The sequence below is a fragment of the Aminobacterium sp. genome (assembly GCF_034926885.1).
In the GTDB taxonomy this organism is placed as follows: domain Bacteria; phylum Synergistota; class Synergistia; order Synergistales; family Aminobacteriaceae; genus Aminobacterium.
On record NZ_JAYFQR010000015.1, the window covers coordinates 1 to 57,671 of the forward strand.

General features: G+C 41.7%; 60 protein-coding genes (1 of these 60 running past the window's edge). 24 read left to right on the forward strand and 36 right to left on the reverse strand.

Features of this window, described 5'->3' with window-relative positions; genetic code table 11:
- Positions 1-134 precede the first annotated feature (134 nt).
- Both VB083_RS06425 and tsaA read right to left on the reverse strand, forming a co-directional pair.
- On the reverse strand, positions 135-470 hold the full coding sequence (locus VB083_RS06425; RefSeq protein ID WP_323401880.1) for a PAS domain-containing protein: 336 nt from the start codon (positions 468-470) through the stop codon (positions 135-137).
- Between the two features lie 205 nt (positions 471-675).
- Positions 676-1,170 carry a tRNA (N6-threonylcarbamoyladenosine(37)-N6)-methyltransferase TrmO gene (gene tsaA / locus VB083_RS06430; RefSeq protein WP_213691586.1) on the reverse strand — a complete coding sequence of 165 codons (495 nt, stop codon included), beginning with the start codon at positions 1,168-1,170 and terminating at the stop codon, positions 676-678.
- Positions 1,171-1,262: 92 nt separating this feature from the next.
- On the opposite strand from tsaA, the gene VB083_RS06435 reads away from it, so the two are divergent.
- Entirely contained in the window at positions 1,263-4,091 is a 2,829-nt protein-coding gene (locus VB083_RS06435) for a UPF0182 family protein (RefSeq protein WP_213691587.1), read from the forward strand.
- Between the two features lie 70 nt (positions 4,092-4,161).
- Here VB083_RS06435 and VB083_RS06440 read toward each other — a convergent pair whose 3' ends face one another.
- Positions 4,162-5,520 carry an alanine/glycine:cation symporter family protein gene (locus VB083_RS06440; protein ID WP_213691588.1) on the reverse strand — a complete coding sequence of 453 codons (1,359 nt, stop codon included), beginning with the start codon at positions 5,518-5,520 and terminating at the stop codon, positions 4,162-4,164.
- Positions 5,521-5,881: 361 nt separating this feature from the next.
- On the opposite strand from VB083_RS06440, the gene VB083_RS06445 reads away from it, so the two are divergent.
- The 3 genes from VB083_RS06445 to VB083_RS06455 are packed head-to-tail and all read left to right on the forward strand — an operon-like array spanning position 5,882 to position 7,814.
- A complete protein-coding gene (locus VB083_RS06445) occupies positions 5,882-6,928 on the forward strand; it encodes an FAD:protein FMN transferase (protein ID WP_323401881.1) in 1,047 nt (348 codons plus the stop codon).
- Complete coding sequence (locus tag VB083_RS06450) at positions 6,912-7,289, forward strand: NusG domain II-containing protein (RefSeq protein WP_213691590.1); 378 nt, start codon at positions 6,912-6,914, stop codon at positions 7,287-7,289. The genes VB083_RS06445 and VB083_RS06450 overlap by 17 nt, the downstream gene beginning before the upstream one ends.
- 15 nt (positions 7,290-7,304) lie before the next feature.
- Positions 7,305-7,814 (forward strand): Gx transporter family protein, encoded by a 510-nt coding sequence (locus VB083_RS06455; protein WP_213701655.1) that lies wholly within the window; start codon positions 7,305-7,307, stop codon positions 7,812-7,814.
- A gap of 37 nt (positions 7,815-7,851) precedes the next feature.
- On the opposite strand, the gene VB083_RS06460 is transcribed toward VB083_RS06455, so the two are convergent.
- Genes VB083_RS06460 through rsxC form a run of 6 tightly spaced genes read right to left on the reverse strand, consistent with a single transcriptional unit; the run spans position 7,852 to position 12,760 of the window.
- Positions 7,852-8,676: an RnfABCDGE type electron transport complex subunit B gene (locus tag VB083_RS06460; protein ID WP_213691592.1), complete on the reverse strand. Its 825-nt coding sequence runs from the start codon at positions 8,674-8,676 to the stop codon at positions 7,852-7,854.
- A 12-nt stretch (positions 8,677-8,688) separates the two neighbouring features.
- Positions 8,689-9,267 carry an electron transport complex subunit RsxA gene (gene rsxA / locus VB083_RS06465; protein ID WP_213691593.1) on the reverse strand — a complete coding sequence of 193 codons (579 nt, stop codon included), beginning with the start codon at positions 9,265-9,267 and terminating at the stop codon, positions 8,689-8,691.
- 24 nt (positions 9,268-9,291) lie between these two features.
- Positions 9,292-9,918: an electron transport complex subunit RsxE gene (gene rsxE, locus VB083_RS06470; RefSeq protein ID WP_374047588.1), complete on the reverse strand. Its 627-nt coding sequence runs from the start codon at positions 9,916-9,918 to the stop codon at positions 9,292-9,294.
- 5 nt (positions 9,919-9,923) lie between these two features.
- Positions 9,924-10,493 (reverse strand): RnfABCDGE type electron transport complex subunit G, encoded by a 570-nt coding sequence (locus VB083_RS06475; protein WP_323401882.1) that lies wholly within the window; start codon positions 10,491-10,493, stop codon positions 9,924-9,926.
- Positions 10,494-11,429: an RnfABCDGE type electron transport complex subunit D gene (locus VB083_RS06480; protein WP_213691596.1), complete on the reverse strand. Its 936-nt coding sequence runs from the start codon at positions 11,427-11,429 to the stop codon at positions 10,494-10,496. It lies immediately after the preceding gene.
- 8 nt (positions 11,430-11,437) lie between these two features.
- A complete protein-coding gene (gene rsxC / locus VB083_RS06485; protein WP_323401883.1) occupies positions 11,438-12,760 on the reverse strand; it encodes an electron transport complex subunit RsxC in 1,323 nt (440 codons plus the stop codon).
- Between the two features lie 370 nt (positions 12,761-13,130).
- Between rsxC and VB083_RS06490 the strand changes: the two genes are divergently transcribed.
- The 8 genes from VB083_RS06490 (at position 13,131) to cysK (ending at position 21,516) form a co-directional block, all read left to right on the forward strand.
- Positions 13,131-13,856: a transglycosylase SLT domain-containing protein gene (locus tag VB083_RS06490; protein WP_213695375.1), complete on the forward strand. Its 726-nt coding sequence runs from the start codon at positions 13,131-13,133 to the stop codon at positions 13,854-13,856.
- A gap of 73 nt (positions 13,857-13,929) precedes the next feature.
- A complete protein-coding gene (locus tag VB083_RS06495) occupies positions 13,930-15,123 on the forward strand; it encodes a class I SAM-dependent rRNA methyltransferase (protein ID WP_213691599.1) in 1,194 nt (397 codons plus the stop codon).
- A gap of 309 nt (positions 15,124-15,432) precedes the next feature.
- A complete protein-coding gene (locus tag VB083_RS06500; RefSeq protein WP_307879613.1) occupies positions 15,433-16,602 on the forward strand; it encodes a 2-isopropylmalate synthase in 1,170 nt (389 codons plus the stop codon).
- A 45-nt stretch (positions 16,603-16,647) separates the two neighbouring features.
- On the forward strand, positions 16,648-17,937 hold the full coding sequence (locus tag VB083_RS06505) for a 3-isopropylmalate dehydratase large subunit (RefSeq protein WP_213691600.1): 1,290 nt from the start codon (positions 16,648-16,650) through the stop codon (positions 17,935-17,937).
- A 1-nt stretch (position 17,938) separates the two neighbouring features.
- On the forward strand, positions 17,939-18,448 hold the full coding sequence (locus tag VB083_RS06510) for a 3-isopropylmalate dehydratase small subunit (protein WP_213691601.1): 510 nt from the start codon (positions 17,939-17,941) through the stop codon (positions 18,446-18,448).
- A 1-nt stretch (position 18,449) separates the two neighbouring features.
- Positions 18,450-19,583 (forward strand): isocitrate/isopropylmalate dehydrogenase family protein, encoded by a 1,134-nt coding sequence (locus VB083_RS06515; protein WP_323401884.1) that lies wholly within the window; start codon positions 18,450-18,452, stop codon positions 19,581-19,583.
- Between the two features lie 330 nt (positions 19,584-19,913).
- A complete protein-coding gene (gene cysE, locus VB083_RS06520; RefSeq protein WP_213691603.1) occupies positions 19,914-20,588 on the forward strand; it encodes a serine O-acetyltransferase in 675 nt (224 codons plus the stop codon).
- Between the two features lies 1 nt (position 20,589).
- A complete protein-coding gene (gene cysK / locus VB083_RS06525) occupies positions 20,590-21,516 on the forward strand; it encodes a cysteine synthase A (RefSeq protein ID WP_213699461.1) in 927 nt (308 codons plus the stop codon).
- A gap of 51 nt (positions 21,517-21,567) precedes the next feature.
- Here the strand turns inward: cysK and VB083_RS06530 are convergent, their stop codons facing one another.
- The gene (locus VB083_RS06530; protein WP_213695605.1) at positions 21,568-22,584 is read right to left on the reverse strand and encodes a dihydroorotate dehydrogenase-like protein; all 1,017 of its coding nucleotides are present in this window, start codon (positions 22,582-22,584) and stop codon (positions 21,568-21,570) included.
- 116 nt (positions 22,585-22,700) lie between these two features.
- On the opposite strand from VB083_RS06530, the gene VB083_RS06535 reads away from it, so the two are divergent.
- Complete coding sequence (locus VB083_RS06535) at positions 22,701-23,270, forward strand: nitroreductase family protein (RefSeq protein ID WP_213691435.1); 570 nt, start codon at positions 22,701-22,703, stop codon at positions 23,268-23,270.
- Positions 23,271-23,336: 66 nt separating this feature from the next.
- Here VB083_RS06535 and VB083_RS06540 read toward each other — a convergent pair whose 3' ends face one another.
- The 17 genes from VB083_RS06540 to VB083_RS06620 all read right to left on the reverse strand — a co-directional run bounded on the left by VB083_RS06540 (position 23,337) and on the right by VB083_RS06620 (position 38,233).
- Positions 23,337-24,719: an NAD(P)/FAD-dependent oxidoreductase gene (locus VB083_RS06540; protein ID WP_213691436.1), complete on the reverse strand. Its 1,383-nt coding sequence runs from the start codon at positions 24,717-24,719 to the stop codon at positions 23,337-23,339.
- A 162-nt stretch (positions 24,720-24,881) separates the two neighbouring features.
- Positions 24,882-25,022: a hypothetical protein gene (locus tag VB083_RS06545; RefSeq protein ID WP_213691437.1), complete on the reverse strand. Its 141-nt coding sequence runs from the start codon at positions 25,020-25,022 to the stop codon at positions 24,882-24,884.
- A gap of 314 nt (positions 25,023-25,336) precedes the next feature.
- Entirely contained in the window at positions 25,337-26,617 is a 1,281-nt protein-coding gene (locus VB083_RS06550; RefSeq protein WP_213691438.1) for a TRAP transporter large permease, read from the reverse strand.
- Positions 26,614-27,102, reverse strand: coding sequence for a TRAP transporter small permease (locus VB083_RS06555; RefSeq protein ID WP_307879614.1), 489 nt, complete (start codon positions 27,100-27,102; stop codon positions 26,614-26,616). The genes VB083_RS06550 and VB083_RS06555 overlap by 4 nt, the downstream gene beginning before the upstream one ends.
- Positions 27,103-27,188: 86 nt before the next feature.
- Positions 27,189-28,193, reverse strand: coding sequence for a TRAP transporter substrate-binding protein (locus tag VB083_RS06560; RefSeq protein WP_213691439.1), 1,005 nt, complete (start codon positions 28,191-28,193; stop codon positions 27,189-27,191).
- A 13-nt stretch (positions 28,194-28,206) separates the two neighbouring features.
- Positions 28,207-29,133 (reverse strand): ketopantoate reductase family protein, encoded by a 927-nt coding sequence (locus tag VB083_RS06565; RefSeq protein ID WP_213691440.1) that lies wholly within the window; start codon positions 29,131-29,133, stop codon positions 28,207-28,209.
- Positions 29,134-29,149: 16 nt separating this feature from the next.
- Positions 29,150-29,980 (reverse strand): 3-methyl-2-oxobutanoate hydroxymethyltransferase, encoded by an 831-nt coding sequence (gene panB, locus VB083_RS06570; RefSeq protein WP_213691441.1) that lies wholly within the window; start codon positions 29,978-29,980, stop codon positions 29,150-29,152.
- 55 nt (positions 29,981-30,035) lie between these two features.
- Positions 30,036-30,815 carry an IclR family transcriptional regulator gene (locus VB083_RS06575; RefSeq protein ID WP_213691442.1) on the reverse strand — a complete coding sequence of 260 codons (780 nt, stop codon included), beginning with the start codon at positions 30,813-30,815 and terminating at the stop codon, positions 30,036-30,038.
- Positions 30,816-31,080: 265 nt separating this feature from the next.
- A complete protein-coding gene (gene panF, locus VB083_RS06580) occupies positions 31,081-32,556 on the reverse strand; it encodes a sodium/pantothenate symporter (protein ID WP_213691443.1) in 1,476 nt (491 codons plus the stop codon).
- Positions 32,553-32,834 carry a YhdT family protein gene (locus VB083_RS06585; protein ID WP_213691444.1) on the reverse strand — a complete coding sequence of 94 codons (282 nt, stop codon included), beginning with the start codon at positions 32,832-32,834 and terminating at the stop codon, positions 32,553-32,555. Before VB083_RS06585 ends, panF begins: the two co-directional genes overlap by 4 nt.
- Positions 32,835-32,848: 14 nt before the next feature.
- Positions 32,849-33,367: a DUF2179 domain-containing protein gene (locus VB083_RS06590; protein ID WP_213691445.1), complete on the reverse strand. Its 519-nt coding sequence runs from the start codon at positions 33,365-33,367 to the stop codon at positions 32,849-32,851.
- A gap of 91 nt (positions 33,368-33,458) precedes the next feature.
- Positions 33,459-34,304 (reverse strand): peptidylprolyl isomerase, encoded by an 846-nt coding sequence (locus tag VB083_RS06595; protein ID WP_213695603.1) that lies wholly within the window; start codon positions 34,302-34,304, stop codon positions 33,459-33,461.
- Between the two features lie 46 nt (positions 34,305-34,350).
- Entirely contained in the window at positions 34,351-35,880 is a 1,530-nt protein-coding gene (locus VB083_RS06600; RefSeq protein ID WP_323401885.1) for a YbaK/EbsC family protein, read from the reverse strand.
- Between the two features lie 38 nt (positions 35,881-35,918).
- Complete coding sequence (locus tag VB083_RS06605) at positions 35,919-36,092, reverse strand: hypothetical protein (RefSeq protein WP_213691685.1); 174 nt, start codon at positions 36,090-36,092, stop codon at positions 35,919-35,921.
- A gap of 5 nt (positions 36,093-36,097) precedes the next feature.
- Positions 36,098-36,967: an L-serine ammonia-lyase, iron-sulfur-dependent, subunit alpha gene (gene sdaAA, locus VB083_RS06610; protein ID WP_213691684.1), complete on the reverse strand. Its 870-nt coding sequence runs from the start codon at positions 36,965-36,967 to the stop codon at positions 36,098-36,100.
- Positions 36,964-37,650 carry an L-serine ammonia-lyase, iron-sulfur-dependent subunit beta gene (gene sdaAB / locus VB083_RS06615; RefSeq protein WP_213691683.1) on the reverse strand — a complete coding sequence of 229 codons (687 nt, stop codon included), beginning with the start codon at positions 37,648-37,650 and terminating at the stop codon, positions 36,964-36,966. Before sdaAB ends, sdaAA begins: the two co-directional genes overlap by 4 nt.
- A 13-nt stretch (positions 37,651-37,663) precedes the next feature.
- On the reverse strand, positions 37,664-38,233 hold the full coding sequence (locus VB083_RS06620) for a nucleoside deaminase (protein ID WP_213691682.1): 570 nt from the start codon (positions 38,231-38,233) through the stop codon (positions 37,664-37,666).
- Positions 38,234-38,750: 517 nt separating this feature from the next.
- Here VB083_RS06620 and VB083_RS06625 point away from each other — a divergent pair.
- Positions 38,751-40,100 carry a 4Fe-4S binding protein gene (locus VB083_RS06625; protein WP_213691681.1) on the forward strand — a complete coding sequence of 450 codons (1,350 nt, stop codon included), beginning with the start codon at positions 38,751-38,753 and terminating at the stop codon, positions 40,098-40,100.
- A gap of 44 nt (positions 40,101-40,144) precedes the next feature.
- On the opposite strand, the gene VB083_RS06630 is transcribed toward VB083_RS06625, so the two are convergent.
- From VB083_RS06630 to thrC, 4 genes are all read right to left on the reverse strand, one after another.
- The gene (locus tag VB083_RS06630; protein WP_213691680.1) at positions 40,145-41,116 is read right to left on the reverse strand and encodes a mechanosensitive ion channel family protein; all 972 of its coding nucleotides are present in this window, start codon (positions 41,114-41,116) and stop codon (positions 40,145-40,147) included.
- A gap of 59 nt (positions 41,117-41,175) precedes the next feature.
- A complete protein-coding gene (locus tag VB083_RS06635; protein ID WP_213691679.1) occupies positions 41,176-42,366 on the reverse strand; it encodes a PLP-dependent aminotransferase family protein in 1,191 nt (396 codons plus the stop codon).
- Positions 42,367-42,473: 107 nt separating this feature from the next.
- Positions 42,474-43,601: a threonine synthase gene (locus tag VB083_RS06640; RefSeq protein WP_323401886.1), complete on the reverse strand. Its 1,128-nt coding sequence runs from the start codon at positions 43,599-43,601 to the stop codon at positions 42,474-42,476.
- Between the two features lie 13 nt (positions 43,602-43,614).
- Entirely contained in the window at positions 43,615-44,811 is a 1,197-nt protein-coding gene (thrC, locus tag VB083_RS06645) for a threonine synthase (RefSeq protein ID WP_213691677.1), read from the reverse strand.
- A 203-nt stretch (positions 44,812-45,014) separates the two neighbouring features.
- Between thrC and VB083_RS06650 the strand changes: the two genes are divergently transcribed.
- The gene (locus tag VB083_RS06650; protein WP_307879616.1) at positions 45,015-45,800 is read left to right on the forward strand and encodes an amino acid ABC transporter ATP-binding protein; all 786 of its coding nucleotides are present in this window, start codon (positions 45,015-45,017) and stop codon (positions 45,798-45,800) included.
- A complete protein-coding gene (locus VB083_RS06655; RefSeq protein WP_213691676.1) occupies positions 45,801-47,363 on the forward strand; it encodes an ABC transporter substrate-binding protein/permease in 1,563 nt (520 codons plus the stop codon). It abuts the gene before it with no gap.
- A 48-nt stretch (positions 47,364-47,411) separates the two neighbouring features.
- Here VB083_RS06655 and VB083_RS06660 read toward each other — a convergent pair whose 3' ends face one another.
- From VB083_RS06660 to VB083_RS06680, 5 genes are all read right to left on the reverse strand, one after another.
- Positions 47,412-48,830 carry a sodium:solute symporter family protein gene (locus VB083_RS06660; protein ID WP_323401887.1) on the reverse strand — a complete coding sequence of 473 codons (1,419 nt, stop codon included), beginning with the start codon at positions 48,828-48,830 and terminating at the stop codon, positions 47,412-47,414.
- 104 nt (positions 48,831-48,934) lie between these two features.
- On the reverse strand, positions 48,935-49,927 hold the full coding sequence (locus tag VB083_RS06665; RefSeq protein WP_213691776.1) for an ornithine cyclodeaminase family protein: 993 nt from the start codon (positions 49,925-49,927) through the stop codon (positions 48,935-48,937).
- 27 nt (positions 49,928-49,954) lie between these two features.
- The gene (locus VB083_RS06670) at positions 49,955-51,400 is read right to left on the reverse strand and encodes a Na+/H+ antiporter NhaC family protein (RefSeq protein ID WP_213691777.1); all 1,446 of its coding nucleotides are present in this window, start codon (positions 51,398-51,400) and stop codon (positions 49,955-49,957) included.
- Between the two features lie 169 nt (positions 51,401-51,569).
- A complete protein-coding gene (locus VB083_RS06675) occupies positions 51,570-52,061 on the reverse strand; it encodes an Lrp/AsnC family transcriptional regulator (protein WP_213691778.1) in 492 nt (163 codons plus the stop codon).
- A 174-nt stretch (positions 52,062-52,235) separates the two neighbouring features.
- On the reverse strand, positions 52,236-53,114 hold the full coding sequence (locus VB083_RS06680) for a PhzF family phenazine biosynthesis protein (protein WP_213692186.1): 879 nt from the start codon (positions 53,112-53,114) through the stop codon (positions 52,236-52,238).
- A gap of 232 nt (positions 53,115-53,346) precedes the next feature.
- Here VB083_RS06680 and VB083_RS06685 point away from each other — a divergent pair, with 232 nt between their 5' ends.
- The 8 genes from VB083_RS06685 to VB083_RS06720 form a co-directional block, all read left to right on the forward strand.
- Positions 53,347-54,138 (forward strand): DUF4198 domain-containing protein, encoded by a 792-nt coding sequence (locus tag VB083_RS06685; RefSeq protein WP_307879617.1) that lies wholly within the window; start codon positions 53,347-53,349, stop codon positions 54,136-54,138.
- Positions 54,138-54,740 (forward strand): cobalt transporter CbiM, encoded by a 603-nt coding sequence (cbiM, locus tag VB083_RS06690; RefSeq protein ID WP_213692187.1) that lies wholly within the window; start codon positions 54,138-54,140, stop codon positions 54,738-54,740. Before VB083_RS06685 ends, cbiM begins: the two co-directional genes overlap by 1 nt.
- The gene (locus tag VB083_RS06695) at positions 54,737-55,348 is read left to right on the forward strand and encodes a carboxypeptidase-like regulatory domain-containing protein (protein WP_213692188.1); all 612 of its coding nucleotides are present in this window, start codon (positions 54,737-54,739) and stop codon (positions 55,346-55,348) included. The genes cbiM and VB083_RS06695 overlap by 4 nt, the downstream gene beginning before the upstream one ends.
- Positions 55,335-56,057 carry a cobalt ECF transporter T component CbiQ gene (gene cbiQ / locus VB083_RS06700; protein WP_307879618.1) on the forward strand — a complete coding sequence of 241 codons (723 nt, stop codon included), beginning with the start codon at positions 55,335-55,337 and terminating at the stop codon, positions 56,055-56,057. The genes VB083_RS06695 and cbiQ overlap by 14 nt, the downstream gene beginning before the upstream one ends.
- A complete protein-coding gene (locus VB083_RS06705) occupies positions 56,054-56,710 on the forward strand; it encodes an energy-coupling factor ABC transporter ATP-binding protein (RefSeq protein ID WP_213692190.1) in 657 nt (218 codons plus the stop codon). Before cbiQ ends, VB083_RS06705 begins: the two co-directional genes overlap by 4 nt.
- A 57-nt stretch (positions 56,711-56,767) precedes the next feature.
- Entirely contained in the window at positions 56,768-57,142 is a 375-nt protein-coding gene (locus VB083_RS06710) for an ArsR/SmtB family transcription factor (protein ID WP_213692191.1), read from the forward strand.
- Positions 57,108-57,350, forward strand: a complete 243-nt coding sequence (locus tag VB083_RS06715; protein ID WP_213692192.1) for a thioredoxin family protein — start codon at positions 57,108-57,110, stop codon at positions 57,348-57,350. The genes VB083_RS06710 and VB083_RS06715 overlap by 35 nt, the downstream gene beginning before the upstream one ends.
- Positions 57,351-57,436: 86 nt before the next feature.
- Positions 57,437-57,671, forward strand: partial view of a permease gene (locus VB083_RS06720; RefSeq protein WP_213692193.1) — the start only. It continues 929 nt past the right edge of the window; the window shows 235 of its 1,164 coding nt (coding positions 1-235); the start codon lies at positions 57,437-57,439; the stop codon falls past the right edge of the window.

Here is a 57,671-nt window from a genome sequence, read left to right on the forward strand (position 1 = left end):
GATGTCATGGCGGGTTTACCTCCTATATCCTTTATTTTGGTTGTTTGAGCAACACCAGTATAAAGGAGAGGTGCCCGCCTTTTTCATTATCTCTTTCACTTTACCTAAGTAAACGGAACGAAACTCTGGCCCATCTACAAAAGGAATCCAATAATGTCTTGATTTTCATCTCGGATAAAAATTGTTGTTGAGCGGAGTTTTTCACCACTTTGTGTTTTCGTTAAATAATTCGCAACGTAGTTGAAATCTCTTGAAATGGCTTTTTTTAAAATATATAGAGCAAAATCCGTTAAGGGAGCACCCTCTTTTCGTCCAGTTACATATCCATTCTCGATAGCTACAACCGAGTTTTCTGGATCTTTAGTACTTTGCAACACTACCTCATAATCAGGACCTAGCGTTTCTGCAAGAGCCTTTACTAAAGGGATATAAGAACGAAGGATTGGATGAATATCTTTTTCTTCAGGCATAAGATTTCATTCCTTCCGCAATATTTTCAATAGCTTTTTTCTTCCTGGATGTTTATAAGTATATGGATGTTTTTTCAATTCGTCAATATTTTGATGTTAATTAAACTTTTTGATATATAGTTAGTATGTAAAAAGCAAGGGGGGTAGCGTTGAACGCTACCCCCCTTGCTTTTAGTAACTCTTTTTTATAAAAAACTACATTATTCTATCCGCTAAAACGTTCGTCCGCCTTCACATTTTCTGGACTTACTGCCTGTTTTTCTAGCCAACCAGCACGGAATTGCCGGCCGAAAATATCAAACTCAGGCACAAAGGGTTTAATATCTAAAAGAGGCGTTCCATCAAGGATATCAATGTCTTCAACAGTCAACTTATTCCCTTTTATTGCCACTAACCGAACAACTGACAGGCCAATTTGGTTAGGCCTTCGCGGCGCGCGGGTTGCAAAAACGCCATGATATTCCGAATCCATAAAAGGCTTTACGGTTAAATCGAAACCTTCTGAAAGATGAAACCAATATAAAAGATAGATATGGGAGAAACCTTCAAGATCTTGAAGACCTTTTTCAAATTCAGGCAAGACTTCGACAGTGCCACGAATGCCCCTCGCCCCTACAGGCTGAATGGGCATTCCCTTTCTTTCTCGAAATGGCGACCGGATAGTACCGATACTCTGGAGTTTCAACTCCCCCACCATCATGCGCTCCCTCCAGTACCTTTTTAATATATTATAACGTACTCTTTACATAAAAACTTTTTTGACGGCGTGAAAAAGTCCGTTAAAATAGATTCATGACTAAATTCTATAAATTTCCAGAAGAAAAATGGTTTGGTAACAATGGAGAAAATGAAGAACCAACATCTCGCCGCGAGATAAAATTTCCAGTCTTTCCCAAAGGAAAGAAATTCCTCTGGATACTTGTAGCGTGTGTTGTTCTCGTTTTTTTGGCGTTTCCTTCTCTTGCTAACTTTTATATTGATTACCTTTGGTTTGATGCCCAAAACCAAACAGCTGTTTTTTGGACTATGCTCATTCCAAAGTGGATTTTATTTGGAGTTGCAACGCTTTTATCTTTCGTGTTGCTTTTCTTCAACTTCCGCATCGCCCGGCATAATACGCTGAAACTTCTTCCACCAGATTCACCATTTGGAAATATTCCACAAAAACTGACTTCAACGGCTGTCTTAATTGGCGCCGGAGCTTTTGCTCTGATAAATGGCGCGTCAACACAAAAACATTGGGATATGATTTTACGATTTCTCAATAGCGCCCCCTTTGGAAACATCGACCCTATCTTCGGCAAAGATATCTCTTTTTATATATATCGTTTGCCCTTCTGGTCTTTTGCACAAGAGTGGGGATTGGGGATTCTTATTTTAAGTCTCATAGGTTCAGCAGCGCTCTATGCTTTTGTCATTGCACCTCTAGTGGCCGAACATCGCGGAGCTGTTCCAAAGGCTGTCTTTAAACATCTCTCTTTGCTTGTAGCAGCCATTGCGCTTCTATGGGCTGTTGGATTTTGGCTCGACCGTTTTAACCTTCTTTACTCTCCCCGGGGAGTTGCATTTGGAGCCAGTTACACTGATATTCATGCCGATTTGCTTGCTCTTAATTTAATGACGGGACTCACTCTTCTCGTCTCTGTGCTTCTTATTGTGGGAATATATAAAAGCACATGGAAATTTTCAGCTATAACCCTTGGTTTTTTAGTTTTAGCTTCAGTTATCTTACGAGGAATTTACCCCGGGATTATTCAAAAATATGTTGTAGAGCCCAATGAATTCGATAAAGAGCGTCCGTATATCGAACATAACATTGAAGCTACCTTGCAAGCCTATGATTTGAAGAAAGTTAAGACTGTCTCTATGCTTCCGGAATCTGAGGTTACGTGGGAAAAGTTAGAAATGAACAAGGGAACGATGCAGAATGTTCGTTTATGGGATTCCAGACCCCTTCTCAGAAGTTTTAAGCAGTTGCAAGAAATCCGCTCATACTACGATTTCATCGACGTAGACATAGACCGCTATCGCTTTAATGGGCAGTATCGCCAAGTAATGATAGCTGCTCGTGAACTCGACCTCAAACGGCTACAAAATCCAACGTGGGTCAACCAACACGTAGAATTTACTCATGGATACGGGCTCGTTATGAATCCCGTTAATGAAGTAAGCTCCAGCGGACTTCCTATTCTGTGGATTGAGAACCTTCCTCCTCGAATTCATATTCCTGTAGAACTTGAGAGACCGCAAATTTACTATGGGGAAAAACCAGATTCCTACGTTTTCGTTAACACAACGGAGAAGGAATTCGATTATCCCATGGGTAATTCCAACGCACGAACAACATATGAAGGAACTGGTGGCGTTTCAATCGGTTCTTTCTTCAGAAGAATGCTTTTTGCAATGAAGTACGGCGACTCGAAAATTTTATTTACAACATTTTTCACCCCTGAAAGTCGCATTCTTCTGTACCGAAATGTTCAGCAACGATTACACAGGCTCGCTCCGTTCTTACTCTACGATTCAGATCCATATCTCGTTATTCATAATGGACGCCTTGTGTGGATTCAAGATGCCTATACAATTTCTGATCGGTATCCTTATTCCGAGCCTATTTCAGTCTCTGCCGGTAGCAGAAAGGGATACTTCAGAATTAATTACATTAGAAACAGCGTAAAAGCAACGGTAGATGCCTATGATGGAACTGTGCAGTTCTTCATTGCAGATAAAGCAGATCCGCTTATTCAGACATGGGATAAGATATTTCCGTCTCTTTTCAAGCCTATGGAAGAAATGTCTCCGAATTTAAGAGAGCATATCCGCTATCCGAAGGATATTTTTTCAGTACAAAGCGAGATTCTTAAAACCTACCATATGCTTGATCCTAATACTTTCTACAATAAGGAAGACGTATGGCAAACCTATAGGGGAAGCGAAGGCACAGAGCAATTAGCTGCCCACTACATGATAATGAAACTTGAGGATACTCATCCTGCAGAATTTGCACTCATTACGCCCTTTATGCCTATTGGGCGAGATAATATGATCGCCTGGATGGCAGGACGGTGTGATGGCGATTCTTATGGAGAAGTTCTTGTCTACACCTTCCCCAAACAAAAGTTAATCTACGGTCCAGCTCAGGTGGAAGCTCTGACAAACCAGCATCCTGAAATTTCCGCGCAGCTTTCACTCTGGAGTCAAAGGGGTTCTGACGTAATCAAAGGTAATATTATGGTTATCCCCATAGAAGATGCTGTTTTATACGTGCAGCCTCTTTACTTAAAGGCTGAAAATAGTGATCTTCCAGAGTTAAAGAGAGTTATCGTATCCACAGGAGGTCGGGTTGTTTGGGATGAACGACTCGACAATGCTCTGGAAAAGCTGCTGGGGAAACCAACAACACTGCCTTCGCTGCGAGTACCAACAACGCCTGAAGGGGAAAAAGAAGAAAAAAGCGTTATTCCATCTTATGATGGGAACATAAAAGAATTGGTACAACAAGCACAAGACGCGTGGAGCAAAGCACAAGATGCTCTTCGTGAAGGGAATTGGAACCAGTACGGAGAGATGATGCAACGCGTAGAATCAATACTTCAGCATTTAGGAAATGTAACTCAATAACGCAATTAATGAGGAACGGGGCGGTTTAAAAACCGCCCCGTTTTTTGTGGGAAAGGGGAACTGATTGGCTCTACTTACTACTCTTCAGCATTCCGTCGTTATCATAGTCATCGAGAGCTTTAGATACGACTTTAGCTAGACCAAGAACAGCAATAAGGTTGGGGATAACCATTAAGCCGTTAAAGGTATCAGCAAGCTCCCAGACAAGATCTACTTTCATAGTTGATCCGATAACAATGAAAATCATGACGAGAATTCGGTAAGGAGTTAATCCCTTGATTCCAAACAAGTAACGGATATTCGCTTCTCCGAAGAAGTACCAACCGATGATAGTTGAGAAGGCAAAGAAAAGTAAGCAAATAGCTACAAAAGCATTTCCAAATCCTCCGAAAGCTTGAGTAAAACCAGCCTGAGTTAAAGCTATACCTGTCGTCTTCCCGTCAAGAACACCTGTAGTAAGAATGACAAAAGCAGTAATGTTAAGAACGATAAATGTATCGATAAACACGCCCATAATGGCAACTAATCCCTGTTGTGCAGGGTGATTTACCTTAGCAACAGCGTGAGCATGAGGCGTAGATCCCATACCAGCTTCATTGGAGAAGAGCCCACGTGCAACACCGTAACGAACTGCCTCTTTTACACCGACACCAATAATGCCCCCTGTTGCAGCTTTCGGGTTAAAAGCTCCATAAAAAATCATCTTTATGGCTGGAAGGATAGCATCGGCATTCATTACAAGAACAATAACACCGCCAATAAGATACATAAGAGCCATAATAGGAACAGCCTTCTCTGTAAAAGAAGCAATACGGCTGATTCCGCCAAAAAATATGAGTCCCGCTAAAATTGCAATTGCAATTCCTACATAGAGAGCAGGAAGGTTAAAAGCCGTCTGGAAAGCATCGCTTATAGAGTTTGACTGAACCATATTTCCGATAAAACCAAGAGCAATAATAATTGCAATAGCGAAGAAAACAGCTAATCCCTTACTTCCAAAACCTCGGCTAATGTAATAGGCAGGACCTCCAACAATCTGACCGTCAACATCTTTCTCTTTATATGTTTGAGCAAGAACAGCCTCTGAGAAGATAGTGCTCATGCCAAAGAAGGCACTAATCCACATCCAGAATATAGCCCCTGGTCCTCCAGAAGCAATGGCGGTGGCAGCTCCAGCAAGATTTCCCGTTCCAACTTGTGCAGCAATAGCTGTCGCCAAAGATTGAAAAGAGGACATTCCCTCTTTTCCAGCTCTTTCTCCGAAAAGAGTTAAACCACCAAAAGCATTTCTGCAAACAGCTCCAAATTTGCGTATCTGAACAAAATTAAGGCGAAAAGTAAAATAAATACCAGTTCCGCAAAGAAGGAAAATAAGAACGTAACTCCACAGAATATTATTGATACCTCTTACAACATCAATTACTTCCACGGCAACTACCTCCCTATGCGTATATTGTATAAAGAATGTAAACCTTTTCTAGACTTAGTGTATGCTATCACAATAACAAAGTCAACGAGAAAGGGAAAAGTTTAAATATAAAAATATGTTTATTTACATACAATTATATATAAATCAGTATGATTATTATTTGTAATATAAATAATTACTAAAAGTAAGCTCTATAATGCCTTTTAATTAATTATTTTTCGAAAGAGATAACATTTATTTTAAAAAGTTATGTTTTGCTAGGAAGGTGATAGAGGGGCTTTTAGAAGTTTTTTGTTATGTGGTAGCCATATTCTTCTGATCCACGTACAATAAAGAGCACAAGAAATCAGAGACAATAGAGGTGCAGATTTTGAAAAAAGTTTTTTGGACAATCACTCTTGGCATAATGTTTTTACTTGCCATCTTTTTTACGAGGTCAGCCAATACTCCACGTTCTTTAGAACAAACAAGCTACGCTCTAGGTACCATTCTTCACTTTCAAATATGGGGAAAAGAAGCAAATCAAGCTCTCGAAAAGAGCTTGTCACGCATTCACGATATTGAAGGTCATATGTCGACACACGACACTAATTCAGATATTTATAATGTTAATATCTCCTCTGACTCACCATTTATATCTGTTCACGAAGATACGTTCTATGTTGTCGAAAAGGCCATTGATTATGCTTATAGAAGTTCTGGCACCTTCGATCCAACTATTGGTGGGTTAGTTGATCTTTGGGGTATTGGAACGCCGGAAGAGCGTCTTCCTTCAGAAGAGGAGATTGCTCACGCTGTTTCCCTTATAAACTATAAAGAGGTTCAGCTAGATAAAAAAAATATGAGCATTCGTCTTCCACGTTCCGGGCAACACCTTGATTTAGGAGGAATCGCCAAGGGGTATGCAGCAGACGAGGTTGTTGCTATTCTTAAAAAAGAAGGCATAAAAAGCGCTTTGATCGATTTAGGAGGAAATATTTTTGTTTTGGGAAGAAAACCTGATGGTTCTCTATGGAATGTAGGGGTACAAAATCCTTTGGAACCTCGGGGATCATATTTGGGAATTTTACATGTTTCTGACCTCTCAGTGGTAACATCTGGAAATTACGAGCGTTTTTTTGAAAAGGATGGGAAGCGATATCACCACATTTTCGATCCGCGAAAGGGGTACCCGGCAGAAACAGATTTGCTTAGCGTTACAGTTATTTCTAAAAAATCTATAGATGGAGATGCTCTCTCTACTGCCCTCTTTGTATTAGGCAGGGAAAAGGGTTTGAAGTTAGTTCAATCTTTTGAAGACATTGAAGCCATTATGGTGACCAAAGAGAAAAAAGTATACGGGACACCTGGCATAGAGAAAATTTTTACACTTACGAATAAGGATTTTACTTATGAAAAAGGGCAATAAAATTATCTTAGGAACTGTCTTTCTTCTTACAATTCTAAGTTTTCTAGGGTCCCTACTCTATAAAAACCACATGGAGAAAAGGGATGTACATGCTGTTATAGAGCGTAACGGGCATATTCTTCGCGAAATAGATCTTAAGAACGCTTCTTCAGAAGAATGGGATGTCGAAAACGGAACGCAACGAAGCGTTATACAAATCGAGCCCGGAAAGATTCGATTTAAGGAAGCCAACTGTCCTCATCAACAATGTGTCAAAACGGGATGGATATCGACACCTGGGGAGACAGCGGTCTGCTTGCCTTTTAAATTAAGCATCACTATAACAGGCCAAAGCAATGGGCCTGATGCAGTGTCTCAATAAATCGAGGAGGTTTTTATGCAAAAAGCGAAATTAAAAACCATGATTGTTATAGGGCTTCTTGTTGGCCTCGCTCTTTCCATTCATGTTGCAGAGGCACAGATTCCCATGATTTTTCCGGGAGTCAAGCTGGGGCTTGCCAATATAATTACTCTTATTGCCTTGCAGCTGTATGGATGGAAAGAAGCATTAATGGTTACGCTGCTCCGCATAGGGTTGGGAGCCTTTTTCAGCGGGAATGCCATCTCTTTTCTTTGTAGCTTTACTGGAGGTCTTCTGAGTTGCTTGCTCATGATTGAGCTAGATCGTCATTTTAGAGAATCTCTTACATTACCATATATCAGCATTGCAGGTGCTGTTACCCATAACATCGGGCAAATTATTGTCATAATGTTTATTATTCAAAATGTGCATATTCTTCTTTACTTGCCCGTTCTTCTTGTTTCAGGAACAATTACGGGTTACTGCACGGGATTTATTGCTTTGCTCCTTACAAACCGAATAAAAAAAATCCCGGGAATTTTTTAACACCCCCGGGATTTATTTTTTTATATAGATAAAATGCTTAGCCTGCCATCTGTTTCGCTTTCTCATTAACAGGAACACTAATTGCTCCTACCGGGCACTTCATGGCACAAACCTGACATCCTGTGCATAGATCCGGATTTATTACCGGCAAATTGTCTTTCATTGTAATGGCCTGAGAAGGGCACATCTTGGCACAAAGTCCACAACCGATACACCCTGCCTCGCAGACGTTTTTAACGCCAACACCTTTCTGTGTCGAATTACACATAACGCGAATGTCCTGGGTAGCCGGAATCAAAGTAATGACATTTCTGGGACAAACCGATGCGCACGCGCCACATCCTGTGCAAAGTCTTTCATCGACTTTAGCGACTCCATTTTCCATGTATATGGCATCAAAAGCACAAGCAGCAACACAACTTCCAAAACCTAAACAACCATTCTTACACGCCTTTGTTCCTCCACCGGGAACAATTGTTGCTTTTCTACAATCCAATACTCCTTCGTAAAGAGAGATTTCTTTCGCCTTTTCCTTAGATCCTGCACACTTTACAAAGGCAACCTTCCGTACAAAATGCCCTACTTCAACACCAAGAATAGCAGCTATTTTCTGAGCAACTTCAGCCCCTCCAGCAGTACACTTTGCAGGACTCGCTTCTCCGGAAACAACGGCTGATGCATATGCGTCACATCCGGCGTAACCGCAACCACCACAGTTAGCCCCTGGCAGAGCCTCTCGAATCTTCGCTACTCGCGGGTCAATTTTCACGGCAAATTTTTTAGCTGCAAACCCCAAAAGCAAGCCGAAGAACAAACCTAAACCACCGAGGCTTAACGCAGGATAGACAAGTGATTCAACCATTTCCATTCCCTCCTACGAAATCAATCCACTAAAGCCTAAAAACGCTATCGACATTAAGGCTGCTGTAATAAGACTGATGGGCAATCCCTGCAGCGCTTTTGGCATATTTGTATTCTCCTGAAGCCTTTCTCGCAATCCCGCCATAAGAACGATAGCAAGCAAAAAGCCCAAAGAAGCGCCAAGAGAGTGAACTATCGCCTGAAGCAGGGTGTAATTTTCATTCATATTGATAACGGCAACACCTAAAACAGCACAGTTTGTCGTAATGAGAGGAAGGTAAATACCAAGGGCCCAATAGAGAGATTCCCACTTCTTTCGAACCACCATCTCTACGAACTGAACTAAAGCTGCAATAACCAAAATAAAGGCCAGTGTAGAAAGATATGTTATGTCAAGTGGAACAAGCACCAAGTTATATACCAGCCATGTCATAATAGAAGAAAGAAATATAACAAAGACTACGGCAAGTCCCATTCCTACAGCTGTGCCGACTTTGCTCGAAACTCCAAGGAAAGGACAGATACCCAAAAACCTTGAGAGAACGATATTATGCACTAAAAGAGCATCAATAAATATGGCAAAAAAGCTCATCACAAGTCTCCTTTTTAAAACACTTTATGCATCGGCATAACGGCTTATTCTCTCGTTTTCTTTCTTTCTTTTCATGTTAATGAAATTAATAAGAGCCATAAGCATACCGAGAGTCAAAAAGCCGCCAGGAGCCAATATCATGATGAGGGCTGGATTATAGGTTGCAGGAAGAAGAGACATGCCAAAAACAGTTCCTGTACCCAAGAGCTCTCTAATAGACCCCAAAACTACCAACGCAAGGGTAAAACCCAAGCCCATACCAATTGCATCGAAAAGAGAAGGTAGAACGCTGTTTTTAGAAGCATAGGCCTCTGCACGACCCAATATAATGCAATTAACGACGATCAAAGGAATAAATATTCCCAACGCCTTGTTGAGGGCAGGAAGAAAGGCCTGCATAAAAAATTGAATTAAAGTCACAAAAGTGGCGATGATAATGATGAACGCCGGTATTCTGATTTCATCGGGAATAAGTCGCTTCAATGCTGAAATAACAACATTCGACCCCATCAGAACTACTGTGGCAGCGAGCCCCATGCCCAGACCGTTTTCAGCACTTGTCGTTACGGCAAGAGTAGGGCACATACCAATAACTTGCACAAAAGTAGGGTTGTTTTTTATAATTCCATTTTTGAGTCTCTCTATGATCATACCCACTATGCTCCTTCTCCTTTCAGACTGGAGTGGAAAAAGCGCAAGGCCTGATTGACTCCATCTGTTACGGCCCTGGATGTAATAGTGGCACCAGTCATTGCCTGTATTTCATTTTCATTTGAATTCTCTCCCTTTACAACAGAGAGAGCATCAACATGGCGATCGGAAAACTGATTTGAAAAGGCAGGTTTCCCCGCTTCTGCACCCAAACCCGGAGTTTCGCTATGAAAAAGAATCTGAATACCCCGTAACGTTCCATCTATTGAGATACCCACCATCATTTCAATAACTCCGCCATATCCTTTAGGGGCAACTTTGATATTGTATCCAACAATGTTTCCATTGTTATATCCTTCGTTAACTTCGCGAATAATGCCGCTGGAAGTAAGATCCGCATTCAACAATTTAAATTCCTGCGCTACAGGAAGAGTTGCTTTCATAGCTTCAATCTTCTCTTTTTCAAGAAGACGGGCAATAGGTTCCTCGGTAACAGCATGAACCCAGCCAAGAAGAAGTCCCGCTACCGCCGTTATGAGAAAGAGAGTGGCTCCAAGCTTGTAAATTTTCTTCACCTATCTCACCTCTCCGAAAATCCGCGGAACTGTTACTCTATCAATAAGCGGAACAAAAAGATTCATAATAAGAATGGAGTACGATACGCCTTCCGCGTACCCTCCATATAAACGTATCAATGTTGTTAAAACCCCACACCCTAAAGCAAAGATGACTTGTCCCTGTTTAGTCATAGGTGACGTCGTATAATCGGTAGCCATAAAAAAGGCACCCAACATAAGTCCGCCAAGAAAAATTTCGTACAATGGATTTGCAGACATAAAACCATCGCGTCCCAAAATGGCTGTAAGAACAAATACAGTAGCAATATAGACTACGGGAATATGCCAGCTTATTACCTTTCTGAAGAGAAGATAGGCGCCTCCCAAAAGCAGGGCCAAAGCCGATGTTTCCCCTATGCATCCTCCAACATGGCCGATAAAAACATCGGTCAAAGAGGGAAGAGATGACAGCGTCCCCTCTTTTAGAAGAGCAAGAGGCGTAGCCGTAGAAACCCCATCAATGGTCCACGTTGTCATAGAAACTGGCCATGACGCCAAAAGAACAGCCCGAGCAGCAAGAGCTGGGTTCACTATATTCTGTCCAATTCCTCCAAAAAACTGCTTCACCACTATTATGGCAAAGACTCCCCCAACAGCCGCAAGCCAAAGGGGCACTGTAGGAGGAAGGTTAAAAGCTAAAAGCAAGCCGGTAACAACTGCACTAAGATCTTTTATCGTCGACGTACGGTTCATAGCTTTTTGGCAAAGAGCCTCAGAAAGAACACAAGAAAGAACGCATACAGCAACAACCATTACCGCCTGAAGACCAAAAAAATAAAAGGCCGCTATCATAGCAGGCACAAGAGCGATAAGCACATCTCCCATAACTGTCTGTACAGTTGTGTGCGAGCGGAGATGGGGAGATGATGATACAATCAATTTCTTTTCAGACATCCTTTACGTTACCCCTTTCTCTTCATCGCTGCGATGACGGATCGTTTCGCCTCTCGGCACGATTGCACCAAATGCCTCTTAGAGGGGCACATAAAAGAGCATGATCCACACTCTATACAGTTCATTCCGCCATTTCCCTTAAATCCCATGTAATCATTCTTGAGAGAGAGAGCATTGAGTTTAAAGGGAAGAAGCCCCATGGGACAAGCTTCTACACATCGTCCACAACGAATACATGGATATTCATCATACAGATGAACAGCTTTATCAGAGAGAGCAATAATGCCAGACGTACCCTTAATAACTGGAACATCAAGGCTATTTACCGACATGCCCATCATAGGGCCACCGGCTAAGACCTTAACGGGCGGAGTTACAAAACCACCTGCAGCCTCTATAAGTTCACGGAAAGATGTTCCTAAACGTACTTTCATATTTTTAGGTGTAGCAACTGCATCTCCTGAAACCGTTACGATTCGAGAAAGAGAGGTTCTCCCTGTTACAACGGCATTACGGATCTCGTAGACAGTGTACGCATTGCTGACCACACACCCCGCATCAGCAGGAAGTTTCCCAGAGGGAACTTCTCGCCCTGTAACCGCAAATATGAGCTGTTTCTCTCCACCTTGGGGATATTTGGTCTTCAGAACATTCACCGTTACATTTTCTATGCCCTGAACAGCCTTTTTCATCTTCTCTATAGCCAGTGGTTTGTTATCTTCTATTGCTATATGAAGATGAGCTTTCGGGAAAATCTGAAGTAAGATCTTGGCTCCCTCTGCAATAGCCTCTGCTTCCTCAAGCATAAGACGATAGTCAGAAGTGAGATATGGTTCACACTCGGCTGCATTCACAATAACATGATCAATAACACATTCGGCAGGCGGTGTAAGCTTAATACAGGCAGGGAAACAAGCGCCTCCCATACCGACAATACCAGCATCACGTATGATATCTCGCAACTCCGAAGCCGTTAAATTCTCAAAAGACCGACAGTTCAACGGCTCTATCTCTTCGTAAAGACCGTCATTCTCAACAATAACTGAGAGCATATCAATTCCAGAAGGAGTAGGCATAGCCGTTACGTTTTTAACAGTTCCAGAAACACTGGCGTAAATAGCTGCTGATACGGGCCCCTGCGGCTCTCCTATTTTTTGCCCAACGAGAACTCTGTCTCCTTTTTTCACAGCAGGAACACACGGAGCTCCTATATGTTGCCCCATAGGGTAGACAAGGTCTCCCTTTGGTAATACTATTTCTACCGGTTGATCCGATGTCCAATGTTTGTTATCGGGAGGATGGACCCCACCTCTAAATGTTAAAAGCTTCATTGTAAGTACTGCCTCCTAATACCCTTTCATCTGCAAAATGCTACGTGCTCGCACAAAGTGTATAAATTATACTACATACGTTATACTTTTATAATTTGTACTTTTTTTCTTTAAAGTCTGGTTTTCCCCTCTAGACTTTGTTCTTTTTTTCTCTATATATTTTACACCATTTGACCGTTTTTTTCAGACTAATTTTAGTATTCTCCCAAAACAAAACTCTTTATTTTTACGATAATCTATTTTCTTTTCTTAATAAAGCGCTACAAAAGTTGCACATCTCTTCCCTATCGATATAATTTCTTATTGCCTTTCATAGCTAGTCTGTGAAAGGCTTTTAATTTTTTCTGCACTTTGAAAGGAGGGAAACAGTATGAGGAAAGGTATTCGACGTAGTATCCTCACTGTTTTACTACTCTCCATGGCCGGGCTATTAGCCTTTACTGCAGGAAGTCGCTATATTCATGCCTCTCCACGAAACAGGAGAGGAACGATACAGTCTCAGAAAATTCAACTTCACGATTGGAGTTCAGAGCCTGCTGTCGCTTCGTTTTACCAGATAGGTCGTTTTGTAACGAATCGTTTTTCAGATGTTACATTAACGTATACAAATCCACTTTTTACCCTTTCAGAAACCATTCAGGATTCTGTAGAAACAATGAGCATGCTTACCCGTTTCATTCAGAAACAAAATCCGGCCATTTCGAGAGATATTGCAGCACGACAAGCCGCTGCCTTTTTGAGGTATTCCATCAAATATGGAGCTCCTCTTGATCTTGTAGTAGCGGTAGCAAATACGGAAAGTCATTTCAATCCCAACGCGCGAAGTTCCCACGGTGCTGCTGGTGTTATGCAAGTCACATGGAGAGTTCATGAGAATTTATTGCGGGCCAATGGCATTCGCAGTGAAGAGGAACTCTACACGCCTGAAAAGGGGATCGCTGCTGGCTGTCTTTTGATTTCAAGATATCTGAGAGCCTATGGATCACCAGAAAAAGCTTTGGGACGTTATTATGGCGGCCCGTCTTCTGTTTATTGGGCAAGAGTTTCTAGAAATTTATCGAAACTTCAACGGTATCGCCCAGGAAATCGTCTATAATTTAAAATGTAAAAAACGTAAAGATTTAGCGGGGGTTATCATCTGATACCCCCGCTTAAGTTGGTGAATATGTATGAGTAAAATTAAAGGCGCTATTCTTAATCGCAAAGGCCTTGACCGTCTGCACAAAAGGCACCCATGGATTTTTAAAGGTCATCTTGCAACTTTTCCACAAGCCGAACCTGGCGATTTTATTTCTCTTTATAATAACCGCGGGAAAATTGAAGGATGGGGGTTCTGGGGGGCTGGAGCACTTTGTATTCGCGTTCTTTCTTTTGACACAGAGAAACCAGAACTTCACGCATTGCTTCGAGAACGCTTGGTCACGAGTCTCGCATCTAGAAAACGCTGGCTTCCTCAAGCTAGTGCTTTCCGTCTTGTTCACAGTGAATCTGATGGTTTACCGGGCTTAATTATAGATATATACGGTTCGGTAGCCTGCATGCAACTTCTATCTGCAGGATGGTATAGAAATCGAGAGATGATCATCGGCACGCTTCTTGAACTTCTTCCCCTTAACGCTATTGTGCTTCGCAATGATGTTCGTTATCTGGAACAAGAAGGTATTCCACGCGAAAATCGGCTTCTATGGGGAACTTTACCTGAAGGGGATAGCGTTGATATTCCTTTTTATGAAATGCAAGAACGCGTCTACCCCCTTGCTGGCCAAAAGACAGGAATATATCTTGATGTTCGAAACCTGCCTAACCTTTTTAAAGAAGTTTGCCCTCGTGCTGATGTTCTTGATTGCTTTTCCTTTCAGGGGCACTTTGGGCTACACGCTCTCCACTGGGGAGCCCGCTCCATAACAGCTATTGAGCAATCGCAAGAAGCTTTATCTGTTTACGAAGAAAATATCTCTTTAAACGGACTTTCTTCTGAAAACGTTCATTTCCATCATGGAAACGCTTTCGATGAACTGCGAGCGCTGGAAGCGGAAAAAAAGACGTTTGACATAATTATTATGGATCCGCCGCCCTTTTCTCCAGGGAAAGCACAGATAGAATCTGCCAGACGAGGCTATAAAGAGTTAGCCCTTCGGGCCTATCGGCTTCTCCGTTCTGAAGGAATTCTTTTGTATCTTTGCTGTAGTCATGCTTTTAGTCGGCAAATGCTTATAGATGTGCTTAGTGATGCCGCTTTTGACACTAAAAGTACTTTTCGGATTGTTCGTGAAGGGCATCAACCTGAAGATCATCCTATCGCTCTTGAAATTCCCGAAACTAACTATCTCAAGGGGCTTCTTATACAAAAGACAAGTAAATAAACTCGAAAGAATTTGGAAATTCTGAATTCGTATATTGACAAGACGGGGTAGTTATTCATAAAATAACCCCATTCTTATTTTGAACGAAATTAAAAAAGGAGGAGACTTTACCGTGAAAATAGGTTACATGAATAACTTAACTGCCATTTCTTCTTTGTCTCTCCTCCTCCTCGGTTGCTGGTTCCTGTCTGGAACGCCAGCAGCCTTGTAGCTGTTTTCTGGCAAACTCAGGCCGGGACCTCTGAAAAAGGGGTCCCGGCTTTTTTTATGCTTTTTTACTTCTACAGAAAAAAGAAGGGAGAGAGAACAATGGACACCAATGAAACGATTCGCATTTTCGACACTACTCTCAGAGATGGAGAACAGGCAGCTGGAATCAATCTCAATAAAGAAGAAAAACTTCAGATAGCAACTCAACTTGCAAAAATGAAGGTTGATATTATTGAAGCTGGATTTCCTGCAGCCTCTCACGGAGATTTTGAAGCTGTAAAACGTATCGCTGATAACGTTTCCGGAACAACGATAGCTGGCCTTGCCAGAACAAAACGTCACGATATCGGTACCGCTTATGAAGCTTTAAAAAGCGCAGCCCATCCGATGATTCACACGTTTATTGCAACAAGTCCTATTCATATGGAGTACAAGCTCAAAATGACTCCCCAGGAGGTACTTGCTGAAGTAGAAAAAGGAGTAACCTTTGCAAGAAGTCTCGTGGAGAGTGTCGAATTTTCTGCAGAAGATGCAAGTCGTTCAGATCCATCCTTCTTAGCTGAAGTCTTTCGTACCGCTGCTCGGTGCGGAGCAACCACTTTAAACATTCCAGATACAGTAGGATACGCTGTACCCCATGAATTTGCAGGGTTCATTAAAACTGTTATCAAGGCATCAGGGCTAAACAATGTAACGTGGTCTGTTCATTGTCACAACGATCTTGGATTGGCAGTAGCAAATTCTCTCTCAGCTATACGTGCCGGTGCCAGACAGGTTGAATGCACAATAAACGGTATTGGAGAACGAGCTGGCAATACGTCTCTTGAAGAAGTTGTTATGGCCCTCAAAACGAGAAAAGACTGCTTTCAATACGAAACAAATCTCGATACGACTTGTCTTTATACGTTGAGTTCACTTGTCTCTCGAATGACGGGGTTTGCGGTTCCTCCCAATAAAGCCATTGTAGGCGCTAACGCCTTTGCCCATGAAGCGGGAATTCATCAACATGGCGTTCTTTGTAATAAAGCCACCTATGAAATTATGAACCCCGAGGATGTAGGAGCCCCTGGAAGCCGACTTGTTTTGGGGAAACACTCTGGGAAGCATGCTTTCAGAAAACAAATAGAAGAGCTGGGTTTCTCTATTTCAGAAGACCGCCTTACCGAAACAATGACCCTTTTCAAAGAACTCTGCGATCGTAAAGAAATTGTAACGTCAGACGATCTGGAGGCAATGATTACGAGCAATCTTTTGGCAAGGGCCCAGTAGACGCTTCATATCTGGTTACCCCAAAAATTAAAGGAGTGTGTCTCTATGGCAAGAACGTTGGTTAGCTCTATTATCGCAGCACATAGTAAGGAATCCGCCAGGGAAGGAGAGATCTGCAAGGTTCGCGTAGACTTTGCTTTTGCTAATGATATTACTACGCCTCCTGCCGTAAACTCTTTTCGCAAAATGGGAGCACGGCACGTCTTTGATCCTCAAAGATGTGCCGTGTTACCCGATCACTTTACACCAAATCGCGACATTGCATCAGCAGAACAGACCAAAAGGGGAAAAGAATTTGCAAAATCACAGAATATGCTCTACTGGGAAGTAGGACGAGTAGGAATAGAACACGCATTTCTTCCTGAACAAGGATATATTCTCCCTGGAGATATTGTAACTGGCGCGGATAGTCATACGTGCACCGGTGGAGCTTTGGGAGCCCTTTCAACCGGAATGGGAAGTTCGGATCTTGCAGCCGTATGGGCGTTGGGCGAAACATGGTTGAAAGTTCCTCAGACATTAAGAGTTGACTTTGTAGGGGAAAGACCGGGCTGGATCACCGGGAAAGATATGATTCTCTCTCTCTTAGGCCAAATAGGCGTTCAGGGAGCCCGTTACATGGCACTTGAATTCGGAGGGGAAGCCGTTGAAAATCTTCCCATGGACGATCGTTTCACCATCTCAAATATGGCTGTTGAGGCAGGAGCAAAGGTCGGCATCTTTGTTCCTGATGAAATGACACTTGAATACGCCTCGAAACGGGCCAAGCGAACCTTTATTCCCATATATCCCGATATAAACGCCGCCTATACTCGCAGAGAAACTATTGATGTAACTCACATGGAGCCAGTCGTTGCCCTTCCCCACTCTCCTGATAATGTAACCTCGGTTTCATCGTGCCATCCTCTCGATATTCATCAGGTTTTCATTGGATCTTGCACAAATGGGAGGTTCAGAGATATAGAGATGGCAGCTCTTCTCATGAAGGGGAAAAAGGTAGCAGAGAATCTTCGATGCATTGTCATCCCCGCATCATATGAAGTTTATAATCGCGCTCTTGAAAAGGGATACATTCAAATTTTCGCCAATGCGGGAGCCGTTGTCTGTACGCCTACATGCGGACCATGCCTTGGGGGCCATATGGGAATTCTGGCAGCGGGAGAACGGTGCGTTTCTACAAGCAATCGAAACTTTGTAGGTCGAATGGGGCATTCCCAAAGTGAGCTTATACTGGCCAGTCCGTTAGTGGCTGCTGCAAGTGCCATTACGGGAAAACTTACAGATCCGAGAAACGTAGCGTCTCATGAATTTTTCACAACACTGGAGGGGAAATAGTATGGCACAAAATCTTCAGGGAAAAGCCTGGACATTTTCAGATAATATTGATACCGACGTCATCATTCCGGCCCGATATCTCACTTCAAGTAATGAAACAGAACTCGGATCCCATTGTATGGAAGATATCGATGCCGAATTTTCTAAAAAGGTAGCAAGTGGAGACATTATTGTGGCAGGTGAAAACTTTGGATGCGGCTCGTCTCGTGAGCATGCTCCACTCGCAATAAAAGGTGCTGGTTGTAGTTGCGTTATTACTGCGTCTTTCGCTCGAATATTTTTCAGAAATGCCATTAATGTGGGGCTTCCCATTTTTGAATGTCCGGAAGCTGTTGCCGCTATCGAAAACGGTGACGAACTTATAATCAAACCAGAAGAAGGAACGATAGAAAATATTTCTCAGGGAAAGGTCTTTTCTGTTGTTCCCTTTTCTCCATTTTTGCAAGAGCTTATAGAACAAGGTGGTCTCATACCTTATGTACAAAAACAACTTTCAGTCAGGGGGGAATAAGATGAACTCTAAAAAATATACATTGGCGCGAATCCCTGGAGATGGAATAGGGCCTGAAGTTATTTATGAAGCATCAAAAGTTCTTGAAGCAGCAGCATCTAAATCAAATTTTGCCATTGAATGGATCGACTATCCCTTTGGGGCTGATTACTATCTTCGCACCAACGAGATACTTCCGGATTCCGCATTGAAAGAAATGGCTTCATGTGATGCTCTTTTCTTAGGTGCTGTGGGGGACCCGCGGGTAAAGCCGGGAATTCTCGAACGGGGTATTTTGCTTACACTTCGCTTCTATTTTGATCAATATGTCAATCTTCGCCCGGCAAAAAGATATCCTAAAGTTCCTCTTCCCATCCAAATAGAGGCAGGAAAAGAATTTAACACCTTAGTCGTTCGGGAAAATACTGAAGACTTTTATGTCGGGATTGGAGGAATAACAGAAACAGGATACATAAAAGAAAAACTTGAATTGCAACGAAATCTTTACTCATTTAAAGGTCAAATCTCGGGCAATTTCAATACAAAAACACGAGGGGCTTTCCAGATGGGGATAGCCTCTGAACCTGGCATTCGTCGAGTTACAACCTATGCGTGCAAAGAAGCAGAAAGAAGAGGAGACTCAAGCATAACTCTTGTTTTAAAATCAAATGCCCTTCCTCAAATGTACGGATTTTGGGAAGAAGTGACGAGAGATGAAGCTTCTATACACAATATGAAGGTATCGATAATGAATGTCGACGCCATGTGTTATCACCTTGTTCGAAACCCTTCTGCCTTTAACGTTATTGTTGCTCCCAATATGTTCGGAGATATAGTCAGCGACCTTCTGGCTGGGTTGTCAGGCGGCCTTGGCGTAGCCGCAGGTGCAGATATAGGAGACAGCCTCTCCATGTTCGAGCCTATTCATGGATCTGCCCCAGATATTGCCGGAACGGGAAAAGCCAACCCCATAGCGGCCCTTCTTTCTGGTGCTCTTATGCTTGCACATCTTGGAGAGAGAGAAGCTGCACATTCTGTTGAAAGAGCTGTCTGCTCTTTCTTAGAAAAAGCAGACTCGCGAAATCTCCCTATGGAATTTGGAGGGAATGGAACAACTTTTTCAGTAACAGAAGCTATATGTAAACAAATCGACTAAAAATTTCTTGACAGATACGCTAGGCTTTCGTATAGTAGGCTATCTGAAGGGAGCGATACTATTGGTTTTTAATGCTACTTTTAATTTTTGTTGTTGTGGGAGAAGAAACTAACTGTCTCCCCGTAGCGTAAAACATCAGGCTGCGGTGGGTATATAGCCCGTTGTAGCCAAAATAAAGCGCTCTCTAATAATAAGAATAGAAAATCGAGATCAGCGGGCTTGTCAAATATGACAAGCCCGCTTTTTTTAAGAAAGGAAGTGATGCCAATGGAATCTGATTGTCCATATGCCTGTTTTCTAAATCAGATTATTTACCGGAGGTATCAAAAAATGAGAAAATTTGTTTCATATGTAATAAACGCTTGGGAGACTCTCAAATCCGATGTTTTAGCTGTTCCAGGAAATGACCCTGCATTTAAGGGGGGCGTTTCAGGATGGCTTGAGGTTATTTTTTGCTATCCTGGCCTTCATGCTATCGTAGTTCATAGAATCATCCATTTTCTACATGCAACCCTTCATATTCCATTTCTTCCACGACTGCTCAGTCATATTATGCGATGGCTCACAGGCATAGAAATTCATCCTGGAGCAAAAATAGGGAAAGGATTTTTTATTGACCATGGTATGGGGATTGTCATTGGGGAAACGGCTGAAGTGGGAAATAACGTAAGACTCTATCATGGCGTAACGTTAGGCGGAACAGGAAAAGAACAGGGGAAACGCCATCCAACAGTGGAAGACAATGTAATGATTGGAGCCAGAGCCTGCCTTTTAGGTAATATCACCGTTGGAGAAGGAGCAAAAATAGGTGCGGGGGCCGTCGTCGTCAAAGATGTGAAAGCAGGTGCCACTGTAGTTGGAATCCCGGCATCTCCATTGGTTCGCCATACAGAAACGGATAGTAATGATACTCCTCTTTCAATAAAGATATTGCTTGATCGAATCAACAGATTGGAAAAAGAACTTGATGCACTGAAAAATTACAGAAATGAGGAGGTTGCTTAACATGATTTATAAAACAGATCAAATTGCCTTGAGACAACTTATTGGACATACGCCTCTTTTTATCCTTCGTCCTGACCCTCAAGCTGCATCTATTGCTATAAAATTAGAAGGTACAAATATCGGTGGCTCGGTAAAAGACAGAGCTGCCTGGGGAATGCTTCGTTATGCAGAAGAGAGAGGACTTCTTCATGACAATACGGTTATTGTCGAACCCACATCAGGTAACACAGGTATCGCCTTAGCCATGCTTGGCCAGGCCCTCGGCCTCAAAGTTATTTTGACAATGCCCGAATCCATGTCACAGGAACGTCGTTCTGTTTTGGCTGCCTATGGAGCAGAACTTTATCTCTCTCCTGCTTCAGAAGGAATGAAAGGTGCCATCGCCCTGGCCCAACGCATTCTCACTGAGACTCCGGGAGCGTACATGCCCGACCAATTCAGTAATCCTGGGAATCCATGGGCTCACAGTGTCACGACCGCACCAGAGATTCTTTCGGAAATGAAGGGAAAGTCGATTGCGGCCTTCGTCGCCGGCATCGGTTCGGGAGGAACTATTACCGGAACAGGAACGATACTAAAAGCTGTTTACCCTGCACTGCAAATTATCGGAGTTGAACCTTCAGGGAGTCCTATTCTCAGCGGAGGAAAGGCCGGGGCACATAAAATTCAGGGGATAGGGGCAGGATTTATTCCCAAAACACTCAAAAAAGAGATACTAACGCACGTAACGACAGTAGAAGACCAGGCAGCATTGGAAACAACTCGCTGGCTTGCTCATCATGTTGGGCTTTTCTGCGGAATTTCTACAGGAGCAAACGTCTGGGCTGCCATTCAGACTGCAAAAAAATTCGGTCCTGACGATATAGTCGTTACAATTGCCTGTGACCGAGGTGACAAATATCTTAGCACTGAAGCATATAAAGCGTAAGCATGAAAGGGAGAGCTTGAAAATAGAGGCTCCCCCTTCTTTTTTATCTTATTAAATATCTGGACGAGCTAAAAATGGAGACTCGTTACGCATTAAAATATCAACGTACTGGGCCCGCTCCCATGAATATGGATCTTTCGCTCTCATCTTGCTTAATACCCCCCTGCACTCATCCAAAACTCCATATCCATGTTTCCCCATCCAGCGTTCAACATCATTGACCATTGTATGTATTGATTCAATACCGTTCTTATAGAGAGCACTGACAACCTGCACACAATCAGCACCAGCAAGTAGCATTTTAGCTACATCTTCTCCTGTAAAAATCCCCCTATTTGCGCAAAGGCTGCCATTGACTGTTCCAAAAAGAAGGGCGATGAAACGAAGTGGCAAAAGAGAGTCTCTCTCATGACTCATAACAATAGTTCTCTCTTCTTTTTCTTCTTCAGGATTTATATCTGGATTGATAAAATTATTGAAAAGTACATATCCCTTTGTTCCCATCTGATCAAGCATTGAAACAAAGTGAAGCGGATTGGTGTAGAAAGGGCTTAATTTTACAGACACAGGAATAGATACCACCCGCAAAACTTCTTGAACAGTGGCTAGCTGCTCGTTTTCGATCTGTGAACCACTCATATTTTTATCTATAGGCATAGCGTAAAGGTTGAGTTCCAGCCCCTGGACTCCCGTCTTGCTTAATTTCTCTGCCCATTCAACCCAAACACTTTTCGTTCCTGCGTTCAAACTCGCAAAAACAGGGACATGGGCATCTTTGATAATTTTATTTACCCACATAATATGTTCTTCTGGACCAGCATGTGCTATTCCGGGATGAAGAGCAATCATCTCTGCGTGTCGTTCGTCATCGTCAGTTAATTCATGTTCGAGAGCCAAAGATTCAAGAGCGATTTGCTCCTCAAAAAGCGATTTGATCACTATGCCTCCCGCGCCTGCTTCTTCAGCTTTACGAATAGTTTCAAGGTTCGATGTAATGCCGCTGGCTCCTACGATAACCGGGTTCTTTAACTCCACTCCCATATACTCAGTTGAGAGATCAATTGCCATGTTACTTCCCCCTTTCTCGTTTGAGCACTTATTTGTCATTGTACCCTAATACACAAGTGAGAAATACTCTTAGTCTATAATATAAATTCCTACTAGCAATGAAAGGAGAGATGAAGATGAACCTTGTACTCGAAACAATAAAAAATCGTCGAAGTATCAGGCATTTCTTGCCTTCCCAAGTAAGTAATGAGGAACTGTCTCAAATACTTGATGCTGGGATATGGGCTCCAAGCGGACATAACGATCAGCCATGGCATTTTACAATTATTCAAAAGAAAGAAATAATCGATATGATCAGCGATAAAACAGTATCTCTTATGAAAAAATCGCCAGTTGATTGGGTTCGTAGAATGGGAGAAAAGGAAGGATTTCATATCTATTACAATGCTCCCACTATTATTATCATTTCGGGTAAAAAAAATGAAGATTCGTTATTGAAACCGATTGCAGACTGCTCAGCAGCCATAGAGAACATGCTTCTTGCAGCTGAATCTTTGAATGTAGGAACATGCTGGATTGGGTTCTCTGGTTTCTTCTTCGCCGCAGCTACACCAGAAGAGCTTAAAATGATCGGAGTTCCAGAAGGATATGAACCTTTTTATAGTATCGCTATGGGATATAAAGATCCAGACCGCCACTACGGAGCACCACGTCGTAAAGAAAATACAATTACGTACATACGCTAAAGCGTAACCATAATATTACAATATAAAGAATCTCCCCGCATCATAAGATAACGGGGAGATTTATTTTTATTTCTTGAAAATAATTGAACGTGCAGCAACAACACCACTTGAAGCAGCCTGAATAATTCCTCGACTGACTCCTGCGCCGTCTCCAGCCATATAGAGATTTTGAATTGTAGGAGTCTCAAGAGTATCTTTCAATTCAAGACGCAGAGAATAAAGTTTGATTTCCACTCCGTACAGAAGCGTATCATTCATATTAATTCCCGGCATAATAATATTGAGAGCCTCTATAAACTCTACAATATCCGTTAGAAAGCGATGGGGTAAAACAAGACTCAAATCTCCGGGCTGAGCTTGGGCGGTAGGTTTTACCATTCCCCTCATGATGCGAGCTTCTGTTGAACGACGTCCATCTCGAAGATCTCCCAAACGTTGAACAAGAATTCCGCCGCCTGCCAACATATTTGCCAACTTGGCGATGTGAGTCGCGTAGCCTATGGGATCATTAAAAGGTTGCGTAAAATTCTTTGTTACGAGAATAGCAAAATTCGTATTTTTAGACTTTACATTCTTTAAACTGTGCCCATTTACCGTTACGAGATCATGAGCCTTATTATATTCATGAACAACAAAGCCTGACGGGTTCATACAAAAGGTACGACAACGATCGTCAAAAGTCGGGGTATTGTAAAGACATTTAATTTCATAAAAGTGATTGGTTAGATCCTGACAAATACTATCTGGTATTTCTACCCGCACCCCAATATCTACTGGCATGGAAGCGATGGGCAGGTTGTATTGATTTACAATGCCTTCAAGCCATGAACTTCCTTCACGGCCTGGAGCTAAAATAACATTATCTGCCTCGATTTCACGCCCATCCTTCAAGGCGATGCCTTCAATAACTCCGTTTCGAACTTTGACCTCCATTACTTCCGTATTCATGAGAATGTCACACTTTTCCTTTAACTCCTCATACATGTTATTAAGCACCATGCGAGAAGCATCTGTTCCTATGTGACGAATTCTAGCCGGTATGATTTTTATTCCGCGACTTGCTGCTCTTTGAATCGTATCTTTTACAATATCCCCTGTCGGTTCGTAATAATTCTTATCTGCGCCAAAACTGACAAAAGCATCATCAACATACCGAATCATATTCTCAAGCGCATCTTCGCCTATGCACTCTTCGAGATTTCCGCCAAAGCCAGTGGTCAGCGTGAGCTTTCCGTCAGAGGCAGATCCGGCCCCACCCCATCCAGAAACGATATTACACGAGTTGCAATTGACACATACAGGGGAAAGTCCCTCAAGAATAGGACATTTTCTGTCTTTTATAACTTTTCCTTTGTCAACTATAAGAACTTTCTTATCATTCTTCACTAACTCCATGGCCGCAAAGATGCCTGCAGGCCCAGATCCCACTATAATAACGTCGTATTTCACCGTTATTTCTCTCCTTCACTATCAAAATTTACTCGTTGGCCACATGGAAAGTATAGGGGTAGGTATCAATAGGTGACCCTTGAGATGATACCATAAAAAAGAGCCCTTCTCCATGAAGAGCTCTTCCGTCATAATGCAGGTGAGATTATTTATTCGAATGATCTAACGATAGCCTTCAAAAGGACCTCTCCATCGAACTTCGATAAGTCCCTCTGAATTGAACATCTCTATAGAATCCACGACTTCATAAAACGCAATAGCATTCTCTCTCTGTACTTTTCCCCTTTTCTTCGCTTTAACCACCCTCATCTCCCCCCTTCTTTTCTTATTGGCGGCATTCTCCTTGGGATAGAGACCTTGACCATAAAAAAAGCCGGAAACCGCTTAAAGCGGATCCCGGCTCTGGTGTTTGTGAGTAAGGGCAATTAAATGCCGATCACACCAGGAGGGGATCCGCTGCTAATAATAACGACTACAGGTAGAGAAATTAGAGACTGAAGAAACATACTTTTAACTAGCTGCATTTCGAACCCTCCTTCTGTGTCCAAATTATTTGAATATTTCCACACATTATATTGTCGATTATTTCACCTGTCAACCCTTTTTGGGCATAAATATTAATACAATCCAGTCAATTTTGGCAAAACCGTAGAGATCCAGGGAAGATAGGTTAAAAGCAAAACATCAACAACCATGATCAAAATAAATGGCCATACTGCTCGTGTAATATCCTCAAGCTTGATATCGGCAATGCTGCACCCAATGAAGAGGCATACACCCAATGGCGGAGTAACCATTCCTATTGCAAGGTTTACAACTAATACGATCCCAAAATGGAGAGGATCTACACCTATCTGAGTAATGACCGGCAATAAGACAGGCACCAAAATAATAATGGCCGCAACTGTTTCCATGAACGTTCCCAAGAAAAGGAGCAAGATGTTAATGAGGGTTAAGATAACAACAGGATTTTTTGAAATCGATAAAATAACCTCTGCAACGGCCTGAGGAACTTGTTCAGCAGTAAGAATCCAGCTGAAAACAGATGAAGTGGCAATAATAAACATGATCATCGACGTTCCCATAACTGTCGTAACAAGAATATTCTTCAGTTGAGAAAGATGAAGTTCCTTATAAATGAAAAAACCGACGATGAAGCCATAAACGACAGCCACTACTGCCGCTTCTGTAGGGGTAAAGACACCACCATAGATTCCCCCCAGAATAATTACAGGCATCATGAGGGCGAGAATTGCCTGTTTAAAAGTTTGCCAAATTCGTCCTAAAGTCGGTTTTTCGTCGCCATGATACCCCTTTTTCCTGGATATTAGCCAGGCTACAAACATCAGAGAACAACCGACAAGAATGCCAGGGAGAATGCCACCCATAAAGAGAGCGCCTATAGAAACTCCGGTAAGAACTCCGTAAATTATCATAGGAATGCTTGGTGGAATCATAACGCCCAAAGTACCAGCAGTTGCTTGAACAGCTGTAGCAAAAGGCTTGTCGTATCCCCGCCGTACCATTGCCGGTATTAAAATAGTTCCAATAGCAGCAACTGTAGCTACCGCTGCTCCTGAGATCGCTCCAAAAAACATACTCGCTATAATGGCAACAAAAGCTAATCCACCAGAAAAACGACCCACAATAGAGTTGGCAAATTCAACAAGACGTCTTGAAATACCCCCAAACTCCATTAACGAGCCCGCGAGAATAAAAAAAGGCACCGCCATGAGAGGAAAAGAATCTGCCGCCGTAAACATTTTTTGAACTATTACTATAGGAGGGATCGCCCCTGAAAAAAGAATAGCGGCAACAGAAGCCAGACCAATAGCTATAGCAATAGGCACGTTTATAACAAAAAACAAAATGAGACTAGCAAAAAGAACAGTGGTCATATGGCTTCATCCCTTCTTCCTACAACAATAGATAAGGCCTGTTCGATGGAATAGATAAACATGAGGACACCACTTACAAAAATGGCTGAATAAGGAATCCCCATGGATATTTCCATCGCCGGAGATCGCTGTCCTGAAACGATAAAAAGAATTCGACGTCCATAAATAACCATGAGTGCGAAAAATACCGCTGCACAGAGAGTTGCCAGAAAAGCAACACCTTTTTTCATTTTTGGAGGCAACATATTTACAACCACTTCCACACCGATATGTGCTCCCCTTTTAACGCCAATACTGGCCCCAAGAAAGGAAATCCAGACAAGAATATATCTGGAAAGTTCTTCTGACCATGGCAGAGAAGAGTGGAGAACGAAGCGAAATATGACTTGTAAGAAAACAACAACAACCATAACAATCAATAAAAGACTGACGGCATATTCTACAATCCGGTTTAAACCGTTAAGCAATTTTTTCAAAAGAATCACACTACCCCTTCTTTCTGCCGAAGAACACCTACAAAAAGGGAGGGAGAAGGAAAAGCTCTCCCTCTCCCTATGACATACGAACGGCTCTAATTTCCTGCAAGAATCTGATCAAGAAGCTTTGCGTCTTCGCCAAGTTCCCCACGGAATTCGTCATAGACGGATTTCGTGGCCTTACGGAAGGCTTCTTTATCTGGTGTATTTATTTCCATTCCAAGTTCTTTCAGTTTTTCTACCTGTTCATTTTCCATTCTCGTAATCTGCTCGCGCTCATAAAGAGCCGATTCTTGAGCAGCTTTCATGAAAATTTCCTGATATTCTTTAGGAAGCTTATCAAATCTAAACTTACTCATTATCAACATCGAGGGAGAAAAAACATGTCCGGTAAGAGAAACATATTTCTGAACCTCGTATATTTTTTGAGTGTAAATAATAGGAATTGGGTTTTCCTGCCCATCAACTGTTCCCTGCTGGAGAGCAGTAAAGACTTCTCCCCATGCCATAGGCGTAGGATCTGCTCCGAGGGCTCTCCAAATAGCCATCTGTACTTTATTTTCCATGGTTCTGAGCTTGAGTCCTTTGGCCTCTTCTGGAGTATTTACGGGATGCTTAGAATTTGTCAGATGGCGGAACCCGTTTTCATACCATGCTAAACCTTTAATGCCTTGTTTTTCGAGAAGGCCCATAATATACTGTCCGATTTCTCCATCGAGAGTTGAATAAGCCTGAGCCTTGTCTTTAAAGAGAAATGGGAAGTCAAAAATCATAAACTTTTTCTCGAATCCACTCATAGGCCCTGTTGAAGAGACGACCAAATCGACAGTTCCTAACTGAAGCCCCTCAATAAGGTCTCTCTCTCCTGTCCCAAGCTGATTATTGGGGAAAAGATTGACCTCTACATCTCCATTTGTTTCTTTCTCGACAATCTCTTTAAACCGTACAGCTCCAAGGTTATAAGGATGCTGATCACTCACAGAGTGCCCCAGCTTAAAGGAGTACTTAGCTGCCCAAGCAGGTTGTGTTACAGTCCCCAGCATAAAAGCACAAAACAAAAGCCCTACAAAAATTATGGTGCTTTTTTTCGTCCCTCTCATCACATGTCCCCCTTTAGACTTCTTCATAAGTTTTTTCTTTTACTGAAACAAGGTTATAAAGAACTTTATTAATAGGCGTCGCGATTCCCAGACGTCTACCTTCCTGAACAACGGCCCCATTTATAACCCCAATTTCTGTTTTACGTTTGTTCGAAACATCCTGAAGCATGGAAGACCTATTTGCTGCGGTAAGTTTGGCAACTTTTCTCGTATGTTCTACTGGATCGTCTATTTCAAGGGTAATTCCCTTTGCATTTGCCACAGCAACTGCCTCTTGTACAGCACAGGCGAGGAGTTCGTCTGTTTCAGAAAAATCTACTAAACGACCATTTTTTAACCCTGTAACAGCTGTTAAAGCATTAATGCCAATATTGACAATCAACTTGCCCCAAATGAGTCCCATTACATTGGGCGATAATTTAACGTTAAAACCACCCTTTTTGAGTAAATCTCCTATCTTTTCAAGGCGCTCATCGATGAAACCAGAGAGCTCTCCGATTACTGTGTCTCCTTGACCTGCATGGCGTATTTTTCCTGGTCCAAGCAATGTGGAACCATGTCCTGTTACACCTGCAATAACTTTTTCTTCGCCAACAACAGCACTTATTTTCTCTACATTACCAAGGCCGTTTTGAAGGGTTAAAACGCTTGTATGCGCCCCAATAATACCTTTCGCACTTTCCATCGCCTGAGATGTAAGCGTGGCCTTAACAAAAACAATAAGGAGGTCGCACTCCCCCGCCTCTTCAGGAGACGTAACAGCTCGAATAGAACGAATCGTACGCTCTCCTCCAATGCCCTCAATAAAGAGGCCGTGGGTATTAATGGCATCTACATGATCTTTCCAAACATCAATAAGCGTTACGTTAAAGCCTGCTTCAGCAAGCATTCCGCCATAAAGGCATCCCATAGCTCCTGAGCCAAGAACAGCTATTTTCATATTTTTCACCTCGGTCTTACTTGCGCAGATCTTTCAAATCGTCTCTGCTCAAACCTCCAAAGGTGTGTTTATCTTCCGGGAAAGAGCCTGAACGGACTTCTTCTTTGTATTCACCAAGAGCCTTTACAATTTCGTCTCCGATTTGAGCATACTGTTTAACAAACTTGGGAAGGAATTTATCGAAGAGCCCCAACATATCGTGGAAAACCAAAACCTGACCGTCTGTATAACGTCCTGCTCCTATACCAATAATGGGAATTGATACAGCTTCTGTAATTGCACGTCCTAATTCTTCAGGAACACACTCTACAACGATGGAAAATGCTCCGGCATCTTCTAGGGCTTTTGCTTCGTCAACAATTTTCTGAGCTGCTTCCAAACTTTTCCCCTGCACCTTAAAGCCACCGAGCATAGACGCCGTTTGAGGCGTAAGGCCAATATGTCCCTGAACGGGAATTCCTGCTTCAACAATGGCAGAAACGACTTCTGGGCGCCCGCCCTCAAGCTTGATCACATCGCAACCGCCTTCTTTCATGAGACGATTTGCACTGCGAATGGCTTGAGAAATGCTTTCGTTATATGAGCCGAAAACCATATCGCCAACAATCATAGGTGTGGGAGCACCCTTTACAACGGGTTTGATGTGAGCAACCATTTCGTCTGTGGTAAGAGGCACTGTCCCATCATTGCCAAGCATTGTCATAGAAAGAGAATCACCAACAAGAATGATCTCGATACCTGACTTCTCAACTAAAACAGCCTGAGCATAATCATACGCTGTAACCATCGATATTTTTTCGCCTTTTTGCTTCATTTCTTTGAGCTTTTGAATCGTTACCTTTGCCATTGCGAGATTCCCCCTCTAGAGATATATAAAGTTTTTATACTTTTTCTTTGTCGATTCAGGATTTGTACCCAAGGGTGGTCGAAAAACGTTTGGCCACATCTATAACCAAATCCCGAATGGCAATAAGACGTTCTGTATCTGCATAAAGGAATTTCGGCACTGCAACACTCAGAGCCGCGAACACTTCCCCAGAATGACCCCATACTGGAGCTGCTACACAAAAAAGGCCTTCAACGTACTCTTCGTTATCGATGCAATATCCTTGTTGGCGTATAGTCACAAGGTGCTCGAGTAATTCATCAAAATTGGTTACGGTATTTTCAGTAAAACGTATAAATGGTTCATCTTGAAGCAAGGCTCTAACTTGATGCTCAGGCATATAAGCCAACATGATCTTGCCAAGGCCAGTACAATAAGATGGCATTCGTTTTCCTATAGAAAGGTCTACTTTTATTGTTGATTGACTTTCGATTTTATCGATATAAATTACGTATTTTCCATCCATGACAGCTAGATTTACCGCTTCGTTCGTTTTCTCTGAAAGCTCTCGCATAAAAGGCATTGCCTGTTTTCTCAGACCAAGAGATTTCACCACGTTATTTCCGATTTCAAAAAGTTTAAAGCTATTGGAATATTTATGATTCGCCTGGTTTTGATTAACGTACCCCAAGCCTTTGAGGGTAGAAACAATTCGATGAACAGTACTCCGTTCTAAACTGAGCAAGTTACTCATTTCGGAAATACCTAACTCGCCACGTTCATCAAGTATTTCAATAATCGACATTGCTCTTTCTATAGACTGCACGTACCCGGAACTTTTTTTGGAACCTGTCACGATAATCTGCCTCCTTCTTTGTAAGGGAGAAAACAGCCACCTCAAAAAGATTCCATAATACGGAATAATATTCATCATTGTGGAAACGCAACTTAATTATAAACATGCAGAATTGTATGTCAAACTAGAGAAGAAATACATTTTTGGTAGTTCCAATAATTATATTTTTCACTTTTTATGTTACATGCGAGATTACAACAAACAAGGGGGTGTCCGAAGATGCGGACACCCCCTTGTTTATTCTCGAAAAAATATCCGATACCTTTTATCCCCAAAAGAGTTCTATCGTCTTGTCGTCTGGCTTTTTACCTATATAAGCACCAATAATAAACGCTATAAGCCCTATAGCAATTGTAGGAACAATCTGATGAGCTCCCATCCATTTTACTTTTGTAATAGTGAAATAGATGAAAGACCCGCATCCTGCAACAATAGATAAAATAGCACCCGTAGCATTTGCACGTTTCCAATAAAGGCCCAAAATCGTTGGCCAAAGGAAAACCGCTTCAAGACCACCAAAAGCAAAAAGGTTTATCCAGACCAATAAAGAAGGAGGTCTAAGCGCTGCTAAAAAGACCATCACACCCAATATACCTGTCACAACAAAGCTCATACGTCCTATTGCCGCTGGATTAACTTTTTCAGGTTCTTTAGAAATATAGTTTAAATAGAGATCTTTAATAATGGCTGCCGATGCAAGAATAAGCATAGAGTCCACTGTAGACATAATAGCTGCAAGTGGTCCTGCTATAAATATTCCGGCCCAGAAAGGAGAAAGAAGATGGATCGTTAAGGTTGGAACTGCAAGGTCTCCCACTTCGATATTAGGAACGACAGCTCGTCCTAACGCCCCCACCATATGCATACAGAGCATAAGAAACCCTACAATAAATGTTCCAACAATCATGGCATTGTGCATTGATCGGGCATCTTTATATCCCATACATTTTACTGTTGTTTGCGGAAGCCCTAGTATGGCAAATCCCACGAGAACCCAAAAGGAAAGAATAAAGGGTTTTGATATAAAATTATTGGGCCCAAATGGAGTTATCAGGGCAGGATCAATTTCATGAAGTTTCTGTATTACTGAGGTCATTCCTCCGCCTGCATGGACGACGCTCCAAAGTAAGGCAATTGATGCAACAACCATCATAGAACCCTGAATTGTATCGGTAAGGACAACAGCTCTAAAACCACCAACTGTCGTATATATAATAACCGTCACACCAAAGATAATCAGACCTACAAGGTAAGGATATCCTGTAATGCTCTGAAAAAGTCTCGCACCCCCAATAAACTGGGCGAGCATAGAAGCCATGAAAAAGACAAGCAATGCAATCGAAGAAAGAATAACAACGGCATCGTTGCGATATCGTGCCCTTAAAAACTCTGTAACTGTTACTGCATTAATGCGGCGAGCAATAATAGCAAATTTTTTCCCCAAAACGCCTAACGTTAAAAAAGCAGTAGGGACCTGAATCATAGCGAGAAGAATCCAGCCCAATCCCATTTTATAGGCAACCCCCGGGCCACCTACAAAGCTACTAGCGCTGGTATAGGTAGTTATAATCGCCATGGCTAAAACAAAACCGCCCATGGAGCGGCTTCCAAGAAAATACTCTTCAACAAAACTTTTTGTATCGTGAGTTTTTTTACCTATCTTTCGACTCCAGAGCGCTATAGCCATAACACCGGCAAGATAAAGGACGAGAGGTAAAATCATATAGAATCGTTGCGTCATAGTTCTTCACGACCTTCCTTGTCTGGTGATTCTTCAAGCGAAATATCTTTAAAGAATAATCTAACCACTCCCCAAACAAGAAAAGAAATTCCAATATATCCAACAATGCAACTATAAAAGAACCATGATGGCATGCCAAAAACATACGTATACGACGACGGGTCGCCACTTCCTAAACCGTAGGCTGTTCCATACCACCAAGCAAAAAAGACACCGTAAAGAGCAAGTGAAATAAGAGCTTCTTTATTCGCTTGATTGTACCGGCCTGTTTTCTTCACTCTTATTGCCTCCTTTACTTTCCCTTCATTTTAAAATGGCCGCCCCAACACCCTTTGAGATCAGATATACACACAAAACCTTTTGCACCTATAATTTCTGAAATCTGAGGAATATCAGAACGATGACAAATGACTTTAACAACATAGCGAAGTCCCGCGCGACCTTGTCCAACGAGAACAGTTGCACCGAAACCGGCTTTGCGAATTTGCTCAATAACTAATCGGGTTTCTTGGTTTCGTTCTAAAATGATTTCAAGAGTAACGAAAGCATTAAGTAATTTTTCTTCCAAAAGAGAGCCCATAAAGTTACCTGCTCCATACCCTCCTGCGTAGGCGATAAGTTGAGGGAAGGTCAGGGAGCCACCTCCACCAAGAATATAACCGAGAACAGACATGTAGATCATTACTTCAAGAAAACCGATTGTTGCCGCAAGCCGCCGTCTTCCTCTCACAAGAAAAAGGATCCTCACCGTTCCAAGACTGACATCAAGAATACGAGCGCTAAAGATAAGTGCAAGTCCGAGCAAATCCATGACGCATCATTCTCCTAATTTTATGTAAAGGGAAGGCGGACAGCTCTCTGTCCGCCTTATGCTGTCTGCCAAACTCCGTTCGTAAGAAAAATTACTTTTTCTCTATAATTTCTACCTTATATTCTTTGCGAAGACGCTCTGTTTCTTCAAGATATATTTTAGAACGTTTATCTTTAAGAATGTTAGCCTCTATCTGACCTTTCACGTCTTCAAAAGACTTTAACGAAGCAGGCTTTTTATCTTCAAGCCTGATAATGTGCCACCCAAACTGGCTCTGTACAGGAGCACTTATTTCGCCCTTTTTAAGGGCTTCTGTAGCTTTACTGAATTCAGGAACAACTTGATCACCTTGGAAATAACCTAAATCTCCCTTTTGTTGTTTTGAAGGGCAAGTTGAATACTTTTCAACGGCCTCTTCAAAAGAAAGCTTCTTTGTCTCTATCTCTTCTCGAATCTTTTTTGCTTCCTCTTCGCTTGCCACTAAAATATGGCTTGCTCTCATCTGTGCAGGGATATTAAATTCTGTCAGATGCACAGCGTAATAATCTTTTGCTTCTTTTTCCGTTACGGCAGCTTTACTCAGCATCTTCTCCACGGCAGTCTGACGCAGTAACTCCCTTTTTATATTCTCAAGGCGCTCCATAAATACAGGATCTTTTTCAAGGTTATTATCCTTGGCCCAACGAGCAAAAACTTCGAGATTGATCAACTCGTCTAATATAGCCTTACGTCCTTGCTCATTCTCGTAGTACATGCGCTGCTGAGGATCAAGAGAGTTGATTATATCGTCAACATTCTGTTCTTTTATCTCTACATCGCCTACCCGAGCCAATACGTTGTTCTTTTCATTTTTCGCTTCTTGAGCTCCCGCCATGCTTCCCCAAGCCATCATCACTATGACAGCCATTACACATAAAACTCTCATATTTTTTTTCATACATATCCCTCCAAACCATACGATGCACTGAAACGTTGCCAGTGTATCACAGGCTCTCATCGTCGTCATTCAACAAAGACGAAAGAAAACATACTACATCTTCAGCTTGCATTTCCTTTGCATCTTCACCATAGTGAACTTCCACTATTCCTTCTGCCGCTTTGCGTCCTACAACGACTTTGACAGGAATTCCGAAAAGTTCAAAATCAGCGAATTTTGCCCCCGCTCGTTCATTCCTATCATCAAAAAGGACAACAATCCCATTTTGTGCCATCTCCAGATAAAGATTGGTAGCCAGGTTCATTGCCACTTCATCTTTCACCGACGGAACAATAATATCTACATCGAATGGCGCCAAACCAAAGGGATATGTTTTCTCTCGTGCCAGAGCTGTTAGGATACTGTTAAGATCGATCCAGCCTTTCCATAATGTGCATCTCTCGGTTTGTCCCTGTTGATCCTGGTAAGGGATCCCCTCAATGTCACTCTTTTCGCTCCATACTGCTGCTACTTTGTTCCATAAAAAAGGTTGAAGCTCAAGCCCACAACGTGGACAATTCATTCCTTCACGAAGAAGAGCAACATCACCAATATGCTTTGTTTTAAAATCTCTTCCCCACGTAACTCCTGTGAGGTGATAGTTGGGTTTATTAGCTCCCGTAACAACACCGCTACATCCTTCTATACTTATATCAGCGACTAGACAAACTCTTTCAGGAAGTCCTACAGGGCCAAGATAACCTGGTTTCTGCCCCATTACCGACATGAGTTCGTTCTCTTCTGCTATTCGAACCTTCTTGACCTTTAAAAAGAGAGCCAGCTTTTCTTCACTTATATGCAGATCTCCTCGAATAAGCACTGCTACAGGTCTCCAGCCATCATCAACTTCAGCCATATAAAACATGGTCTTTACTGTTTGTTCAGCAGGAATATGCAAAAATTCGCATAGTTCTTCTATAGAACTTGCATTTGGGGTATGAATTTCTTGCCGAACCATCTCTTTCTCTGTTCGATAAGGTTTGCTTTGTTCTATTCGTGCATTTTCAGTACCCGTCCAGCCACACGATGAGCAGGCAACTCCATTTTCGACTGCAATATACTGATCTGAAGCCTTCAAAGCAACGTAATTTCCGTCAGTACCCAACGTTTCATCGCTCATAACGATGCTTGGAAGATTTAAATTTTGTAATATGTTATCTATAGTATGAACTATCTCCTGTTGCGCCTCTTTGCCAGAAGCAGTCTCTATTCCTCCTAGAAGAAGCAAACCTTGCCGAAGCTCCATAAAGTTCAGAGGCAAATCTCGATAACTTTGTACTGCACGTTGGGCAAGGGCATATAAGCCATCTTTCTTGTAAAGGAGAGAGTCAAGTTGTTGAAAATTTTCTTCCATTAACGCATGCAGAAAGGTCCAAGCAACATTTTCTCGCAATATGGAGCCAAGAGGCAGCAAGTTCCACTCTTCATTTTGAAAATCCAGGGCATACCCACTTCTAATGAGACGAATAACACCTGGATCTTGCCAACCAGCTGGTGCTTTTTTTAATGTCGGCGTAAGCAAAGAAGTCATTTTCATTGAAATATCCTCCCAAAAATGTTGTGTAATCTAAATACTTAATCCATAAAATATTGACTGTAAGCCAATATGAAAAGAGCAACCGCCCAAACAATATCAAGAATAGCACGGCCAGTCTGCCCCATACGAAATCGCCGAAAAGAGATAAAAAGCAGGGCTACACCACATAAAATTACAATTATAGGAGCAAGCGTAGTAGCAAAAAATTGCATAAGGGCTACCACCTTTCATGAAGGATTTCTGCCACAAGACGACGTGCAGTAGGAGTAATAGCTAAGCCGCCATGAGCAGTCTCTCGTAAAGATTCTGGCAGAGCACGTCCCACCTGAGCCATGGCATCAATAACTTCGTCAGCAGGAATAATAGATTTTATCCCTGCTAGAGCCATATCTGCCGCAAGAGCCGCCACCGAAACAAGAAGTCCATTTCTCTTAATACATGGAGATTCTACTAAGCCTCCCACAGGATCGCAGACAAGTCCAAGCACTGATTTAAAAGTGAGAGCAACGCTTTGTTCTATAGCTTCAGAAATACCTCCATGCATAGCAACCAAAGCGGCAGCTCCCATAGCCGCTGCGGCTCCACATTCAGCCTGACATCCACCTTCTGCTCCAGCCAACGTTGCTCTAGATGCTATAACAGACCCGATAGATCCGGCAACAATCAATCCGTCAAGAAGTGTCTTATCCTGCGTGGCAAAGATATCTTTATGGGCAAAAAGAAGCCCTGGCAAAATACCACAGCTTCCGGCAGTAGGAGCTGCAACAATACGCCCCATAGCTGCATTATATGTTGCTACCGCCAATGCAATCTCACTCGCTCGCAATATATATTGGCCTGAAAGATTCTTTTCTTTCTGAGCATACGAAGCTAATTTTCCTCGATCAGATCGAACTATTTTGCCATTCCATTCATGTTCAAGGGCATCGTGAACAGATTTTTCCATATCAACAAGACGGCTTTTCATCCTTTCACGAATGCGATCGACTGGAAGGCCTGTCTCTTGTTCCTCCTGCGACAAAACAACTTCAACAAAAGAGCTCTTTTGATTCAAGCTCTGGGCAACAAGTTCAGAAATAGACCTCATTCTATGTTACCTCCCTGGTTATAGAGAGCTAGGACTCGTTCCATTGATGGATGAGCCTTTTCTACGGCTTCTCTGACACTCTCATCGGGAGATGTCGGTAAATCCAATTCGATAACAAGAGAAGCTTTGCCACCTTTTGATTTTCTATGGAGACTTAATGTTGCAATATTAATTTTCATATCGGCAAAAAGTTTTGTAACAGCAGCTACAACCCCCTGAGTATCACGATGAAACGTTATGAGAGAGGGAAGCTCTCCAGAAACACTAACCTGAAAGCCATCTATCTGTTGTAATTCTACGGCCCCTCCTCCAATAGACGCACCTATAATCTCTAGAGTTCGACCGTCTTTACCTGTAAAGACAAATCGAGCTGAGTTTGGATGGGCTCCATCTATATTTTCAGTATCGAAACGATAGTTAAATCCTCTTTCTTTTGCAATAGACAAAGCATCCCGCAAACGAATATCATCAGGAGCCATGTCGAGGAGTCCCGCAACAAGAGCCCTATCTGTACCATGACCGTAACTTGTGTATGCAAAACTGCCCCTTAAAAAAATTTCAACACTCTCTAAAGGATCGTCTCCCCAGCAAGCCAAAGCCAACCGGCTTAAACGAGCCGCGCCTGCAGTATGGCTCGAAGAAGGCCCTATCATTACAGGGCCTATAATATCTGTAAGTGCCATAAAACATCCTCCTTTATTTCAGAACCATCTTTTTCTCCCCAGCCTGATAAATATCAGACAATTCCTTATATATGCGATCTAATTTTTCAAGTCTCGCCATTGCCAACTCAGATTCACCCATAGCTGATGCTATTTCTTTCAAGGCAAAACTTTTAAAAAAGCTGTTACTTCGACTGGGATGGGGACAATTAAAAACTTCATTAAGAATTTGAATATCATAAGGGATATGGAAGGCATCTCGTGTCTCTTCATACTCGAAAAGAAAATATATTTCTGGGAAACCAGACCAGGCGATAGAAGACAGGCACATTGAACATGGCTCGTGAGTGGAAAGAAAGAGACAATCTTCAGGATCTGGATGAGAGGGAAGTTCAAAAAATTTTTTTATTGTGTAGACTTCACCGTGCCATAATGGATTCCATCCTTCGTGGTTTGTTCCTGCTACTACGAGAGAAAGATCTGAGCGAAGTAAAATGGCCGCACCAAAAATTTTATGACCATGGCTGACTGCCAAACGAGTCTGAGGAACAATATCATCTTCAATGACATTGAGCATTCTCCAAAATATCTTTTCTTTTTCCATTATCCTCCCTCCTTTGGCAACATTATATCCTGAAGTTCTCATCCCTGGATGCAAAGAAAGGTCTTATTAAATTTAAAGAAATTAATATTTGAAGTTTGAAGTTATTTGTGTTATTTTCAAATTGATAAGAATTATTTATTTATTCTTTAGATTTTGTTTTTTGTCGATTGCGCCACACAGGCGTGTCAGGAGTGCTCTCTTACAAAACAACCCCAAAAAGAATAATGGAGGTGAACTATATGAACGCATTAACTATAGTGTGGCTCCTTGTTGGCGTGGGTATGATCGCAGCAGTTCTAATCATCAAGAAAAAGCGGAACGACGAAGAAACAAATAACTAGTACCAAACCCTTTTGGGCGTTGGAATTTATGGGTAGTATCTTCGTTATAGCTTGTTCCTGCGCCCCATAACTATTTCTTTTATACCCCCCCACAGTAAGCCTTTTTACCGATAGTCAAAAATTCTCTTTTGGAAGATAATACGATTAAAATATCGTTTAAAAGAGGAGGAATGCCCATGAAATCTCAGAAGGTCCGTCTGATTGTTCAGATAAGCTTTCTTGCCTTTCTTACGTGGGTAGGATATCGACACCAACTTCTTGGAGGCGGCCCAGAAGGCGTGCCACCAGTTGATGCATTATGTCCCTTTGGCGGCATAGAGGGCCTTTACGCCTATTTAAAAACAGGAACGTGGCTTCGACGATTAGCACCAAGCTCTCTTATTTTGTTTATTGGTATTGTAGCCATAACAATTCTCGTAGGTCGCATCTTTTGTAGTTGGATATGTCCTTTGGGAACGTTAGGAGAACTTTCTGCCAAAGGTGCGAGAAAACTGGGTATTACTCAACGGGAACTTCCTCCTTCTATCGATAAACCTGCACGGTATTTAAAATATATTGTTCTTTTCGTTATTATCTTCTTTACATGGCGTCTTGGTACTCTTGCTTGGCGAGATTACGATCCATGGGTTGCCTGGATGCATTTAAGTGCCGGTTGGGGGGAAATGGTAGAAAAACCGTGGGCATTTATCATTCTCTTTGGCACAGTTATTATTGCCAGTTTCTGGATTGAACGGTTTTGGTGTCGTTATCTTTGTCCATTAGGAGCACTTCTCGCTATCGGACAAAAATTAAGTTTCGTCAAAGTTCGAAGAAACGACTCTACGTGTATTCATTGCCATTTGTGTCATAAGACATGTCCTGTGAATCTTGATCCAGAATCTAAGGACGTTGAAAAGAGCGCAGAATGCATTTCGTGTGGACAATGTACCGACAAATGCCCTGTAGAGCAGACTCTCTATTTTGGAATCGGAAAGAAAAAGCTCTCCTCTTTCGCAATAGGAATAACAGGATTACTTCTATTTTTTGCTATTTATGGAGGTGCCCGCATTTCTGGAATGTGGATGACATACGCACCCTCCACAGTTGAAGCACAAATCAATCCCGCCGGAGGTATCTACGGCTGGATGACACTCAAACAAGTAGCAGAGACAGTAAAACTCTCTGAAGAAAAGGTCATAGAAATAGCGGAACTCCCGGCAGAGATTCCCCGAGATGTTTCATTGAAAAACATTGAAGGAGTGAACGATGAAGAACTTCGTGCATCTCTTGAAGCATATTTCGAAAAACAAATGAAACAACCTGCTGTAGAGTCAGCTGCTCCTCCCCTAAATCCAGAAGAAATAAAGGGATCTATGACATTGGGTGATGTGGCAAAAATGTATGATCTTGAAGCTGAAAGCATTTTAAAAGAAGTAGGCTGGCCTCTTGATGCTTCCCCAGATAAACCGCTCAAGGAATTAGCAGCCGAATATCAGATGGAGGTAAGTGTTATTAGGGAAGCCGTAAAAAAACTTTTGCAGGAATAGGCATATATAAACAATAGAGAACAAATACAAGGGAGCTTCTCTGTTTAAAGAGCGGCTCCCTCTTCTTTTTCAAGAAAAGATTCTATTCTAAAGCGAGGCAATGCCTCCGGAACATTGTTTTGCATCCACACAAGAAGCTGCTCCCGAACTTCACATCGCAACTCCCACGCATCTGAAGAATTTGAAGCGCTCATCAGTGCACGAAGCTGCATTGTCTTTTCTGTGCAATCGACAACTTGTAAAACGTTTACACGATGATCCCACCATTCGGACTGTTCAAGAATGTCAGTTAAAACTTTTCGCATCTGGTCAATGCTTAAAGTGTAATCTGCATAGATATACACGTAGGCAAGAAGATCGGCTGATGTGCGTGTCCAATTCTGAAATGGCTTTTCGAGAAAATACGTTGTGGGAAGAATAAGACGTCGCGAATCCCATATTTTAAGCACAACATATGTAAATGTAATTTCTTCAACGCGTCCCCATTCCCCCTCAACAATTAAGACGTCATCCATGCGAATAGGTTGTGATATGGCAAGATGTATTCCCGCAAAAAGAGTTCCCACCGTTTTTTGGGCAGCTAAACCGATAATCACTCCTGCTATTCCAACAGATGCAAGAAGAGCTGATCCAATTCGTCTAAAGTTTTCAAAACCCATCAGGACAAAACAAAAAGCAACAATAAAAACAAGGATGATTAAGAGACGTTTAAAGACAAGAAATTGCGTCTGAATTTTACGGGCTCTTAGATTATCAGAAGAATCAAGGTTAAAATGCTTCGTGAATACTTTCTCCAAAAGATAAACACCACGGATTAAAAACCAGCCGCATGTTGCAACGAAAGCTATTCTGAAAGCGCTCATTACAAATTGGAACAACGATTTGGGAACATTTACTCCAACGATCGGGAAAAAAACAAGAACAAGAAGAATCAACGTCATGAAAAAAGAAGGTTTAAGAAAGAATCGAATCAGATCTTCACGCCACTCTGCGGAATCTTGATCATAACGATCCATTACAAAATCCTCCTTCCATAAAAAAAGCCCAGCTCCATAAGGAACCAGGCTTTTGAAATTTATCGAAGATGTTCTTTTATCGCCTCTCCGAGAAGTTGAATACCTCGTATAATTCTCTCGGGTGGCATATTGGAATAATTCAGGCGTAACGTATTTTCGTGTCCCCCGTTAGGGAAGAAAGCACCGCCTGGCACAAAGGCAACTTTTTTCTCGAGACATGTCATAAGTAAATCTCTGGCACTAAGCGTCTCTGGCAAAATGGCCCAAGTGAAAAGTCCCCCTTCGGGAATTGTAAATGAAACGGAAGAAGGGAATTCCACCTTCATTGTTTCTATCATAACGTTACATCGTTTTTTATACACATCAATAAGACGAGCTACATGAGCATCAAGATCATACATATCTATATAGGCGTTAATTTCATACTGGCTCAATGTTGGGGAATGAAGATCTGCTGCCTGTTTAAGATACGCAAATTTTTCATAGATATCCCCATCAGCGCAAAGCCATGCAATTCTCATCCCGGGGCAAAAAATCTTTGAAAATGTTCCAAGCAAAACAACTTTGCCCTCTTTATCAAAAGACTTGAGAGATGGAGGGACCTCTCCCTTGAATCGAAGTTCTCCATAAGGGTTATCTTCAATAACAACAATATCATAACGGCTTATAACATCCATGAAAGCCTTTCTTCTCTCAACGGTCCATGTTTTGCCTGTTGGATTCTGAAAATCAGGAATAACATAGATTGCCTTCGCTCTTTTTTCTCTCGTCAAAGCTTCTTCAAGGGCTTCAGGAACCATGCCATAATCATCTGTTTCGACTTCGACATAACGTGGATTATATCCGTTAAAAGCACTGAGAGCACCGAGATATGTGGGACTCTCACACAACACAACATCTCCATCATCAATAAGCATTTTACCTAAAAGATCAAGAGATTGTTGTGACCCGGTGGTAATCATAATATTGCCACTCTCCAAACGGGTCTGATATTTCCGGTTCATCCGGCTCGCAATCTTTTCCCGCAGAGGGGCGTATCCTTCTGTTGTCGAGTACTGCAAGGCTTTTGTTCCATCCTTCTCGAGAACCTGGGCAACAACCTCTTTCAACTCTTCTATCGGAAATAGTTCAGGAGCCGGAAGGCCACCAGCAAAAGAAATAATTTCAGGATCAGCCGTCACTTTAAGAATGGCAGCAATATCCGATGCCTGGAAATTTTTCATTCGCTCTGCAAAGACACATTTGTTCATAGTAGAGCCCTCCTGTCGTTTAAGAATTTTAGGGCGGATTATACCAAGAAAGAGGGCTTAATGGAAATAGAAATTTCTATTTCCTATATATTTTTGAATTTTTCTTCTTATTCTTCTCTCAGATGAAGAATTTTATCTGTGGCCTTTAGCCCAGAACCGGAGAGGAAAGCCACCGTTTTTTCTCCCCGTGAAAGTTTTTCTTGTTGTTGTAATCTCCACAAAGCTGCCCCAACAACAGCACTTGTGGGTTCTACATAAAAACCCGCACGAGCCAAAGCATAAAAAGCTTTCTCTATTTCATTATCGTCTACAGCCATAATAATCCCCTCTGTTTTTTTTATGGCATCAAGAACTTCTCGGCCACGAACAGGTTGTGACGAACTTATGCCTTCAGCAATAGTTTCTTCCTTATATATAGAGACAGGCTCGTTTTTACCCTGAATAAACGCTTCATAAAGAGGCGCACATTTTTTTGCCTGAACGGCAATAATCTGGGGTAGCCTCTCAATTCTTCCCGCTTCATAAAGATGCTGAAAAGCCAGATAGCACCCTATAACCAAGCTCCCTTGCCCTACCGGAACAATAATCTTGTCGGGAATCTCATAGCCAAGTTGTTCCCACACTTCAAAGGCATACGTTTTTACTCCGTGAACAAAATAGGGGCTCCAATTATGGCTGGCATAATAGATATCATTTGCCGCCTGCTCTGCTGCCTTTGTCGTATCTTCTCGGCTTCCTGGAACACGAACAAGTTCTGCACCATAACTTTCGATTTGTACGCACTTCCCTGCTGACGTATAGCCAGGGACAAAAATCTGGCAGTGAATACCTGCCCTGGCCGCATAAGCTGCCATAGCCGCTCCAGCATTCCCTGAAGAGTCTTCTATAATGGAAGATATGCCAAGCTCCTTAAGTTTGGTCATTTCATAGGCTATTCCCCTGTCTTTATATGAGCCTGAAGGGCAAACATAATCCAGCTTAAAAAAGATGGGAAAGCCTTCCAACTCTGAAAGGACAAGAGGAGTCATCCCTTCTCCAAAAGTAACAGGGTTTGTGTTCTTATTGAGGGGAAGAGCCTCTTCATAACGCCATAAAGAATGGGAACGAGAAGCAAGAAGTTCCGGAGAAGGGAAGGATGTCTGATCCACCTCTAAAAGGAGAGGCCCACCACATGAACATTTCCAAGGTTTTTCTTCCTCACTATAACGTTTTTGGCACCATTGACATTGAAGCATATGCTATCACTCCCTATACGCGAACACAGTCTTCCAAAGAATCTATGTTTACATCCTCAGATGTAAGCTTATGAGCCTCAAAAGCAGCCGTATATTTCAATCCACTCCCCGTCAAAATACAAGCCACCTGTTGGTTGGATGTAACAATTCCACGTTCTATCAAAATAGGTATTGCCGCTAAAGAGACAGCAGAAGCGGGCTGTACGAAGAGTCCCGTTCCAGCCAATTCCCGCTGGGCTTGAAGAATCTCTTTCTCAGGAACTGCCACAGCGACACCTTTTTGTCTGGATAAAACTCGCAAAACCTGATTTCCACTGGGTGGAAAAGGATTTTCAATAGCGTGGGCAATTGTATGGGGACTGGGAAACCTCTCTATGCTGTTAGCGTTTTTTTTATACGCTTCAACAATAGGGGCGCATCCTTCCGCCTGCGCCGCAACAATAAGAGGCATGTGGGGAATAAGACCTGACTTGTAAAATTCTCTAAAACCCTTTTCGATACCCCGTATATTTCCTCCCGCGCTTGTAGGGACAATAACCACATCGGGTACATTAAATTTTGTTTGTTCACAGATCTCAAAGGCTATAGTTTTAGATCCTTCCACTCTGAAAGGGACATCTGAATTCATAAAATAAATGCCGTATTTTTCTCCCAAGCGAAGGCTCTCTTCGTAAAGTAGGCTATAATCACCATAAACCTTAACGACTCGTGCATTATATATAGCTATAGGGTTGAGTTTCTCAATAGGAAGATCTTCTTTCACTAAAATGGTTGTTTCGAGATTCGCTCTTGCACCAAATGCAGCTACTGAGGCAGCCATATTTCCCGTAGATACTGTTCCAATACGATGGAATCCTAATTCCACAGCATGTCTTAGTGCCGATGCAGTTCCGCGGTCTTTAAAAGACCATGTTGGGTTAACTGTTTCGTTCTTTAAAAAGACGTTATGCACTCCTAATTTTTTGGATAAAGATGGTGATGAAAGAAGAGGTGTCATTCCTTCTCCTAAAGAAAAAGTATCACTGCAAGATTTGAATGGGAAAAAATTCTTGTACCGCTTAAAAATATCCGACGTTTCTTCAGCACAAATTTCTGTTGAAAAAAACTCTTCAACTTCAAGAGGTTCATGACACTTAGGGCATCTGGAAATATTTTTTCGAATGGGGAAAGATGTTCCACAAGCTGTGCATATAAATTTTTTTTCAGACATGGAGACGATAAACCTCCTTTATATCTTTTTAAAAATTATAACGTAATGAGAATCTTTATTTTTCTCTTTTCCTCCTTTTTTATATCTTGCATCTCCAATTTTTTCTGTCATACTATGCCTGCTTGTAATCAAAATACTAAGACTCAAAACCAAATCGGGGAGAGTGAAATCACACAAAAAAATAGTAAGGGGGTTGAGACAGGTTGACACGTGCGGCTGAACCTTTGATTCACGTTGAAAATCTGTGCAAGAGCTTTGAGGATGGAGAAGTTTTAAATGGAATCTCCATAGATATTAAAGAGGGAGATCTGGTCTCTATCATAGGACCGTCTGGATGTGGAAAATCAACGTTCTTACGGTGTCTCAACTGTCTCGAGTACATCGACTCAGGAACCATTACCATAGCCGGCGTTACAGTAAGCCGCACAGGTAAGGAAAAAAATCTGAACAAGAAGTTTCTAGAAGCATGCCATCTCATGAGACAAGAAGTGGGAATGGTGTTTCAAAGTTTTAATCTTTTTCCTCACAAAACCGTTCTTGAAAATGTCATGCTGGCACCTATGGTTGTCAAAAAAGCCAGTGAAGAAGAAGCACGTGAAACAGCCTTAAGACTACTTGAAAAAGTAGGTCTATCTGAACACATTCACAAATATCCAGCCACTTTATCTGGCGGGCAAACACAACGTGGAGCTATTGCCCGTGCCCTTGCAATGAATCCCAAAGTCATGCTATATGATGAACCGACATCAGCTCTTGATCCTGAACTTGTAGGAGAGGTTCTTCAGGTTATGAAAGATCTTGATGCTGAAGGTATGACTCAAATTATCGTTACTCATCACATGCGTTTCGCTCGAAATGCCTCTGATTACATTGTTTTTATGGATGGTGGAGAGATTGTCGAGTTGGCTGATGGCGATATTTTATTCGAATCGCCTCAAAATAAAAGAACGAAAGATTTTCTTCGACACCTTACAGAGGATGTAGCATAAATGAAGCATATTACGCGTGTTTTCTTTTCTCTTTTTCTTTTAGTTGTGATATTGGCATCTCCTTTAAAGGCTTCTGAAAAGCCTTTATTACGCTGGGGAGGAGACACTGAGGGCGGCGTTCCTTACATGTTCTACGATCCGTTTAATATGGATCGCCTTATTGGATATGAAGTAGAAATTATGGATGCCATTGCCGATTATCTGGGGATGAAAGCTGAATTTGTTCAAAACGGCTGGGATAATCTCATCCCCGGGCTAGAAAGGCATCTATATGATGTAACCATAGATGGTCTTGAAATTACACCGGAACATAAAGAAGTCGTAAACTTTTCTATTCCGTATTACTCTACGTTCCTGCAGCTTGCTGTTCGAAAGGGAACAAAAAACATAGAAACTCTGGAAGACTGCAAAGGTAAAGTTGTAGGAACACTGAAACAATCATATGCCTATTTCACTCTCGTTGAAGCTGGCATTCAAGACATTCGAACATACGAAGACGAGATCAATGCTTTTAATGACCTCGAAAACGGACGATTGGACGCCACACTTTTTGACGATCCTATCGCCGTATACTATGCCGGTTTTAATCCGGAGATTGTCTTTGTCGGACCTCCTGTCGGTCGCATGGACTACGGCATTGCCGTTCGCAAAGAAGATAAGGAACTACTCTCTAAAATCAATGAAGCTATTGTCTACCTTCGAGATAGCGGAAAATTAAGAGAGATTTATGACCGCTGGAATCTCTGGAGTCCGATGATGGCTGAAATGTTTCAAGATTTTTCGCCACGAAATGTTGAAGCCTCTATGTTTAATTACTGGGCAGAGCATCAAAAACCGGAAATTACATGGGAAAAGCGTATAAACAGATATACGAGTTTTCTCCCCATTCTAGGAAAAGCAGCGCTGGTTACTATTAAGGTTTCTATTGCAGCTATGGTTTTGGCTATTTTACTTGGGCTGATCTTAGCCATGACTAAGATTTTTGGCCCTACGTTCTTTTCTCGTATTGCCATTGCCTATATAGAAGCCATTCGAGGAACACCTGTTTTAATACAGCTCTTTTTCATTTTCTACGGACTCCCTAATATTGGGATTAAGTTAAGTCCATTTGTTGCAGGCGTTCTCGGCCTTGGTCTTAACTATGCAGCCTATGAAGCTGAAAACTACCGGGCAGGGTTACTTTCTGTTCCCCGTCAACAAATGGAAGGAGCACTTGCCCTCGGGATGACACGTTGGCAAGCATTAAAACATGTTGTTTTACCACAGGCAGTAAGGGTTGCCCTGCCTCCAGTAACCAACGACTTTATTTCTCTTTTAAAAGATTCTTCCTTGGTTTCGGTTATTACCATGGTTGATCTCACAAAAGCCTACGGCCAGCTTGCTACAACTTATTATGACTATTTCGGAACGGGAATTATTGTCGCTGTTATATACTTTTTACTCGGCTTGCCCTTTGTTCGGCTCGCCCGGTGGACAGAGAAGAAAATGGCTGTTGCTGTAAAGGGTGGAAAAACACAGAAAAATTCCAACTCCTTTGTTGGGAAAAAACCAGGAAGCTACTAAAATAAAAGATAAAAAGAAGGGGCTGCTTTTTTGCAGCCCCTTTATTGTTCATATTTCAGGAAAAGGTGTTCTTGTTTCTTCTTTATATGTTATAAGGCTTACAGCAAGAATAACAATTCCACACGCTACTGAACCTGCAATGGATGGACTAAGATGTAAAGGGGACCCTATAAGTCTCCAGCAAGTACTTCCCACAAATCCTGCAATTATTCCTGCAGCGACACCAATTTTTGTTGCTTTTTTCCAATAAAGAGCTGCAAGAGCTGGAAAGCCTAAAGAAGCAGCATAGAAGGTCCATGAAAACATCAAAGCAGCGTAAGCCTGGCGAATATAAAGAGCAATAATCAGCGCGCCAAACCCCAAAAGGATGGTAAAGATTCTAGATAAAAAAAGCTCTTTTTTATCATCAAGATTTTTTGATAGAGCTTTTATTATATCTGAAACTATAGTCTGAACAGAAATAAGAAGATATGTATCTGCTGTAGACATTAATACAGCCATTAAAGCTGCAATAGTAATGCCAGTAATTCCTACAGGAAGATAATGAATAACCATTGCCGGCACTGCCGCATCGGCGGTTCCATACTTTTCTATAATATCCGGAAGAAGAACTACGGCGCAAAGAGAGATAAAAACACTGATAATGATTGTAAAGCCATAGATTGTATTTCCCAAAAGCATACCTTTCTTTGCATCTTGAGGACTTTTAGCAGCGAAGGCCCGTTGCCACATTTCTGCTCCAGCAAGGGTGAAAAGGAGATTGGTAAATATCCACCCTATGATTTTAGGCGAGATGTTAAATTGAAGCATGTGATCTGGAATTGAATGAAAAAGTTGAGTAACACCCCCAACCTTCGAAACACAAATAAAAGGAAGTATCATATAGACAAAAACTATAAGCACTAAAAATTGAACGACATCCGTGTAAACGACGCCATATAAACCGGAAAAGAATGTATATGTAACAAAAACCGAAACTCCGATCCATGCTCCTGCTTCATAAGAAATTCCACCGAGAGTTTTCAATATCGTTGCGGTAGCCGTAATTTGTGAGCCAACCGTAGCCATCATTGTAAATGCAACAAGAGCAGCAGTCATTAAAGCGATTTTGGGACCAAAACGGAATCTCATGAGATCAGGAATTGAGCCTATATTAAATTTTTTGCCAACTGATTGTATTCGCCCTGATATAAGAGAAAAAACATACATTCCTATGAGATAAGGTACCGCCAAGAGAATGCCAACAACTCCATCAGAATAAACTATACCTCCTCGTCCAATCAAGGAAGCCCCACCTATAATTGAGGCAGATACAGTAGCCATAATTACGAGAAAACCGAGGCTTCGATTAGCTAAGTAATAGTCAGTTGTTCCAGATATTTTTTCCTTGAAATGGAAACCAATGTAGAGAACAACAACAAAATACAGCGCAATCATTGCTCCATCCATTACAGCTATTTTATACATCCAATCTCCCCTCATTTTCTCAAATACCAATAAGGAATTGAGGGCAGAAGAATCTGCCCCAATTCCTTGCTGAAGTTTATGCGCGTATTAAAATAAAACTTTTACTAGAAAAGACGTGCCTTCTCCATAAGAGACAAAACAACTCCTATATTCTTCTTCTCTGCCTCTTCATATACTTTCTGACCAAGGACCATGTCTTCAATAGCCATACCAATATTTATTGCTAGAATTCGCTCAGAATCATTTTCTCGCCCTTTCTTTCTTCCTGTGACGACCTCCCCAAGTTCGCCATAAATTGTTGGTTTTGCGTGAAACGCTCCTTGCATATTTTCATACCAATATGTCGTCTGACCAATATCATCAGTAATAAACTTATCTATCCCTTCAATAACATCACCATACCAAGCACGTGCAGCCTCTAGCCCGAAACCTAAGAATCCCTCTTTTAGCCAATCGAAACGAATGGTAGGGACTTCAACTCCAGCAGTCAGAACAAGATCTGAATCACGAATAGCGGATTCCAGGTCTTCCGCTTTTTCTACCTCTACATTCAAAAATGTAGAGATATCTCTCTTATAAGCCTCCACTGATTCTTCGAACTTATCGTAGGCATATATTTTTTCAAGACCAGGAAGGACCTCTTTTATCATAATGGCATTAAATCTTCCTTGTACCCCTGTTCCAAGCACTGTAAGGGTTTTTGAATCTTTTCGAGCACAATATTTAGCAGTAATAGCCGTAACAGCTGCTGTTCGCACAGCAGTAATCCAACGACAATCCATAATACAAAGAGGCATGCCTGTCTTTGCATCGTTCATAATTTGAAGGCCAGCGATGTGGGGCAAATCATGCTTGTAATTCTCAGGATAGCCGCTAACCCATTTCAACCCACAAATATCCTGATCTTTTACCCATGCAGGCATGGCATGAATAAAACATGAAGGGCGCGTATGAACTCCAGGTTTCGGAGGCATTTCAATCTCTTTATTTCCATGAGCAACGAGAGCAGTTTCTACCACATCAATAATGGTCTTATAATCAAGGCCAAGTCCCATAACATCTTCTTGTGACAAATATCTGAAATTCACCTTTTTCATAGAGAACACCCCTTCTTTATGTAATGCTTAGGCCGTTACAGCGTGATCTTCTTCTAAAGATACAGATGAAGAAGCTCTCTCTGTTTTTTCCATAAATCTCCCTGTAAAAGCAAAGAAAACAACTAAAATTAAGGTAATCCAATGGTTAAAAAGATATGGTGCGAATTCCTTCCACGTGAGGCCAAGAGCAGCAGTTATAACAAGATGCCCTCCACTCCAGGGAACATACGCACCAGAATAACAAGCTGATTCGATAATCGTCCGAGAAACATTTATGTCTCCTAATCCAATACGTCTATATGCTGGAGAGTACATTCTGCCGTTGAGAATCATGGCAACATATACGCTACTGGAAAGGTAAACCGTAAGGATGGTTGTAAAAAGAGATGTTGTTACAAGGGGACCCGAAGAAGAAGTTAATTTGCCTAGTTTTTCGATGAGAATATCAAGCACCCCTATCTCTTCCACAGCTCCCGCGAATGAAAAGGCACAAAAAATAATTAAAGTAAGTCCCATCATGGAACTCAGCCCTCCACCACTAAGGAGTTTGTCGAGAAACGCTATACCGGAGGTTGACTTGTACCCACTATATAGAACTTTAAAAACCTGAGGCAAGGTCATTCCCTGAATAAAAACGGCAAGTATGGCACCTAATGCAACACCTAATATCAAAACTGGAAGAATGGGCTTTCTTAATATGGCAAGAATTAATACCACTAAAATGGGAGTAATCAAAATGACATTCATTGTATACTGATTTGTAATGCCTTCTGTTACTGTATTGACAATAGAATAATCAATGGCACCGCCACTGTAACGCATACCGAGAACAGCATAGATAATGACCGCTAGTCCAACGGCCACACCCGATGTCGAAAACATGCTTTTAAAAAGTTTGAAAACATCTTGTCCTGTTACAGCAGCTGCTAAATTACAAGAATCTGAAAGAGGACTCCATTTATCCCCAAGAAAAGAACCAGCTACAATTGCTCCACCTGCGAGACCAGCAGGAATACCCAAACCCTGAGCAATACCAATAAGAGCTACGCCAAAAGTACTCACGATCGTCCACGAAGACCCTGTAGCCATGGAAACGATACCTGTGATGAGAAAGGCAGAAACAAGGAAAATAGATGGGTTCAAAATTTTTAATCCCCAAAGAATAAGGATTGGAGTCGTTCCAGAAGCCAACCACGAAGCGATAATTAAACCAACCATAAGCAAAATAAAAATTGCTGGCATGCCTACTTCAAAAACATGGAGTATCCGTTTTAAAATATCATCCCATGAAAACCGTAATATAAACATTCCATAGGTAGACGCAAGCACCGTACAAAGTAAAATAGCCATACCTGTAGGTATCTTTGCCTTCAAAACACTCCACATAAGAATAGCAACAAAACAAAATAACAAACCGACAGCTTCAGGAAAACTAATCTTCCTTTTCGTTTTTTGCTCAACTTTCTGTTCCATATGTCCCCCTCCTTCTATGAAATAGCTTTTCATATATTAAAAATATATTAAAAAGTCAGACTTTATAGAGAGACAAAAACATTACTGTAGCGTGCTTAAAAGCATGCTGTTCAATTTCTTTCTACTAGAACATTAGGGGAAATACGGGGAACTTATGCTCTACCTAAACTTATTTAACTCCTTGCTCATCTAAGTTTGGCATCCAACTATCCACCGTTTTGATTATTCTGGGAATCAAGGCAAAACCTTTTACTGTTACGCCTGGTACTTCCGGCAAGATCTTGTAAAGGTAATTAAACATCGCATCATTATCTTTAAAACGAGCTTGTATAGACACGCTGTTATCGTCTTGTCCTCTCGCTACATAAAAAATTTCCGGAGTATTTAAGAAACATTCGATCGCTGCTTCTTCCTTTTGAGGATCAATTTGTAGAAAAATATCTACGGCCGAAATGTATCCAAAAGCTAAAGGGTTAACGACAATTGAATAACGAATTACAGCACTCTCAACAAGCTTATCGATTCTCCGTCGTACAGTGCGCTCATTTGCCTCTAGAATTCGCGCTATTTCAGCAGCGGATCTTTGGCTGTTTTCTTTTAATTCTCTAATAATCGCTATATCGAGTTCATCTATTACTCTTTTTGTGACCGTTTCAGACATATTATTTTCCCTTTCAGTCATTATTTTGTCTTTATCGACATATATACCATTCATATAAAATAAAGTCAATAAAGCATTTTGTATTTATTGCCGCTAAATTAAAACTAACTCATAATTTTAAATTTTGATAAAAAGAAGGGGCTGCTTTTTTGCAGCCCCTTTGAAGTATCTATCTTATATTAATTCGCCCTTTGCAACAAAAATAACGCTTCCTCCAACGTGAACATCAACTACTCCTCCATCATGATCTCTAGCTGAAAGGAAGAGAAGAGAAGGTCTATTAATAGCGTATCCCTGTTCAACACGTATATTTTCTATGGAAGGCGTTCCTAAAACTTTATGACGAACAAGATAGGCAGCTAGGCATCCCCCCGAACTTCCAGTTGCAGGATCTTCTTCCACTCCAAAGCAAGAGGTTAAAACCCGAACGTGAAGATGATTTTGACTATGAATAGGTTGTTTACAATAGATAGAAAGAGCAACTTTCCCCACTCTCTCTATAAAATCTTCATATGCATCACGATTTATACGAATACGAAGAAGAGTTTCTCTACGTTTTATAGGAATAATTACTGTAGGCAAACCTGTAGATACCCATTGAATAGGAGTCTGCGTATCAAAATCTTTCGCATTAAGACCTAATACTTTTGCCAAATCTTCAACAGGGTAAACTGGACCAAACTCCGGTTGATTCTGTTTCATAATATACAGTTGATCCTCGCGCATTACAGGAATAAGCCCAACCTGGAGATTCAAAACAATAGAATCGGGGTTACCCGGTGCAATATCACGAGCAATAACAGCTGCCGTTCCCAATGTGGGGTGCCCTGCAAAAGGCACCTCTCCCCCTGGAGTAAAGATACGAACAGCATATCCACCATTAACTGGTGAATCGTTCATAATAAACGTCGTCTCTGAATAATTCATCTCTCGAGTAATACTCTGCATATCTTCTGTGGAAAAATCTTTTGCGTCACGTACAACGGCAAGCTGATTCCCTGAATACTTTTTTTCAGCAAAAACATCTACAATATAAAACTCATGCTTTTTCATTATTTCCCCTCCCCTCATTTTGTTTTTTCTCTAAAAATGCTTATACAAGCAAATCTATGGGCCACGGGAAATTATTGTAGGTTTGAAGCAAGCTCACTTGGGAAATTGTCAGGAAGTAAAAAGTGCTATTTATATATGTATTATACCTTTATTTAACTTGACAAACTAAGCACAAAGAGTAACACTATAAACACAATTCGTAACACGATAATTTTTGAGGGGGTTTTTAGCAGTGAGAAACTGGAAAAAACAAATTATTGTTCCTCTTGTTATGGTTTGCTCTTTATTTATTTTCGCTTCTCCATTATGGGCTCATTTTCAAGTTATTTTACCTAGCCAAAATATCGTATCGCAAGATGGAGAAAAAAAGGTGGAGCTCAATCTCCTCTTTACACATCCATTTGAACAACAGCTTATGAATATGGAAAAGCCCGTTCAATTTGGAGTTATGGCTCGCTCAGAAAAGACAGATCTTATGAAAACTCTTACTGAAGAAACATCAAAAGACGGTTTAAAAAGCTGGAAAGCTTCTTATGCAATAAAACGCCCAGGAGACCATATCTTTTACGTAGAACCTTCTCCGTACTGGGAACCAGCAGAAGATAAATATATTATTCATTACACAAAAACTGTTGTTAATGCTTTCGGAATGGAAGAAGGTTGGGATGAACCAGTAGGTCTTCGTGCAGAAATTATTCCTCTCACCCGCCCTTATGGCCTATGGGCTGGCAATGTTTTTCAGGGAAAAGTTGTGGTTGATGGAAAGCCTGTTTCTGGTGCAGATGTAGAAGTCGAGTTTTATAATGGGGAAAATGCTGTCAAAGCTCCTGCGGATCCTTTTATTACCCAGGTAGTACGCACAGATGATCAAGGTATTTTCACGTACGTAATGCCATGGGAAGGATGGTGGGGTTTTGCAGCTCTTACAGATGCTCCTGAAACGATGAAAACCCCTGATGGCAAAAATGATGCCGCTATAGAATTAGGGGCAGTTTTGTGGGTAAAGACGGTGAATAAAAACTAATGCATATTGCAGAAGGTGTACTTTCTCTTCCTGTTCTTCTTATTGGAGCTTCAGGAGCTGCTGCAGGTGTTGCAGTTGGTTTAAAAAAAATAAACATAGAGACGATTCCTCGTGCAGGAATCGTCTCTGCTGCTTTGTTCGTTTCATCTCTCATACACGTTAATATTGGTCCAACAAGTGCTCACTTAATTCTGAATGGCATCGGAGGTCTTTTACTAGGATTAGGTCTTTTCCCCTCATATCTTGTTGCCCTCTTTCTTCAGGCTCTTCTTTTCCAGTTCGGGGGTCTTGTGGTGCTTGGGGTTAATACATGTACTATGGCTTTATCTGGCATATTGGGAGGGCTATTAGGACGGTACCTTCTACGTCTTGGGAAACCTGTCTGGCTTGCCGGAGCTTTAGCTGGCGCCACTGGCGTAGCTGGTGCTGGCATCTTTACCGCTCTTGCTCTTGCGGGAAGTGGCGAAGCCTTTTTCATGACTGCCAAACTTATTCTTCTTGCCCATATTCCCGTTATAGGAATAGAATCACTTGTCGGGGCTTTTATCATGACATATATCTCTCGTGTTATGCCGTCTCTTTTGGAGGAATGGAAAAAATGAAAATAAGAACATTACTTGTTAAATTTTTGAGTATAACAATGATTCTTTTCATATGGGCTGGTGTAGCATCTGCTCATAAATTAAGTGTCTTTGCTTATATCGAAAACAATACTCTTGTCGGGGAAGCCTATTTCAATGATGGAGCGCCGGTTCGTCATTCTGCAATACACGTTAGTGACACCGAAAATAATCTAATTGCCGAAGGAACTACTGACGAAAAGGGCCAATTTTCTATCCCCATTGATATAACAGACCTACAGTCTCTCTTGGTTTCAGTAAATGGCGGTATGGGGCATATGGGGCAAACTGTAGTAACCATAGACACAGCAGAACCAGATAAAGCTACAGAAAAAGCAGAAAAAGAAACTAATTCAAATGCAACAGAAAGTTCAAATTCAACAATCTCTCTCTCAGAAGAAAATATTTCTGCTCTTATGCAGGAAATCGTTCAAAAAGAAATGGCCCCTCTTCGAAACGAACTTTTTTTGCTTCGTAAGGAGATTTCAAAACCTAAATTGAGTGAAATTATTGGCGGGATAGGGTATATTGTAGGTCTTGTTGGAGTAGCCCTCTGGGTTGGAGGACGTAAAAAGTATGGGCAACAGTAATTTTCCTTCTTTAAACTATCAAATTGATATTCCTGAAGGCTTTTTAAATCGAATTCCTGCTTCGATTAAAGTTGTGCTTGTCTTCATATTCGCTTTATGTGTCGCTTTTCTGCAATCTGTTGCAGCACAACTCTTTTTGCTTGTTTATGCTATTATGCTCGTTGCTATTGCTCGTATTCCCATCAAGGTACTTAGTTCTCGTCTTCTTGCTCTTAATGGTTTTATTCTTATGATGTGGTTAACGCTTCCTTTCTCTTCTGAAAGTGGAACCCACCTTGCGTTGCTTATTACAATTAGAGCTCATGCAGCAACCTTGGCATTTATAGCTCTTTTGCGGACAACATCCATGCCAGACCTTCTACAGGCACTTCACCTTCTTCACGTTCCCCAAAAGCTTATTCTTTTGCTTCACTTCACATATAGATATGCTCACGTTTTGTCAGAAGAACTACAAAAAATTCATAAAAGCATGGTATTAAGAGGATTCCATCCTTCTTTATCCTTTACAACATTCAGCGCTTACGGTAACCTTGTCGGCATGTTGCTTATACGAAGTATCATTCGTTCAGAGCGAGTTTCTAAAGCTATGGTATTACGTGGATTTAATGGCTCTTTCCCGTTTTTCCCCTCTCATGTAATACCTTCGTCTCCTGATACTCTTCGCATGGCAGCTCTCTATGTTCTGTTGGCGGGGTGTTTTATTGTATGATGCCACTATTGCGCTTAGAAAATATTGCTTTTGCCTATCCCAGAAGTTTGCCTTTATTTACAAATCTCTCTTTTGAAATATTTGAAAAAGAAAAAATCTATATTCGAGGAAAAAATGGAGCAGGGAAAACCACTCTCTTTTCTCTGATTATGGGATTGCTCCGCCCACAGCGAGGAGACATCCTTCTTAAGGGAAACGTGATTAAAACTTCAAAGGATCTTCGGTATTTACGCCAGAGAATAGGCTTCCTTTTTCAAGATCCCGATGATCAGCTTTTTTGCCCAACACTGCTTGATGACGTGCTCTTTGGCCCTCTCAATGCAGGCATCAATAAAGAAGAGGCCCATAAACAAGCTATAGATGTTTTGGAAACCCTTAACATATCCAATCTTGCCCATACGCCTCCATATGCCCTGTCTGGGGGGCAAAAGAGACTAGGAGCCTTAGCAGCCGTTCTTGCAATGAAACCAGACCTATTGCTGCTTGACGAACCTTCAAGTGGTCTTGATGAAGATGCTTGGCACAATCTCGTAAATGTTCTAAATCAGCTTGATATGGCTCTTATTATCGCCTCGCATGACATCCCCTTTCTGGAACATGTAACTCACCAGGGATACGAACTCTCATCTGGAACGCTCACATTTTCACAATAAGGTATTGACATATATCCCTCCCTATGTGGTAATATTGCCACATAGGGAGGGATTGGTTTGGATGCAAAGCTACAACAAGAAAAGGCCGCCATTTTTAAAGCGTTAGGACACCCCGTACGCCTTTCCATTGTGGAAGCCCTAGCCAAGAAAGAAATGTGTGCCTGCGAAATCGCTGATCTTTTCCACTTTGATAGAACAACCATCAGCAAGCACCTCGCCCTTCTTCGGGATCTTGATATTATAGATGACCGTAAAGAGGGTTTGCATATTTATTACTCTTTGAAAATGCGTTGTCTCTTCTCTATGTTGCAATGTGTTGAACATACTATTCAGGGACATCCGATTCATAAAGAGCATTATGCTTCGTGCTTGTGCATGATGGGAAAGGAGACAAAAAATGAAGATACAGATACTGGGAACAGGCTGCCCTAAGTGTAAAAAACTTGCGGAAATGACTGAAAAAGCAGCACATGATTTGAACATTGATTATGAGCTTGAAAAGGTAACAGATATTAAGGATATTATGTCTTTCGGGGTCATTGGTACTCCGGGACTCGTAGTAGACGGGAAAGTGCTTCTTGCAGGTCGAGTGCCAACAGAAAATGCTCTAAAAGACCTCCTCCGCAACGAAATAAAGTAAGAAACTACCCCGATTTTTCAATCGGGGTTTATTTAAGAGGCTTATGTGAAGTATTCGCCACTTACTAACGAAAGGACGCAAACAGTATGAGTGATCGAAAAAAATTTCTATGGATTGTTTCAGCATTTTTGTTATTTTATTTTCTACCGGCAGACGCCCCTCGCGTTCACGGAGCAGCGATAGAAGCTCTGGCCATGCTCCATGAGTATGCCAGAGAACACGTTCTACTATGTCTTGTACCGGCCTTTTTTATTGCCGGAGCTATTTCTGTTTTTGTCAGTCAACAATCTGTCATGAAATATTTAGGCAGTCAGGCAAAAA

What these genes read in the sequence shown, in the direction of transcription:
- VB083_RS06680 (WP_213692186.1), bottom strand. Translation starts at nt 53,114, where the DNA reads ATGAAAAAGCATGAGTTTTATATTGTAGATGTTTTTGCTGAAAAAAAG.
- VB083_RS06665 (WP_213691776.1), bottom strand. Translation starts at nt 49,927, where the DNA reads ATGAAAAAGGTGAATTTCAGATATTTGTCACAAGAAGATGTTATGGGA.
- VB083_RS06675 (WP_213691778.1), bottom strand. Translation starts at nt 52,061, where the DNA reads ATGTCTGAAACGGTCACAAAAAGAGTAATAGATGAACTCGATATAGCG.
- VB083_RS06640 (WP_323401886.1), bottom strand. Translation starts at nt 43,601, where the DNA reads ATGCTTCAATGTCAATGGTGCCAAAAACGTTATAGTGAGGAAGAAAAA.
- rsxE (WP_374047588.1), bottom strand. Translation starts at nt 9,918, where the DNA reads ATGATCATAGAGAGACTCAAAAATGGAATTATAAAAAACAACCCTACT.
- VB083_RS06425 (WP_323401880.1), bottom strand. Translation starts at nt 470, where the DNA reads ATGCCTGAAGAAAAAGATATTCATCCAATCCTTCGTTCTTATATCCCT.
- VB083_RS06500 (WP_307879613.1), top strand. Translation starts at nt 15,433, where the DNA reads ATGGACACCAATGAAACGATTCGCATTTTCGACACTACTCTCAGAGAT.
- VB083_RS06655 (WP_213691676.1), top strand. Translation starts at nt 45,801, where the DNA reads ATGAAGCATATTACGCGTGTTTTCTTTTCTCTTTTTCTTTTAGTTGTG.
- VB083_RS06705 (WP_213692190.1), top strand. Translation starts at nt 56,054, where the DNA reads ATGATGCCACTATTGCGCTTAGAAAATATTGCTTTTGCCTATCCCAGA.
- rsxA (WP_213691593.1), bottom strand. Translation starts at nt 9,267, where the DNA reads ATGAGCTTTTTTGCCATATTTATTGATGCTCTTTTAGTGCATAATATC.
- VB083_RS06515 (WP_323401884.1), top strand. Translation starts at nt 18,450, where the DNA reads ATGAACTCTAAAAAATATACATTGGCGCGAATCCCTGGAGATGGAATA.
- VB083_RS06495 (WP_213691599.1), top strand. Translation starts at nt 13,930, where the DNA reads ATGAGTAAAATTAAAGGCGCTATTCTTAATCGCAAAGGCCTTGACCGT.
- VB083_RS06435 (WP_213691587.1), top strand. Translation starts at nt 1,263, where the DNA reads ATGACTAAATTCTATAAATTTCCAGAAGAAAAATGGTTTGGTAACAAT.
- thrC (WP_213691677.1), bottom strand. Translation starts at nt 44,811, where the DNA reads ATGTCTGAAAAAAAATTTATATGCACAGCTTGTGGAACATCTTTCCCC.
- VB083_RS06510 (WP_213691601.1), top strand. Translation starts at nt 17,939, where the DNA reads ATGGCACAAAATCTTCAGGGAAAAGCCTGGACATTTTCAGATAATATT.
- VB083_RS06505 (WP_213691600.1), top strand. Translation starts at nt 16,648, where the DNA reads ATGGCAAGAACGTTGGTTAGCTCTATTATCGCAGCACATAGTAAGGAA.
- sdaAA (WP_213691684.1), bottom strand. Translation starts at nt 36,967, where the DNA reads ATGAGGTCTATTTCTGAACTTGTTGCCCAGAGCTTGAATCAAAAGAGC.
- VB083_RS06480 (WP_213691596.1), bottom strand. Translation starts at nt 11,429, where the DNA reads ATGTCTGAAAAGAAATTGATTGTATCATCATCTCCCCATCTCCGCTCG.
- VB083_RS06630 (WP_213691680.1), bottom strand. Translation starts at nt 41,116, where the DNA reads ATGGATCGTTATGATCAAGATTCCGCAGAGTGGCGTGAAGATCTGATT.
- VB083_RS06605 (WP_213691685.1), bottom strand. Translation starts at nt 36,092, where the DNA reads ATGCAATTTTTTGCTACTACGCTTGCTCCTATAATTGTAATTTTATGT.
- VB083_RS06625 (WP_213691681.1), top strand. Translation starts at nt 38,751, where the DNA reads ATGAAATCTCAGAAGGTCCGTCTGATTGTTCAGATAAGCTTTCTTGCC.
- VB083_RS06590 (WP_213691445.1), bottom strand. Translation starts at nt 33,367, where the DNA reads ATGGATTTGCTCGGACTTGCACTTATCTTTAGCGCTCGTATTCTTGAT.
- VB083_RS06490 (WP_213695375.1), top strand. Translation starts at nt 13,131, where the DNA reads ATGAGGAAAGGTATTCGACGTAGTATCCTCACTGTTTTACTACTCTCC.
- cysE (WP_213691603.1), top strand. Translation starts at nt 19,914, where the DNA reads ATGAGAAAATTTGTTTCATATGTAATAAACGCTTGGGAGACTCTCAAA.
- rsxC (WP_323401883.1), bottom strand. Translation starts at nt 12,760, where the DNA reads ATGAAGCTTTTAACATTTAGAGGTGGGGTCCATCCTCCCGATAACAAA.
- tsaA (WP_213691586.1), bottom strand. Translation starts at nt 1,170, where the DNA reads ATGATGGTGGGGGAGTTGAAACTCCAGAGTATCGGTACTATCCGGTCG.
- VB083_RS06550 (WP_213691438.1), bottom strand. Translation starts at nt 26,617, where the DNA reads ATGACCACTGTTCTTTTTGCTAGTCTCATTTTGTTTTTTGTTATAAAC.
- VB083_RS06455 (WP_213701655.1), top strand. Translation starts at nt 7,305, where the DNA reads ATGCAAAAAGCGAAATTAAAAACCATGATTGTTATAGGGCTTCTTGTT.
- VB083_RS06535 (WP_213691435.1), top strand. Translation starts at nt 22,701, where the DNA reads ATGAACCTTGTACTCGAAACAATAAAAAATCGTCGAAGTATCAGGCAT.
- VB083_RS06450 (WP_213691590.1), top strand. Translation starts at nt 6,912, where the DNA reads ATGAAAAAGGGCAATAAAATTATCTTAGGAACTGTCTTTCTTCTTACA.
- VB083_RS06715 (WP_213692192.1), top strand. Translation starts at nt 57,108, where the DNA reads ATGAAGATACAGATACTGGGAACAGGCTGCCCTAAGTGTAAAAAACTT.
- VB083_RS06560 (WP_213691439.1), bottom strand. Translation starts at nt 28,193, where the DNA reads ATGAGAGGGACGAAAAAAAGCACCATAATTTTTGTAGGGCTTTTGTTT.
- VB083_RS06660 (WP_323401887.1), bottom strand. Translation starts at nt 48,830, where the DNA reads ATGTATAAAATAGCTGTAATGGATGGAGCAATGATTGCGCTGTATTTT.
- cbiM (WP_213692187.1), top strand. Translation starts at nt 54,138, where the DNA reads ATGCATATTGCAGAAGGTGTACTTTCTCTTCCTGTTCTTCTTATTGGA.
- VB083_RS06460 (WP_213691592.1), bottom strand. Translation starts at nt 8,676, where the DNA reads ATGGTTGAATCACTTGTCTATCCTGCGTTAAGCCTCGGTGGTTTAGGT.
- VB083_RS06565 (WP_213691440.1), bottom strand. Translation starts at nt 29,133, where the DNA reads ATGAAAATAGCTGTTCTTGGCTCAGGAGCTATGGGATGCCTTTATGGC.
- sdaAB (WP_213691683.1), bottom strand. Translation starts at nt 37,650, where the DNA reads ATGGCACTTACAGATATTATAGGCCCTGTAATGATAGGGCCTTCTTCG.
- panB (WP_213691441.1), bottom strand. Translation starts at nt 29,980, where the DNA reads ATGGCAAAGGTAACGATTCAAAAGCTCAAAGAAATGAAGCAAAAAGGC.
- VB083_RS06620 (WP_213691682.1), bottom strand. Translation starts at nt 38,233, where the DNA reads ATGGAAAAAGAAAAGATATTTTGGAGAATGCTCAATGTCATTGAAGAT.
- VB083_RS06530 (WP_213695605.1), bottom strand. Translation starts at nt 22,584, where the DNA reads ATGGCAATTGATCTCTCAACTGAGTATATGGGAGTGGAGTTAAAGAAC.
- cbiQ (WP_307879618.1), top strand. Translation starts at nt 55,335, where the DNA reads ATGGGCAACAGTAATTTTCCTTCTTTAAACTATCAAATTGATATTCCT.
- panF (WP_213691443.1), bottom strand. Translation starts at nt 32,556, where the DNA reads ATGACGCAACGATTCTATATGATTTTACCTCTCGTCCTTTATCTTGCC.
- VB083_RS06670 (WP_213691777.1), bottom strand. Translation starts at nt 51,400, where the DNA reads ATGGAACAGAAAGTTGAGCAAAAAACGAAAAGGAAGATTAGTTTTCCT.
- VB083_RS06600 (WP_323401885.1), bottom strand. Translation starts at nt 35,880, where the DNA reads ATGAAAATGACTTCTTTGCTTACGCCGACATTAAAAAAAGCACCAGCT.
- VB083_RS06595 (WP_213695603.1), bottom strand. Translation starts at nt 34,304, where the DNA reads ATGAAAAAAAATATGAGAGTTTTATGTGTAATGGCTGTCATAGTGATG.
- cysK (WP_213699461.1), top strand. Translation starts at nt 20,590, where the DNA reads ATGATTTATAAAACAGATCAAATTGCCTTGAGACAACTTATTGGACAT.
- VB083_RS06695 (WP_213692188.1), top strand. Translation starts at nt 54,737, where the DNA reads ATGAAAATAAGAACATTACTTGTTAAATTTTTGAGTATAACAATGATT.
- VB083_RS06635 (WP_213691679.1), bottom strand. Translation starts at nt 42,366, where the DNA reads ATGAACAAATGTGTCTTTGCAGAGCGAATGAAAAATTTCCAGGCATCG.